General features: G+C 62.3%; 56 protein-coding genes and 2 tRNA genes (2 of these 58 running past the window's edge). 26 read left to right on the top strand and 32 right to left on the bottom strand.

Translation table 11 applies throughout. The features are described 5' to 3' along the window. A protein-coding gene (locus FVP60_RS11400) for a GAF domain-containing protein (RefSeq protein ID WP_147826409.1) crosses the window boundary here: on the bottom strand, positions 1-592 show its 5' end (the start). 746 nt of this gene lie to the left of the window's left edge; 592 of the gene's 1338 nt are visible here — the first part of the coding sequence; the start codon lies at positions 590-592; its stop codon lies beyond the left edge, outside the window. Between the two features lie 343 nt (positions 593-935). Continuing rightward, positions 936-1442 (bottom strand): GspE/PulE/PilB domain-containing protein, encoded by a 507-nt coding sequence (locus FVP60_RS11395; protein ID WP_222705931.1) that lies wholly within the window; start codon positions 1440-1442, stop codon positions 936-938. Between the two features lie 284 nt (positions 1443-1726). On the opposite strand from FVP60_RS11395, the gene FVP60_RS11390 reads away from it, so the two are divergent. Then, a complete protein-coding gene (locus FVP60_RS11390; RefSeq protein ID WP_187240658.1) occupies positions 1727-2851 on the top strand; it encodes a low temperature requirement protein A in 1125 nt (374 codons plus the stop codon). An 11-nt stretch (positions 2852-2862) separates the two neighbouring features. Here FVP60_RS11390 and FVP60_RS11385 read toward each other — a convergent pair whose 3' ends face one another. The 3 genes from FVP60_RS11385 to FVP60_RS11375 all read right to left on the bottom strand — a co-directional run bounded on the left by FVP60_RS11385 (position 2863) and on the right by FVP60_RS11375 (position 7022). Next, positions 2863-4290 carry a CCA tRNA nucleotidyltransferase gene (locus tag FVP60_RS11385; RefSeq protein ID WP_147826407.1) on the bottom strand — a complete coding sequence of 476 codons (1428 nt, stop codon included), beginning with the start codon at positions 4288-4290 and terminating at the stop codon, positions 2863-2865. 130 nt (positions 4291-4420) lie between these two features. After that, complete coding sequence (locus FVP60_RS11380; protein ID WP_147826406.1) at positions 4421-4678, bottom strand: DUF6458 family protein; 258 nt, start codon at positions 4676-4678, stop codon at positions 4421-4423. Between the two features lie 820 nt (positions 4679-5498). Further along, complete coding sequence (locus tag FVP60_RS11375) at positions 5499-7022, bottom strand: DUF7059 domain-containing protein (RefSeq protein WP_147826405.1); 1524 nt, start codon at positions 7020-7022, stop codon at positions 5499-5501. A gap of 195 nt (positions 7023-7217) precedes the next feature. Between FVP60_RS11375 and FVP60_RS11370 the strand changes: the two genes are divergently transcribed. From FVP60_RS11370 to trxA, 6 genes are all read left to right on the top strand, one after another. Next, a complete protein-coding gene (locus tag FVP60_RS11370; protein WP_147826404.1) occupies positions 7218-7457 on the top strand; it encodes a hypothetical protein in 240 nt (79 codons plus the stop codon). A 96-nt stretch (positions 7458-7553) separates the two neighbouring features. Then, positions 7554-8027 (top strand): S-ribosylhomocysteine lyase, encoded by a 474-nt coding sequence (locus tag FVP60_RS11365; protein ID WP_147826403.1) that lies wholly within the window; start codon positions 7554-7556, stop codon positions 8025-8027. A gap of 150 nt (positions 8028-8177) precedes the next feature. Next, entirely contained in the window at positions 8178-10412 is a 2235-nt protein-coding gene (locus FVP60_RS11360; protein WP_147826402.1) for a DUF6049 family protein, read from the top strand. Further along, complete coding sequence (murJ, locus tag FVP60_RS11355; protein WP_147826401.1) at positions 10405-12015, top strand: murein biosynthesis integral membrane protein MurJ; 1611 nt, start codon at positions 10405-10407, stop codon at positions 12013-12015. The genes FVP60_RS11360 and murJ overlap by 8 nt, the downstream gene beginning before the upstream one ends. Positions 12016-12060: 45 nt before the next feature. Next, complete coding sequence (gene trxB, locus FVP60_RS11350) at positions 12061-13020, top strand: thioredoxin-disulfide reductase (protein ID WP_147826400.1); 960 nt, start codon at positions 12061-12063, stop codon at positions 13018-13020. Positions 13021-13092: 72 nt separating this feature from the next. Further along, the gene (trxA, locus tag FVP60_RS11345) at positions 13093-13416 is read left to right on the top strand and encodes a thioredoxin (RefSeq protein ID WP_187240657.1); all 324 of its coding nucleotides are present in this window, start codon (positions 13093-13095) and stop codon (positions 13414-13416) included. Between the two features lie 122 nt (positions 13417-13538). On the opposite strand, the gene FVP60_RS11340 is transcribed toward trxA, so the two are convergent. From FVP60_RS11340 to rpmH, 12 genes are all read right to left on the bottom strand, one after another. Further along, positions 13539-13844, bottom strand: coding sequence for a GIY-YIG nuclease family protein (locus tag FVP60_RS11340; RefSeq protein WP_147826398.1), 306 nt, complete (start codon positions 13842-13844; stop codon positions 13539-13541). Positions 13845-14565: 721 nt separating this feature from the next. Then, complete coding sequence (locus tag FVP60_RS11335; RefSeq protein WP_425463455.1) at positions 14566-15804, bottom strand: IS256 family transposase; 1239 nt, start codon at positions 15802-15804, stop codon at positions 14566-14568. A gap of 179 nt (positions 15805-15983) precedes the next feature. Further along, on the bottom strand, positions 15984-16328 hold the full coding sequence (locus FVP60_RS11330) for a tryptophan synthase subunit alpha (protein ID WP_147826396.1): 345 nt from the start codon (positions 16326-16328) through the stop codon (positions 15984-15986). A gap of 18 nt (positions 16329-16346) precedes the next feature. Next, positions 16347-17321 carry a ParB/RepB/Spo0J family partition protein gene (locus tag FVP60_RS11325; RefSeq protein WP_147826395.1) on the bottom strand — a complete coding sequence of 325 codons (975 nt, stop codon included), beginning with the start codon at positions 17319-17321 and terminating at the stop codon, positions 16347-16349. Then, positions 17321-18253 carry a ParA family protein gene (locus tag FVP60_RS11320; RefSeq protein ID WP_187240656.1) on the bottom strand — a complete coding sequence of 311 codons (933 nt, stop codon included), beginning with the start codon at positions 18251-18253 and terminating at the stop codon, positions 17321-17323. Before FVP60_RS11320 ends, FVP60_RS11325 begins: the two co-directional genes overlap by 1 nt. Before the next feature lie 353 nt (positions 18254-18606). Continuing rightward, positions 18607-18903: a hypothetical protein gene (locus FVP60_RS11315; RefSeq protein WP_147826393.1), complete on the bottom strand. Its 297-nt coding sequence runs from the start codon at positions 18901-18903 to the stop codon at positions 18607-18609. A 624-nt stretch (positions 18904-19527) separates the two neighbouring features. After that, the gene (gene rsmG / locus FVP60_RS11310; protein ID WP_147826392.1) at positions 19528-20151 is read right to left on the bottom strand and encodes a 16S rRNA (guanine(527)-N(7))-methyltransferase RsmG; all 624 of its coding nucleotides are present in this window, start codon (positions 20149-20151) and stop codon (positions 19528-19530) included. 17 nt (positions 20152-20168) lie between these two features. Continuing rightward, positions 20169-20657, bottom strand: coding sequence for a Jag family protein (locus tag FVP60_RS11305; RefSeq protein WP_147826391.1), 489 nt, complete (start codon positions 20655-20657; stop codon positions 20169-20171). A 9-nt stretch (positions 20658-20666) separates the two neighbouring features. After that, the gene (gene yidC, locus FVP60_RS11300) at positions 20667-21764 is read right to left on the bottom strand and encodes a membrane protein insertase YidC (RefSeq protein ID WP_147826390.1); all 1098 of its coding nucleotides are present in this window, start codon (positions 21762-21764) and stop codon (positions 20667-20669) included. A 3-nt stretch (positions 21765-21767) separates the two neighbouring features. Continuing rightward, positions 21768-22121: a membrane protein insertion efficiency factor YidD gene (gene yidD / locus FVP60_RS11295; protein ID WP_147826389.1), complete on the bottom strand. Its 354-nt coding sequence runs from the start codon at positions 22119-22121 to the stop codon at positions 21768-21770. Next, a complete protein-coding gene (rnpA, locus tag FVP60_RS11290; protein WP_147826388.1) occupies positions 22118-22453 on the bottom strand; it encodes a ribonuclease P protein component in 336 nt (111 codons plus the stop codon). The genes yidD and rnpA overlap by 4 nt, the downstream gene beginning before the upstream one ends. Before the next feature lie 8 nt (positions 22454-22461). After that, positions 22462-22599 carry a 50S ribosomal protein L34 gene (gene rpmH / locus FVP60_RS11285; protein WP_147826387.1) on the bottom strand — a complete coding sequence of 46 codons (138 nt, stop codon included), beginning with the start codon at positions 22597-22599 and terminating at the stop codon, positions 22462-22464. Between the two features lie 305 nt (positions 22600-22904). On the opposite strand from rpmH, the gene dnaA reads away from it, so the two are divergent. From dnaA to FVP60_RS11245, 8 genes are all read left to right on the top strand, one after another. Then, positions 22905-24302: a chromosomal replication initiator protein DnaA gene (gene dnaA / locus FVP60_RS11280; protein ID WP_147826386.1), complete on the top strand. Its 1398-nt coding sequence runs from the start codon at positions 22905-22907 to the stop codon at positions 24300-24302. Between the two features lie 803 nt (positions 24303-25105). Then, positions 25106-26248 (top strand): DNA polymerase III subunit beta, encoded by a 1143-nt coding sequence (gene dnaN / locus FVP60_RS11275; protein WP_147826385.1) that lies wholly within the window; start codon positions 25106-25108, stop codon positions 26246-26248. Between the two features lie 5 nt (positions 26249-26253). Further along, positions 26254-27489: a DNA replication/repair protein RecF gene (gene recF / locus FVP60_RS11270; protein WP_147826384.1), complete on the top strand. Its 1236-nt coding sequence runs from the start codon at positions 26254-26256 to the stop codon at positions 27487-27489. Next, positions 27486-27971: a DciA family protein gene (locus FVP60_RS11265; RefSeq protein ID WP_147826383.1), complete on the top strand. Its 486-nt coding sequence runs from the start codon at positions 27486-27488 to the stop codon at positions 27969-27971. The genes recF and FVP60_RS11265 overlap by 4 nt, the downstream gene beginning before the upstream one ends. A 119-nt stretch (positions 27972-28090) precedes the next feature. Beyond that, on the top strand, positions 28091-30145 hold the full coding sequence (gene gyrB, locus FVP60_RS11260) for a DNA topoisomerase (ATP-hydrolyzing) subunit B (protein WP_147826382.1): 2055 nt from the start codon (positions 28091-28093) through the stop codon (positions 30143-30145). A gap of 33 nt (positions 30146-30178) precedes the next feature. Continuing rightward, the gene (gene gyrA, locus FVP60_RS11255) at positions 30179-32722 is read left to right on the top strand and encodes a DNA gyrase subunit A (RefSeq protein WP_147826381.1); all 2544 of its coding nucleotides are present in this window, start codon (positions 30179-30181) and stop codon (positions 32720-32722) included. Next, positions 32719-33123 (top strand): DUF3566 domain-containing protein, encoded by a 405-nt coding sequence (locus FVP60_RS11250; protein WP_147826380.1) that lies wholly within the window; start codon positions 32719-32721, stop codon positions 33121-33123. Before gyrA ends, FVP60_RS11250 begins: the two co-directional genes overlap by 4 nt. Positions 33124-33251: 128 nt before the next feature. Continuing rightward, positions 33252-34685 carry a hypothetical protein gene (locus tag FVP60_RS11245; RefSeq protein ID WP_147826379.1) on the top strand — a complete coding sequence of 478 codons (1434 nt, stop codon included), beginning with the start codon at positions 33252-33254 and terminating at the stop codon, positions 34683-34685. 111 nt (positions 34686-34796) lie between these two features. Here the strand turns inward: FVP60_RS11245 and FVP60_RS11240 are convergent, their stop codons facing one another. Beyond that, positions 34797-35507, bottom strand: coding sequence for a VIT1/CCC1 transporter family protein (locus FVP60_RS11240; RefSeq protein ID WP_147826378.1), 711 nt, complete (start codon positions 35505-35507; stop codon positions 34797-34799). A 151-nt stretch (positions 35508-35658) separates the two neighbouring features. Here FVP60_RS11240 and FVP60_RS11235 point away from each other — a divergent pair. The 3 genes from FVP60_RS11235 to FVP60_RS11225 all read left to right on the top strand — a co-directional run bounded on the left by FVP60_RS11235 (position 35659) and on the right by FVP60_RS11225 (position 37049). Continuing rightward, positions 35659-35735, top strand: a tRNA-Ile gene (locus FVP60_RS11235). A gap of 584 nt (positions 35736-36319) precedes the next feature. Further along, positions 36320-36392, top strand: a tRNA-Ala gene (locus FVP60_RS11230). 249 nt (positions 36393-36641) lie between these two features. Then, entirely contained in the window at positions 36642-37049 is a 408-nt protein-coding gene (locus tag FVP60_RS11225; RefSeq protein ID WP_147826377.1) for an LssY C-terminal domain-containing protein, read from the top strand. Positions 37050-37103: 54 nt separating this feature from the next. On the opposite strand, the gene FVP60_RS11220 is transcribed toward FVP60_RS11225, so the two are convergent. Continuing rightward, positions 37104-38251, bottom strand: a protein-coding gene (locus FVP60_RS11220; RefSeq protein WP_147826373.1) for an IS3 family transposase whose coding sequence is annotated in 2 segments (ribosomal slippage) — positions 37104-37981 and positions 37981-38251 — 1149 coding nt in all. Because the reading frame shifts where the segments join, the coding sequence is not laid out codon by codon here. Between the two features lie 136 nt (positions 38252-38387). On the opposite strand from FVP60_RS11220, the gene FVP60_RS11215 reads away from it, so the two are divergent. Then, complete coding sequence (locus FVP60_RS11215) at positions 38388-38627, top strand: hypothetical protein (protein ID WP_147826376.1); 240 nt, start codon at positions 38388-38390, stop codon at positions 38625-38627. 262 nt (positions 38628-38889) lie between these two features. Here the strand turns inward: FVP60_RS11215 and FVP60_RS11210 are convergent, their stop codons facing one another. From FVP60_RS11210 to FVP60_RS11200, 3 genes are all read right to left on the bottom strand, one after another. Beyond that, positions 38890-39270 carry a hypothetical protein gene (locus tag FVP60_RS11210; RefSeq protein ID WP_222705930.1) on the bottom strand — a complete coding sequence of 127 codons (381 nt, stop codon included), beginning with the start codon at positions 39268-39270 and terminating at the stop codon, positions 38890-38892. A 58-nt stretch (positions 39271-39328) separates the two neighbouring features. Continuing rightward, positions 39329-39985 carry a hypothetical protein gene (locus FVP60_RS11205; RefSeq protein ID WP_187240655.1) on the bottom strand — a complete coding sequence of 219 codons (657 nt, stop codon included), beginning with the start codon at positions 39983-39985 and terminating at the stop codon, positions 39329-39331. Between the two features lie 1152 nt (positions 39986-41137). Continuing rightward, positions 41138-42285 (bottom strand): IS3 family transposase gene (locus FVP60_RS11200; RefSeq protein ID WP_147826373.1). Its coding sequence is split into 2 segments (ribosomal slippage): positions 41138-42015 and positions 42015-42285, totalling 1149 coding nucleotides; the frame shifts between segments, so codons are not numbered across the junction. Between the two features lie 10 nt (positions 42286-42295). Between FVP60_RS11200 and FVP60_RS11195 the strand changes: the two genes are divergently transcribed. After that, positions 42296-43264 (top strand): LssY C-terminal domain-containing protein, encoded by a 969-nt coding sequence (locus FVP60_RS11195; RefSeq protein WP_342779481.1) that lies wholly within the window; start codon positions 42296-42298, stop codon positions 43262-43264. Positions 43265-43381: 117 nt separating this feature from the next. Further along, complete coding sequence (locus FVP60_RS11190; RefSeq protein WP_147826372.1) at positions 43382-43801, top strand: NUDIX hydrolase; 420 nt, start codon at positions 43382-43384, stop codon at positions 43799-43801. A gap of 255 nt (positions 43802-44056) precedes the next feature. Here the strand turns inward: FVP60_RS11190 and FVP60_RS11185 are convergent, their stop codons facing one another. Together FVP60_RS11185 and FVP60_RS11180 are read right to left on the bottom strand one after the other, a co-directional pair. Further along, positions 44057-44530 (bottom strand): aminoacyl-tRNA deacylase, encoded by a 474-nt coding sequence (locus FVP60_RS11185; protein ID WP_147826371.1) that lies wholly within the window; start codon positions 44528-44530, stop codon positions 44057-44059. Next, entirely contained in the window at positions 44527-45045 is a 519-nt protein-coding gene (locus tag FVP60_RS11180; RefSeq protein WP_147826370.1) for a DNA helicase, read from the bottom strand. The genes FVP60_RS11185 and FVP60_RS11180 overlap by 4 nt, the downstream gene beginning before the upstream one ends. Before the next feature lie 114 nt (positions 45046-45159). Here FVP60_RS11180 and FVP60_RS11175 point away from each other — a divergent pair, with 114 nt between their 5' ends. Together FVP60_RS11175 and FVP60_RS11170 are read left to right on the top strand one after the other, a co-directional pair. Continuing rightward, positions 45160-45717: a peptidylprolyl isomerase gene (locus FVP60_RS11175; protein WP_147826369.1), complete on the top strand. Its 558-nt coding sequence runs from the start codon at positions 45160-45162 to the stop codon at positions 45715-45717. A gap of 155 nt (positions 45718-45872) precedes the next feature. Then, positions 45873-46583, top strand: a complete 711-nt coding sequence (locus tag FVP60_RS11170) for a rhomboid family intramembrane serine protease (RefSeq protein ID WP_246132586.1) — start codon at positions 45873-45875, stop codon at positions 46581-46583. A gap of 165 nt (positions 46584-46748) precedes the next feature. Here FVP60_RS11170 and FVP60_RS11165 read toward each other — a convergent pair whose 3' ends face one another. Continuing rightward, complete coding sequence (locus FVP60_RS11165; RefSeq protein WP_147826368.1) at positions 46749-46982, bottom strand: cell division protein CrgA; 234 nt, start codon at positions 46980-46982, stop codon at positions 46749-46751. A 55-nt stretch (positions 46983-47037) separates the two neighbouring features. Between FVP60_RS11165 and FVP60_RS11160 the strand changes: the two genes are divergently transcribed. The 3 genes from FVP60_RS11160 to FVP60_RS11155 are packed head-to-tail and all read left to right on the top strand — an operon-like array spanning position 47038 to position 48628. Then, positions 47038-47826 carry a class E sortase gene (locus FVP60_RS11160; protein WP_246132585.1) on the top strand — a complete coding sequence of 263 codons (789 nt, stop codon included), beginning with the start codon at positions 47038-47040 and terminating at the stop codon, positions 47824-47826. 1 nt (position 47827) lies between these two features. Continuing rightward, positions 47828-47986 carry a hypothetical protein gene (locus tag FVP60_RS13095; protein ID WP_187240653.1) on the top strand — a complete coding sequence of 53 codons (159 nt, stop codon included), beginning with the start codon at positions 47828-47830 and terminating at the stop codon, positions 47984-47986. Positions 47987-47995: 9 nt separating this feature from the next. After that, positions 47996-48628: an anthranilate synthase component II gene (locus tag FVP60_RS11155; RefSeq protein ID WP_147826367.1), complete on the top strand. Its 633-nt coding sequence runs from the start codon at positions 47996-47998 to the stop codon at positions 48626-48628. Positions 48629-48634: 6 nt separating this feature from the next. On the opposite strand, the gene pknB is transcribed toward FVP60_RS11155, so the two are convergent. The 7 genes in view from pknB to FVP60_RS11120 are tightly spaced (at most 41 nt apart) and all read right to left on the bottom strand, a layout consistent with a single transcriptional unit that may run on beyond the window. Continuing rightward, positions 48635-50344, bottom strand: coding sequence for a Stk1 family PASTA domain-containing Ser/Thr kinase (pknB, locus tag FVP60_RS11150; RefSeq protein ID WP_147826366.1), 1710 nt, complete (start codon positions 50342-50344; stop codon positions 48635-48637). Positions 50345-50385: 41 nt separating this feature from the next. Next, positions 50386-52179, bottom strand: coding sequence for a protein kinase domain-containing protein (locus tag FVP60_RS11145; protein WP_147826365.1), 1794 nt, complete (start codon positions 52177-52179; stop codon positions 50386-50388). Then, positions 52176-53633: a peptidoglycan D,D-transpeptidase FtsI family protein gene (locus FVP60_RS11140; protein WP_147826364.1), complete on the bottom strand. Its 1458-nt coding sequence runs from the start codon at positions 53631-53633 to the stop codon at positions 52176-52178. Before FVP60_RS11140 ends, FVP60_RS11145 begins: the two co-directional genes overlap by 4 nt. After that, positions 53630-55015: an FtsW/RodA/SpoVE family cell cycle protein gene (locus FVP60_RS11135; protein ID WP_147826363.1), complete on the bottom strand. Its 1386-nt coding sequence runs from the start codon at positions 55013-55015 to the stop codon at positions 53630-53632. Before FVP60_RS11135 ends, FVP60_RS11140 begins: the two co-directional genes overlap by 4 nt. Next, positions 55012-56247 (bottom strand): PP2C family protein-serine/threonine phosphatase, encoded by a 1236-nt coding sequence (locus FVP60_RS11130; RefSeq protein ID WP_147826362.1) that lies wholly within the window; start codon positions 56245-56247, stop codon positions 55012-55014. The genes FVP60_RS11135 and FVP60_RS11130 overlap by 4 nt, the downstream gene beginning before the upstream one ends. Positions 56248-56250: 3 nt before the next feature. Beyond that, entirely contained in the window at positions 56251-56745 is a 495-nt protein-coding gene (locus tag FVP60_RS11125) for an FHA domain-containing protein FhaB/FipA (protein WP_147826361.1), read from the bottom strand. Next, on the bottom strand, positions 56742-57392 hold the 3' portion of the coding sequence (locus tag FVP60_RS11120; protein ID WP_147826360.1) for an FHA domain-containing protein. It continues 84 nt past the right edge of the window; 651 of the gene's 735 nt are visible here — the last part of the coding sequence; its start codon lies off the right edge, out of view; it ends in the stop codon at positions 56742-56744. Before FVP60_RS11120 ends, FVP60_RS11125 begins: the two co-directional genes overlap by 4 nt.

The raw sequence follows: 57392 nt of genomic DNA, 5'->3' as shown, positions 1-57392 counted from the left end.
CCTCGACACCTCCGGTCACATCAATAACGCCCAGGATCTCGCGGGTTTCTGGGTCTCGCACCGGAGCTGCCGTGCACGACCACGGCTGCACGAAGCGGTTGAAGTGTTCGGCGCCCTGAATCTGCACCGACCGGCCCAGCGCCAGCGCGGTGCCCGGCGCCGAGGTTCCGACCGCCGCCTCTGACCAGTTGGCGCCGGCAACAAAGCCCATGTCGCTGGTGAGGTTTTGGATGGCGTGATCGCCCTCGACCCACAGCAGGCGTCCGGCGGAGTCGCCCACCGCGACAACGACACCGGAGGTGGCGGCCTCCCCCGGAATGAGCAGGGCGCGAATCATGTCGCGAGCGCCGGCGAGCGGATGCTCGCGACGGTACTCCTCGATCGCGTCTGGCGTGAACTCCAGCGGAGGGAGGTCTTCTGCCCCGACGGCGGAGGCGAGTGAGCGACGCCACGACTCACGCACCAGCTCACGCACGTCGAGCAGGCGCGAGTCGGTGAGGTTGCCCGCGATGATCTCTTCGTGGGCACGCTCGATCAGCAGGCGTGATGTTTCGGGCGCAACACCGCGCGAGCCTGCCCACTGTGACGTCATGGTGTTCCTCTGTGAACGATGGCCTCCAGTGTAGACACGGGCGCGCCCGCACGCGATGGGGAAGGTGTGGTGTGACCGGCGCGATGGTGGGGTCTTTTGGTCGAATGAGAGGAAGTTGGTCACTTACCGACTATGGGTAGTAACCATGTTCACAAGCAGTTGAGGGTTGGGCTTTATAACGCTTTGGCTCTCGGAAAAAACTTATTTGAGTTTTAGAGTGGGCTGTGAACGCATATTTAAATGCCTTTGACCAGGTATTTAGTGGCGTATTAGAACTAGATGAGAATCCTCTCAAGTGAAAATTGTGATTGTAAAGGCGCTTGACACTGCCAATTCCGGTGTCCTAGTAATGGAGTGCGGAGGATGTCTCGCCCCAAACGGACTGCTCTCGGCGCGAGAAGAGCGACCCAGAAGGGGCGTTATTTGGCGTGCCCGCACACCGTGCGACAACCGAACGTGACATCCCCACCCCCATCCCTGACACAAGGAGCAGGTTTACGTCGATCACGCGTTGAATGTCGTCCATTGCGATGATGTCTGACGGATCGACCATGCCGAGCACAATCGATCGGCGACGACGCTCAAGCGGAATCACCTTGTAGCGACGACACAGGGCACTCGGAACCAGGGCAACGACTGCCGGGTCAAGCTCACGGCTGGTGAGGTCGGTGTAGGGGAGGTCGTGCATCGCCGCCACGGCGTGGGCGAGCTGGGTGGAGGTGATGGTCTTGCTTTCCAGCAGGTGTGCGTGCAGGGCCGCGCCGTCGCCAAACGTCGCGACGGCCGAGCGCATCGTCTCGGGCTGCACTGCACCGGTCAGCACCAGTGTTTCTGAAATGCTGTTGAGCACTCACGTACCCCCATCTCCCCTAGATCTCATCTTAGGGTTTGACAAGGTTTGACGGCGTAACGATTTTGACCCTCTTTACCTAGCTGACCAGCACGTCGCCGGTTCCTCGACACGAGTGAAGAGCGTTGCTTCTGTGGCGGGGTGGGGGTGCAGTAGCGTGTCTGCATGTCTGACGACGCCGGCGCCCGGAGCGCAGCCCCGAACAGCATTCCTCTGAGCGAAGCGCTTCGCGCGTGGTTCCGGCGCGCCCGCGCGCCCACGGCGAGCTGCTCTATCACCGTCGAGTGACGTGGCTCGAACTGTTTTACGACCTCGTCTTTGTGGTGCTGATCTCACAAATCACACATCGACTGGCGGAGCACATCAGCCTCACGGGCACGTGGGAGTACCTGGTGATGTACTTCTTGATTTGGCTGGTGTGGCTCAACGGCTCGTACTACCAAGAGCTGCACGGTCAAAACGATGGCCGCAGCCGAATGTACATCTTTGGCCAGATGGCGTTTCTCGTCGTGCTGACCGTGTACGCCGGGCATGCCGTTGAAGACCGGGCGCAGGCAATCGGATTCGGCATCGCATACTTCTTGCTGATCGTGCTGCTGTCATATCAGTGGTGGTTTCTGCGCCGCATCGACCAAGCACAGTACCGCGGCGGAGTCGCAACCTATGTGACGTTTCTGCTTATCACCGGCGTGCTGGTGCTGGGCGGGTCATTTATCGCCGACAACACGCTACGCACCGCGGTTTGGGGAATCGCCGCGCTGCTCAACATTGTTGCGACGCCACTCTCAGCCGCCCGAAGCGCCGCCGGCGAAGGCGTGACCGATGTCACGGAGTCGTGGGCGGAACGCATGGGGCTGTTCATCATCGTCGTGCTGGGTGAGGTGGTTGTGGGCGTGGGCGACGGTTTGGCCGACGGCGAGCACACTGTCACGAAGCTCATCACCGGCATGCTGATGCTCTTTCTCGGCTTCGCGATCTGGTGGACCTACTTCGACTTCATCGGCAGGCGCGAACCACGAACCGGGCAGCGCGTGCGGGCCGTCTGGATCACAACCCACATGGTGCTGGCCGGCGCGATCGCCGCGGTCGGCGGGGGCATGGTGTCGATGATCGAACACGCAGACGACGCGGTGGTTCCCGTCGAATCGCGCGCGCTCATCGCATGGTCACTCGCCGTCACGATGCTCGCAATCGCCGCGCTGGTCTGGACGATGAAGCCGCGCCCCGCCCTGCGGCGCGCGATACCGACCCTCGTCATCGGCGCAGCCTATGCGGCGGTGCTCGCCGTGGTTCCGGTCGCACCCGTCGCCTTCGCGATCTTGCTGTCACTGACCCTGTGGGTCAGCTGGTGCTTCGCCTTTGCCGACGCCGCTCGCGGCGGCGGGCTGATCATCGAGATAGACGAATAGCGCGGCGCGGGTCAGGCGCGGGTGCTCCACCAGGTGCGGAGGCGCTGCTCGGCGGCTTCGGAACCAATGATGCCCTCGTCGAGGCGAATCTCCATCAAGAATTTGTAGGCTTCGCCCACCTCGCGACCGGGGCCGATGCCGAGGGTTGCTTGAATCTGGTTGCCGTCAAGCTCGGGCCGAAGCGAATCGAGCTCTTCTTGCGCGGCCAGCTCGTCGATGCGGTTCTCAATATCGTCGTACGCGCGCGCCAGCCGGGCAGCCTTCTTCTTGTTGCGCGTTGTGACATCGGCGCGCGTCAGAATGTGCAGCTCGGCGAGCAGGCTACCGGCATCGCGCACGTAGCGGCGCACCGCAGAGTCTGTCCACGCGCCCTCGGCATAGCCAAAAAAGCGCAGGTGAAGTTCGACGAGCTTCGCGACGGCGGCCGTGGTGTCGTTGTCAAACCGCAGCGCCTGCAGGCGCTTTTTCACCATGCGAGAGCCGACCACATCGTGGTGATGAAAGGTCACGCCACCGTTCGGCTCCAGCTTGCGGGTGCGGGGCTTGCCCACATCGTGAAGTAGCGCCGCCAAGCGCAACGCAATGTTTGGTTCCGCGTCGGGAAAGCGCTCTTTTTCGTGCTGAATCGCCTGACGGAGCACCGTGAGGGAGTGTTCGTACACGTCTTTATGGTGGTGGTGCTCGTCGACCTCAAGCTGGAGGGCAGAAACTTCGGGCATGAACTCGTCAATCAGGCCACTCTCGACCAAAATGCGGATGCCGCGCGACGGGTCGTCCGTTTGGAGCAGGCGCACCATCTCAGACTGAATGCGCTCGGGCGAGACAATGCGAATCGTCTCGCGCAATGCCGCAATTGCCTGCAGCGTGGGCTCCGCGACGGTGAACTCGAGCTGCGATGCGAAGCGGGCAGCACGAAGCATGCGTAGCGGGTCGTCACCGAAGCTGATTTGCGGGTCGATCGGCGTGCGCAACACGCCCGCGACGAGGTCTTCGACGCCACCGGTCGGGTCGACGAGGGTGACAGACGGAACCTTGAGCGCCATCGCGTTGACCGTGAAGTCGCGACGGGTTAGGTCGGTTTCGAGGCTGTCGCCAAACGCCACCACGGGCTTGCGGGTAATGCCGTCGTACTCGTCGGCGCGATAGGTGGTGATCTCAACGTTCTCACCCTTGACGCGCGCGCCAATGGTTCCGAACGATCGCCCAATATCCCACTGCGTCGTCGAAATCGGGGTGACGATCGCCAAAATCTCGTCGGGTCGCGCGTCAGTCGTGAAGTCGAGGTCGTGAGTCGGCCGGCCGAGAAGCGCGTCGCGAACCGGGCCACCCACGAGTGCCAAATCTTTGCCGGCCGCGGCAAACGCGTGCGCGACGGCTTCGACGACGGGAGAGGTTGCGACCGCTTGAAGGCGCGCAAGACCCTCCACCATGTTCAGCATGTTTCGAGCCTACCGAAACCGCGCTGAAGGGATGGTGGATGGGGGTGTCGCGGGGTGTGGTATCGCGGGGGTGGCGGGGCGGTGTGTCGCGGGGGCGGGGCGGAACCATCGCGCACCGCTGATCGGTTGCTTACAGCTGGTCGTTGGGGAGCTGAGTTTCAGTGCGGGTGACGCGGGCGCCCGACGCCGGATCAATCTGAGTCGAGGAGACGGTGGATGATGAGCGGCGGCTAAACATCACGGCGAGTCCGATAGCAAACATGAGGAACCCCGCGCCCATGAGGATGTACCCGACGAGCTGAAGGTCGATCCAGTCGACCTCAAAATTGAGCGCAAACGCCATGATCGCGCCGACGACAAAGATGAAGATTCCGAATCCGATAGTCATGTTGCCTCCTTGTGGGACCGTCGCCGCGAGTTTAGGGGAGTAGCGCCCGAACCGAAAGGGGTTAGCCCGACGCGGCTGCTGCTGCGTGACGTCTACGGTGGATTCGCACGCGGTGCGGGCGGGTGCGGCTGCGGTCACCCCAGGGTCACCCCCAGCGGTCACTCCCCGTGGTCACTCCCAGCCGCTGCGTATTGTTCGGCAATGGCACGTCCGGCTGATCTCCCCTGTTCTGCACGAGTGATTGTGCGATTTGGGTCAAAAACACGGCGTGTCGCGGCGATTGCCGGTTTTGCTCGTGCACAACAGGGGTGGCGGCGGGGCGGAACCACCCTGCTCGTGCAGAACAGGGTTGGGACGGGGCGGAACCATGCTCGCTCGTGCAGAACAGGATTGGCGGCGGGCGGAACCATGTGAGGGGTGGGCTCTCCTCCCTCACGAATGAAATGCGGGATGGCAGCGATATTGGCTGGTCTGGCTGGCCGCCCGCAGGGCGGTTTGTTCGGCAATGGCAACTCTCCGGCTGATCTCCCCTGTTCTGCACGAGTGATTGCGCGATTCGGGTCAAAAGCACGGCGTGTCGCGGCGATTGCCGGTTTTGCTCGTGCAGAACAGGATTTTGTTCGTGCAGAACAGGATTGGCGGCGTTGCAGAACAGGATCTTGCTCGTGCAGAACAGGATTGGCGGCGGGGCGGAACCACCCTGCTCGTGCAGAACAGGGATGGTTCCGCTCTTCTGCACGGCCGTTCCGGTTTTCAGCAACCCATGGTTCCGCTCTTGTCCCATGCGGCACTGGGTTTCAGCAACGCGTGGTTCCGTTGGTCAAACGGCGAGGCGCAGGAACCCGGTCATGATGAGTTCGCGAACGCGGGGGAGGAGGTCAGCGCGGAGGCTCGTGGCGTCAAGCTCCATCAGCTCGGCGATGGCGTCGTTGATTTGTTGCACGGAGAGTTCGCCGTCGCAGGCGCCGACGAGGGCCGCGAGGTCGGGGTCGACGGAGAGGGCGCGGCCGAAGCCGGAGCCCTGGTTGAGTTCGATGACGGTGGGGTCTTCCGCGCCGGGAAGGTAGTGGCGCTTCTCGGTGACATCGGGCGCGGTGATGAGGTGCAGCGCCGCGAGCTCATCGTCGCTCAACGCGACGGTGGCGTCGTGGGCGGCGAGCATGTCGGCGAGATGTGCACCGATGGTTCCCTCCGCCGGAATCGGCGTGGTGACGCGCTCAAAGCGGCGAAGTGTCGGCTCGCCGTCGAGGGGTCGGCGCAGCAGCACATAACCAAACCCGATGGCGGTGACGTTGCGGTGCGAGAAGTCGTCGAGCCACGCGTCGAGAAGCTGCTCGTGCGCGGCGGTGCCCTGCACGGTTCCGCCGTCGCGAATCCACAGTGCGGCGTATTCGGCGGGGTCGAGTTGTTCGCGCTCGATCACCCAGGCGTCGAGCGGAACGGGGGAGTTTTCGACCCAGGCCCGCACGCGGTCGAGGCCGTCGGTACCCCAGCGGTACTCCCAGTTGCCCAGAAACTGCGCGATGCCGCCGGGTGCGAGGTGCTCGCCGACGCCCGCGAACACCGCCGCGACGAGGTCATCGCCCTGCATGCCGCCATCGCGGTATTCGTACGCGGGTACGTCGTCGCGGCGCGGCGTAATGACAAACGGAGGGTTAGACACGATGCGATCAAACGTTTCGCCAGCCACCGGCTCAAACAGGCTGCCGGCGCGCACATCAATGTCGGTGACGCCGTTGAGGAGTGCGTTGAATCGGGCGAAGGCGAGGGCGTTCTCGGAGATATCGGTGGCGACAACGCGCTCGGCATGCCGACGCGCGCGCAGGGCCTGAATGCCGCATCCGGTGCCGAGGTCGAAGACGCTGCGCGCGGGGGTCGGAACCTGCAGTGCGGCGAGCGTGAGCGATGCGCCGCCGACACCCACGACGTGGTCATCGGGGAGCGCGCCGCCGAGCGCCGTCTCGTCAAGGTCGCTCGCGACCCACCATTCGCCGGCGCCGGCTTCATCGACGAAGGATTGCGGCCGGATCAGCACGGTCGGCGTGCTGAGGTCAGCGCCTGCGACGAGACCGAGGGTGTGCAAACCGTCGAGGCCGAGTGTCGGGAGCGCGGCGGCCAGGTCGCTGCTCGGCTGTGCGACGCCAAGCACGAAGAACCGTGCGAGCACGGCGGTGGCATCGGTGCGGTTCTTCAACGCACGCAACGCGGGCACCCTGGTTCCGCGGGCGAAAGCGTTGTCGGCGGCGACGCCCCACGCCGCGCGAATGCTCTCCGAGGTGAATCGCGCATCGCGCAGGTCGGTGGCGAGGGCGGCGATTAGAGTGGCGTCAGCGTGAATATGCACCTCTCTATTGCAACACGCGTTGCTTCAGGTCGCTGGTACGCAGACGGAACCACAAATCTGCGGAATTTGAGGGCGCGAAGTATGAAGTATTCGCAGATCACTCGCCCCCATCGCAGATCACTCGCCCCCAACACGGCACCGACGTAATCTGCGGGGGTGACGTAGCGCACGCCACTTGTCCCCACAGGAGGTTGTATGTCAATCAAGCGCATTGCCGGCACCATCATGGTTGCCGGAATTCTCACGTTCGGAGCGATGCCGCTGGTGGCTACCTCCGCCACTGCCGCCCCTCATTCCGAACAGATGGACGGTAGCGACCACGGCAACAGCAACAAGCCGGCTCGCGTTGACCCGCAGCCCGACAAGGGCAAAGACTGCATGGACCACGGAAACTGGGGTGGCGTCAACGAAGACCACTGCGGTGGAGAAAAGTAGTCCGCAATAAAAGTCGAACGGTGTCGCGCATTTCGGATCTGCGCGGCACCGTTCGCTATGTTCGAAGCGTCTTATTCTTTGAGCGACGGAGGAACCATGGCCGAAGTTGAAAGCTTCACGCTGGATCACACCGCAGTGCTGGCACCCTACATTCGCCTCATCGGTGTTTCTGCCGGGCCTCGGGGCGACGAAATCTCCAACTTTGACGTGCGCTTTGTGCAGCCGAACGAGGGCGAGATTCCGACGGCCGGCCTGCACACGATCGAGCACCTGCTCGCTGGATTGCTTCGTGATCGTCTCGAAGGTGTCATCGACATTTCGCCATTTGGCTGCCGCACCGGCTTTCACCTCATCACGTGGGGTCAACCGTCCGTTGAAGACGTTGCCGTCGCGGTGACCGAGAGCCTCGAATTTATTGCGAACGAGGCCGAATGGGGCGACGTGCAGGGCGTATCGCCCGAAGGCTGCGGAAACTACCGCGATCACAGCCTGCACAGCGCACGCGAGTGGGCAAAGCTCATCGTGGCGCAGGGCCTCAGCCGCGACGCGTTCCGCCGCGTCGGCGTTTAGCACGGCGGGGCCGCACGCGAGCTCCGCGAGACGGAACGCGCTACCCGGGGAGGCGTGGTCGGATTCTCGCCGCGCTGCCAGGGTGGCGACAGGGTTGCGCCATAGAATCAAGGCAGTCGTGTGGCGTGTGTTCACCCGACCACTGTGACTATGACCACGACGCGACCTCTATCTACAGCCCTGCGCTGGCGCCACGCGGCGACACTGTGCACCGCGGCGCTTGTGGTTGGTTCTGGTCTGATCATGGCTCCCGCCGCTTTCGGGGCGACAACTCCGACGCCCACCCCGAGCGCTTCGGTCACACCGACCGACACGACCCCAGAGCCTTCGCCTTCGCCCACCGCGGGTCTTGGTTCCATCGTCGCCGCCCCCCGAGCCGGTGGCATCTTTCAGCCCGGCAGTGAGCTCATCGTCGACATGCGGCTCGACAACGGTGCCGCGGCGCTCGTTGCCGGCACGGCGACCCTGCGCATTGGTTCCGCCCCTCTCACCGACGAGGGCGCGATTAGCGATTGGCTCAGCAACGACCCGGCCGGGGTCACGCTGACAGACGTCGGAACCCTCGCGGTCGACCCGCAAGCTGCAGACGCCACGACCGATATCGAGGTGCACGGCTCTCGAATTCTCGCGCCACTCACCAGCCTCACGCCCGGTGTGCACCCGATTCAGGTTTCGTACGTTTCAGGCACGGTCACCTACACGGACAATGCCGTCATCACGGTGCCCGAGCCCGGCGACAACGTTTCTGTCGTGGTTCCGTTTACCGCCCCCGCCATCTCAAGGGGCCTGCTTTCGGCCGACGCACTCGCCGAACTCACCGCCGAAGACGGCGACCTCACGCTCGCACTGCATGCGGCGCAACAGGCCAATGTGATCGTGGTGGTTGATCCGGCGATCCTCGCATCGATGCGGGCTCTGGGGGCATCGGCACCGACGTCGGTGCAGAACTGGCTCGATGATTTTGACGAGCTCGATAACGACATCTTTGTGTTGCCCTTTGCCGACGCTGACGTTGCGACGCTGGTTGCCGCGGGCGTTGCCGACCTTGCCCCCACCTCGCTCACGCGTTACCTCGACGCCAGTTTCTCGCCGGTCGTCGACGGCACCACCCCGGCGCCAACGGCAACGCCGAACGCCGCGCCGACGCTCGAAGAGCTGTTGACGATCGACGGTGCCGTTGATGACTTGGTATGGCCGGCGGGCGGAACCATGACGCAGGCGACGGCAGAGTGGGCGGTTAGCGAAGGCAAGACGGTGCTCGTTTCTTCGGCACAGGTTGATACCTCGCAGGTGCATGTGACGTTGGAGGGGAGCGGAACCGACGCCCTGGTCTACGACGCCGAGCTGTCGGCCGCAGTCTCGCTCGCGGTATCAGAAGCCGACGCCGTTGTGCGAAACGATGACCTCAGCGAAGTGCTTGCCCAGGCGAACGTCACCGGCGACGGGCGGGCGCTCATTGCGCTCGATCGCGACGTGGAGTGGAACGAAGCCGCTGCGACCGAGACTCTGGGCGCACTGCGCGATGCCTCAAGCGGCCGTTTGGCCGGTGAAGTGATCTTGCGTGCGCAAACCGCCGTTCCGGCCGCACTGACCGGCGCACCGGAACCAACGGATCGCGCCGCCGTACTCACCTCACTGCTGCAGAATGAGAAGCCGCTCGCCGAGATGGCCGTGGTGTTGACGGACCCCACGCTGATCACGGGCGCCGAGCGTGCGGAGATTCTGCAACTGTTCTCAGTCGCGTGGCTGGGGGAGAAGAAGTGGGATGAACAGATTGCCGCGCACCGCGAAGCAGTTCATCAAACGCTGACGGCAATCGATATTGCACCTGTCTCGACCATCCAATTTTTGACGAGCGGCTCGTCTATTCCGTTGCAGGTACGTAATGATTTGCCGTTTGCCGCGACCCTCAAGTTGTGGGCGCAGCCCGATGACTTCCGGCTTACGGTGGAGTCTCCCACGACAGTTCAAGCCCAGGCTGGCGCGGTGACAAAGGTGTTGATTCCGGTGACCGCGGGCCTCGGCAACGGCGACGTCACCATTCGGTTCTGGCTCACCGCCGAGAACGGTCACGAGATCGGTGGCCCCATGTACACCGACGTTCTGGTGCGCGCCGAGTGGGAGAAGTTTGGCATCACCGCACTGATCGCTCTCGTGGTGTTGCTTTTCGCCGGCGGTATATACCGCACGGTGCATAAGCGCAGGCGGGAACGGGCGATAGCGGCTGATTCGGTTGAGGGTTCGGCTGAGGTTGAGGCTGGGGCTGGGGATTCGGCTGCTGATTCGGCTGGATCCGACGCTGGCGCCGACGCAACGAGTGACGCGGGTGACGCGGAACCATCAACGCAGGCGAGCGACGAAAACCACAAGGATTCGCATGGCTAACATCGGGCGCGCAAGCGCGTTTATTGCGGCGGGCACCCTCGTCTCGCGGCTCACCGGCCTCGTGCGCACCATGGTGCTCGTCACTGCCATCGGCGTGTTCGCCGTTGGCGACGCATTTAACACCGCGAACGGTCTGCCCAACCAGATCTATGCTCTCGTCTCCGCTGGCCTACTGACGGCCATCGTGGTTCCGCAGGTCGTCAAGGCCGCGCGCAACGCCGACGGCGGCTCAGCCTTTATCTCCAAGCTGTTCACCATCGGTATCGTCGGGCTCTTCGCCGTCACGGTGGTGGCGATGATCGCCGTGCCCTGGCTGGTTGAACTGTACTCGCCAGAATTCTCACCCGCGCAGAAGGGGCTTGCCACCGCGCTTGCCTACTGGTGCGTGCCGCAGCTGTTCTTCTACGGCGCGTTCGCCCTTATTGGTGAGACACTCAACGCGCGAAACGTGTTCGGCCCGTACGCGTGGGCGCCCGTGGTCAACAACATCGTCTCGACCGCCGGCTTCGCGCTCATCATTTGGTTGTACGGCGGCAATCTCACCGACATCGCAGACTGGACGCCAGAGCGCATTGCACTGCTTGGTGGTTCTGCCACCCTCGGCATTGCGGTGCAGTTCTTTGCGCTGCTGCTGTTCTGGAAGCGCGCCAAACTGCGCGTGCGCCCCGACTTTCACTGGCGCGGCGTCGGCCTCGGCGAAGTGGTCAAGATGGCCGGATGGACCTTCTTGATGGTGTTGGTAGGAACCATCGGTGGCATCGTGCAGAGCCAGGTTGTCTCTGAGGCATCGGGTGCACTGGAAGGCAACCCCGCTGGCCTCGTAATGAGCAACGCGTGGCTCGTGTATATGGTTCCGTACTCGGTGATCGTGCTCTCCATCGGCACGCCGTACTTCACGCGCATGAGCGAACTGGGCAGTGCGGGGGAGACGGAACGGCTACGCGAAACGATCGACTCGTCGATTCGCACCCTCGGCTTCTTTATTGTGCTCGCGACCGCCGTGCTTGCCGCCGGCGCGCTGCCCGCCACCAGAATCTTCACCAACTCGGCCGCGGAGGCCGCTGTTTCGGCGCCCGTGCTGCTGGCTTACCTCGTCAACCTCATTCCGGTGGCGATTCTGTTTGTCATTCAGCGCATGTTCTACATTCTGGGCGACACCCGCACGCCGTTCTTCTTCACGTTGCTGCAGGGTATGCTCGTCGTCATCTCGGCCTACTTGGCGGCCGCCTTCTTGCCACTCGAACTGCTGGCAGCGGGCGTTGCGCTTGGCCAGTCGGTGGCGACGATCGTGCAACTCATCGTCGCAACGATTCTATTGCGGCGTCGATTTGGCTCACTGATGGCCGGCTCGTGGCTGCGCGGATACGCGCGATTCGGTGTTGCCGGCCTCATTGCCGGTCTGGCCGGGTGGGGCATTTGGCAGCTGCTCGGCGGTGCCGACAGCTGGATGCTTGACTCCAAGATCTTCGGCATCGTCGGCCTGGGCATCATCGGTGTCGTCGCCGGTGCCGTGTACATCGGGGTGCTCGCCATCGTGCGTGCCCCGGAACTTTCCGTCGCAACAGACACAATCAAACGGTTCCGCCGCCGCTCGGCGGAATAACCCGCGGTTACGATGGGTTTACATACCTGAAAGCCAGGAGGAAAAGTGCGTCAGGTCACCATTATCGGATCCGGTCCCGCCGGATTGACGGCAGCCATCTACACCGCTCGCGCGGGGCTCGAGCCGCTTGTCATTGCGAGCTCGGTCGAAGCCGGCGGTGAGCTGATGAAGACCACTGAGGTCGAGAACTTCCCCGGTTTTCCCGATGGCATCCAAGGCCCCGAGCTCATGGAAAAGATGCAGGCCCAGGCCGAGAAGTTTGGCGCCGAGGTCGCTTACGCTGACGCGGTTGAGCTTGACCTCAACGGGCCCGTGAAGAAGATCACGCTCGGCAACGGCACCGTCGTTGAGTCGCAGACCGTGATCTACGCGACCGGCTCTGCCTACCGCAAGCTGGGTCTACCGGGCGAGGAGCGCCTCTCCGGTTACGGCGTCTCGTGGTGCGCGACGTGCGACGGCTTCTTCTTCCGCGACCGTGTGATTGCTGTCGTTGGCGGCGGCGACTCGGCCATGGAGGAGGCAACCTTCCTCACGCGCTTCGCGTCGAAGGTCTACGTCATCCACCGCAAAGACACGCTGCGTGCCTCCAAGATCATGCAGGAGCGCGCCATGGCGAACGAAAAGATCGAGTTCATTTGGAACACCGAGGTCGTTGACGTCGTCGGCGACGGCGCTGTCAACTCGCTGCAGCTACGCAACACTGTCGATGGTTCCGAGGGCACGCTCGACGTTCAGGGCCTGTTCATCGCCATCGGTAACGACCCGCGCACGCACCTCGTGCATGGCAAGGTTGATCTGACGGCCGACGGAACCATCTGGGTTGACGGTCGCTCGTCGAAGACCACGGTTCCTGGCGTTTTCGCGGCCGGTGACGTGCTCGACCCGACGTACCGACAGGCTGTCACGGCGGCCGGCTCTGGCACCGTTGCCGCCCTCGACGCGGAGCACTACCTCGCAGCGCTGGCCGATGGTTCCGCCGCTGACGTGGCGACCGCCCCGGTCTAGCGGAACATTCGCCGGCACGCCGGCGTTACAGACTCTGAGGGCGCTCGCGCCCCAACAACAGAAAGAAGAATCATGACGGCACAGGCAACGAGTTCGGCAACGTGGGACGCCGACGTTCTGCAGGCTGAGGGCCCGGTTCTGGTCGACTTCTGGGCGGAATGGTGTGGCCCGTGCCGCGCAGTTTCGCCGATTCTCGACGAGATCGCAGCCGAGCACACCGGCAAGATCACCATCGTCAAGCTGAACGTTGACGAGAACCCTGACCTCGCGATGAAGTACCAGATCACGTCGATTCCGGCGATGAAGGTCTTCAACAAGGGTGAGGTTGAGACCACGATCATCGGCGCTAAGCCGAAGGTCGCGCTCGAGGCTGACCTCGCGAAGTACCTCGGGTAATTCCGCGCGTCACTTTTGTGACGTAAGGGGTCTCCGGAACCATTGACGTGGTTCCGGAGACCCCTTTGTTCGTTGAGCGAGCGCCCTTGTTCGTTGAGCGAGCGCAGCGAGTCGAAACGTCTTTAATCAGATGTCTCAGCCCGTCGTTCACGGCGCTCAGCTGCACTCCAGCCCACGACAGCATCGACCCCGCCTGCGGCGAATGCGAGCCGTTTACGGCGGCTCCATCCCTGTATGCGCTTTTCCCAAGCGAAGGCCTCGTCGATGCGTTCGAACTCAGCAAACCAGAACAGCTCAACGGGCAATCTTCGTCGGGTATAGGCAGCGCCGTCACCGACCTGATGTTCTGCGAGGCGTCGTTCGAGATCTACCGTGCTGCCGACGTAGAGTGTGTCATCAGCGCAACGAAGCATGTAAACAAAGGCCATGCGGTGGAGCATAGGCTCCCGCATACGCATCTCATCCATACTGTCCACAGCTCAACCCACGCACCCAACCCGGTCGTTGAGCGAGCGCAGCGAGCCGAAACGCACCCACGACCCTCACAACGACACAACGTTTCGACTCGGACGCTACGCATCCTCGCTCAACGACCACCCCACCCCGGACGTTGAGCGAGCGCAGCGAGCCGAAACGCACCGAAACCCTCACAACGACACAACGTTTCGACTCGGACGCTACGCATCCTCGCTCAACGCCCGACCCACCCCGGACGTTGAGCGAGCGCAGCGAGCCGAAACGCACCCACGACCCTCACAACGACACCACGTTTCGACTCGGGCGCTACGCATCCTCGCTCAACGACCACCCACCCCCGGTCGTTGAGCGAGCGCAGCGAGCCGAAACTCACCGAAACCCTCACAACGACACAACGTTTCGACTCGGGCGCTACGCATCCTCGCTCAACGACCACCCCACCCGGTCGTTGAGCGAGCGAAGCGAGCCGAAACGCACCGAAACCCTCACAACGACACGACGTTTCGACCCGGACGCTACGCGTCCTCGCTCAACGACCAACCCACCCCGGTCGTTGAGCGAGCGCAGCGAGCCGAAACGCACCGAAACCCTCACAACGACACAACGTTTCGACTCGGGCGCTATGCGTCCTCGGGGTGTGTCAGATTAACGGTGGATCTGGCCTGGCGCATTTCAGTTGATTCGGCCTTCGAAGGTGATCGCGAAGGCGTTGAGTGCGGGCTTCCACCTCGTCACCCAGCGTGCCCGACCCCTGCCAGTGGGGTCAAGCGACCGAGTCACGAGGTAGAGGCACTTCAACGCGGCGGCGTCGTTCGGGAAGTGCCCACGCGCCCTGACCGCGCGGCGGTAGCGGGCGTTGAGGGACTCGATCGCGTTGGTGCTGCAGATGATGCGGCGGATCTCGACGTCGTAGTCCAGGAACGGGATGAACTCCGTCCAGGCGTTCTCCCAGAGCTTGCGGATCGCGGGATACATCGTGCACCACTTCTCGGCGAACTCCTCGAACCTCGCCTTCGCGGCGGCTTCGGTCGGCGCGGTGTAGACAGGGCGCAGGTCACGGGCGATCTGGTCCCAGTACTTGCGCGACGCGAAGCGGAACGTGTTGCGGATCAGGTGGATAATGCACGTCTGCACGACCGCGAGCTCCCACGTCGTGGTGATCGACTCCGGCAAGCCCTTCAGCCCGTCGCAGACCACGATGCACACGTCCTCGACACCGCGGTTCTTGATCTCGGTGAGCACGCCCAGCCAGAACTTCGCGCCCTCGCCGCCATCGCCGGCCCAGATCCCGAGGATGTCGCGCTCCCCGGCCGTGGTGACGCCGACGGCGACGTAGAACGGCTTGTTGCGCACCTGCCCGTCCCGGACCTTCACCACGATCGCGTCGATGAACACCACCGGGTAGACCCGGTCCAGTGGACGGTTCTGCCACTCGGTCATCTCCTCGATCACCTTGTCGGTGATCTTCGAGATCGTGTCCTTGCTGACACTCGCCCCGTAGACGTCGTCGAAGTGCGCCGCGACCTCACCAGTCGTCAGCCCGCGCGCGGTCAGCGACAGGACAATCTCGTCGATCCCGTCCAACCGCCGCTGCCGCTTGCGCACGATCTTCGGCTGGAACGACCCGTCACGATCTCTCGGCACGTCTATCTCGACGGCACCGACCTCGGTGAGCACGGTCTTGGACCGGGTCCCGTTGCGCGCGTTCTCGCCGTTCGATGACGCGTGCTTCTCATAGCCGAGATGCTCGGTCATCTCCGCGTCGAGCGCGGTCTCGAGCACGGTCTTCGTCAGCCCGCCCAGCAGGCCTCCCGGCCCCACGAGGCTGACGCCCTGCTCCTTCGCCTGCGCAAGCAGCTGCTCGGCGATCTGTTGCTGATCGATGATCTCTCCCGTCACAGGATCGATCATCTCGATGGTCTGGCTCATAGCCCTTCCTTTCGGTCAGGCCAGTCCCAGATCCACCGTTTTGCTGACAGTCCCCGTCCTCGCTCAACGGGCGGGGAGTGGTGATGTTTCACGTGAAACGGGGCACTACGTGGCCTCACTCAACGGGCGAGGAGGGGTGATGTTTCACGTGAAACGGCGCGCTACGCGGCGCCGGGGGAGTCGGTGACAACTGCATCCCAGGCGCGATGCGTGTTTGTCTGCCCGAGGAGCTTCCAGACCGTTGGAGTGAGGTCTGGGTACTCGAGTGCGATCTGGCGTAGCACGCGATAGTGTCGAACCTCGTTGGGGCGCCGGCCACCGTTTGACTCGATATTCTCGGCGCGCAGCGAGTACACGACGAGTTCGTCCACCGTGGGCAGCTCTTCCATAAACTCCCACGGGTCTTCGCCATGGCGCAGTCGCTCGTGAATGAGCACGGCACGCTCGTCTGCCGCTTCAGCTCGAAGCAGTTCAAGACTGGCGCGCCGTGGAATACCCTCGGTCACTGCACTGCCGTTCTGGTGTTAGCGAGAACCAAATTCGGCCTCGCCCAGCTCGGTCAGAATTCGATTGAGGTCTTGAATGCTCGCGAATTCAATGTTGACCTGGCCTTTTCGTGCGCCAAGCTGAACCTTGACTCGCGTGTTGAGGCGGTCACCCAAGCGGCTCGCCACATCGTCGAGGTAAGCGCGTCGTGCGCCAGCGCTGGGCTTTGGCTTGCTGCCCGGTGCCGTGCTGATCGTCTTCGCGGCAGCCTCTGCGGCGCGCACCGACAGGTCTTCGTTCACGATCTTTTCTGCGAGCTTCGTCATGCCTTCCAAGCCCTCAACGGAGAGAATGGCGCGGGCATGACCAGCCGAGAGCACGCCGGCCGCAACGCGCTGCTGAACCGCAACGGGCAGCTTGAGCAGACGCAGGGTGTTGCTGATCTGGGGGCGAGAACGACCGATCTGCGTCGCAAGCTCTTCGTGCGTGATGCCGAAGTCTTCGAGAAGCTGCTGGTACGCCGACGCTTCTTCCAGAGGGTTCAACTGCGAACGGTGCAGGTTCTCCAGCAGAGCGTCGCGGAGAAGGTTCTCATCGCTGGTCTCGCGAACGATCGCGGGAATCTTGGAAAGGCCGGCCTCGCGCGAAGCGCGGGTGCGGCGCTCACCCATGATGAGCTCATAGGTTCCGTCTTCCAGCGTGCGCACCACGACGGGCTGCATGACGCCAAACTCCTTGACGGAGTGCACGAGCTCTGCGAGATCTTCGGGGTCAAAGACCGTACGCGGCTGACGCGGGTTGGGAACGATGTCATTCGGGTCAATCTCAATGAGCCGCAGCCCCGGAATGCTCATCAGCTCTGGTTCCCCCACCTCCGTCACCGGCTTTGTGGCGGGGGAGTCCTTCGCAACCGAGGCTCCGGGGAAGAATACGTCGACCGGACGCGCCTCTGCCGCGTCTGACGTCGGAATAAGTGCTCCTATTCCCCGACCCAGTCCCGTTCGCTTAGCCATTAGGCCCGACCTTCCGCTTCGCGTGCGCTCTTGCGCACAATTTCTACTGCTGCCTCACGATAGGCGATTGCGCCCGCCGACTGAGGATCATATGCAACGACCGTCTGACCGAAGCTTGGCGCCTCAGACACACGAACCGAACGCGGAATCACGGTGTCAAGCACCTGTTCCGCAAAGTGTGAGCGTACCTCTTCTGCCACCTGCTGCGCGAGTCGCGTGCGGCCGTCATACATCGTCAACAGAATCGTCGACACATGCAGACGCGGATTGAGGTGCTTCTGAATCATCTGAACGCTGCCGAGAAGCTGGCTAAGGCCCTCGAGAGCGTAGTACTCGCACTGAATCGGAATGAAGACCTCATCAGCTGCGGTGAAAGCGTTGATGGTGAGCAACCCGAGCGAGGGCGGGCAGTCAATGATGATGAAGTGCGGCTTCTCGTCAACCGAGGCGAGGTATTCTTCCAACGCCGTGCGGAGACGATGCTCACGCGCCACCTGGGACACAAGCTCAATCTCGGCGCCGGCGAGGTGAATCGTGCTGGGCGCGCAGAATAGGTTGTCAGACTCGGGGCTCGGCTGAATCACTTCGGCGAGCGGAAACTCGTCAATCAGAACGTCATAGACACTGGGAACATCAGCCGTATGCGGAACCCCGAGAGCTGTCGACGCATTGCCCTGCGGATCAAGGTCGATGACAAGAACGCGGGCACCGAGGTTTGCGAGTGCAGCGGCAACATTTACCGCCGACGTGGTCTTACCGACGCCACCTTTTTGGTTCGAAACCGTCAGAATACGGGTGCTCACCGGGAGATCCACCTTCGTGCTCTCCAACACGCGACGACGAGCGCTGAGATCAGCAAGCTCGCGCGCCAACGGAGTGTCGTCACCAAACGTTGTGGTGTCGTCAGCGGGGGACTGTTTCACGTGAAACACACTCCTTTACGCGCGAAGACCAGCTTTTCTACTCTAGGCGATGCGGGGGACACTTGGCGGGCGTGTTGGGGATTGGGGGAATGGTTCGGGTATGCATCTGACTGTGGAGGGGTGGAACCATGCGGCGCTGGGTTGGTGGGGTTGCGCGCGGGGGGCTGGGTTGCAGGGGTGGGGTTGCAGGGGTGGTTGCGGTGCGGGGCGGAACAGGGGATGAGGGTAGGGCGCTGTCTGCCAGTGGGGGTGGGAATGAGGGGGGCGCTGGGCATGAGTGTGCCGGGGGAGTCGGGGGGAAGTTGGCTTCACGCTCAATCGGACTGGGGTGGTTTCACGTGAAACATGGATTCCGACGGGGGTTAGAGGGGTTGGCCGGTTGGGTACTCGAGGGAATCGGGAGTTGTGGGAGAGGGGGAGGGTGACGATGAGCCGGCCTCGAGTTCATTCATTTCACGCTCTTCGCGGAGAACTTGTCGGTTGCGTCGGCGTTCTGCATTACCCCCGAGACGGAGGTAGATGGTATATCCGCCCAGAATCAGAACCACAACAAGACCGAAAATGCTGAGGAATGGTGCAGCAGCCGGCGTCTGGATGAGCAGGTAGAGCACGCCAACGATCGCCACCAACGCGATGAACGAGAAGATCAGCTTCTTCATACGTGGCGACACCCTTCAACACTTTCGCGGCGACGTTTCACGTGAAACACGCCGAACGGAATGTTCGCATCTTCCACCGAAAAGCCACGTGAGACCTCGGCCAGTACCTGCGTGGATGAGCCATTAACCATTCACCCATCTTGTCATGCCCAGGTTCCCGCCATGTTTCACGTGAAACACTCATCCACGTACGCGAGCCGCATGGTTTTGCAGCCTGAGCCCCATGCCCTCCCATCTCGGCGCTGATCCCCGCCCTCCGCCCGACATCACCACGTTTCGTCTCGGCCACTACGTGTCCTCGCTCAACGGGCGAACCCCGCAATAGCCCGCCGCTCCAGCCAACCCCACCGCGTTTCGACTCGGGCACTACGTGTCCTCGCTCAACGGGCGAACCCCGCGATAACCCGTCGCTCCGCCCGACAACACCACGTTTCGTCTCGGTCACTACGTGTCCTCGCTCAACGGGCGCACCTCCGGATAGCCCACTGATCCGCACAACATCACCACGTTTCGACTCGGGCACTACGTGCCCTCGCTCAACGGGCGAAACCCCCTGTTTCACGTGAAACAAGGGGTTTCTTCAGTGGGCTGAGACCCACCCACCGGACGCGCAGGAGTGGGAGATTAGCCGCGTACTACGCCGCGGAAAACGCGGGTGGATTCGTCGAGGATGCCTTCGCCGAGCACCGAGACCGAGATGTCGGTGACTTTGTGTTTGCGCAGCACCTTTTCGGCCGCGTCGATTTCGTTCTGAACGGAGGCACCCTTGAGGAAAATGACCTCGCCCCCATCGCGCACCAGAGGAGCGGTAAACGGAATCAGGGTACGGAGAGCTGAGACCGCGCGAGCGGTCACGGCGTCAAGCACGGCGCCTTCGGGCCATTCTTCGCCACGGCCGCGGAAAACAGTCACGTTCTCGAGCCCGAGCGCCTCAACCTGCTCGTTCAACCAGGTGACGCGGCGTTCCATGGGCTCGATGAGCACCCACTCCACATCGGGTCGAGCGATCGCCAGCACCAGGCCAGGTAGGCCGGCGCCGGAACCAACATCACCGACGCGTCCCGAGAACAGGGGAGCAGTAATCGCGCTGTTGAGAATGTGTCGGGTCCAGAGGCGTGGAAGTTCCAGCGGCCCGATCAGGCCGCGCTCTTCACCCTGGTCTGCGAGTGCCTGGGTGAAGGCGCGTGCCTTATCGATGTTGTCGCCAAACAGCGTGACTGCCGCTGCGGGTTCTTGTTCGAGCGTCATAAATGTTTCACGTGAAACTAGGCGCGGCGCAGCACGGTGTGGCGCTCGGCGCCGTCACCATATGACTCAGAAATCAAACCGCGGTCCGACACGATGTCGTGCACCAGCTTGCGCTCGTACGATGACATCGCCGGCAGTGACGCCTGTGATGCACCTTCGTCGAGACGGGCAATAGCGCGGTCGACGAGCTTCTCGAGCTCCACCTGGCGAGCATCGCGCGATCCGCCGATGTCCAGAATTACGCGGGAAAAGTGACCCGTCTTGTTCTGCACGGCGAGGCGCGTGAGCTCTTGCAGAGCCTGCACCGTCTCCGGGTCCGAGAGCGTGCGCAACGAGGTTCCGTCGCTCTCAACCGAGACATAGGCCCGACCCTGGCGAACATCAAGCTCAAGGTCGCCGTCGATGTCGGCAATGTCGAGCAGACCTTCGATGTAGTCGGCCGCGATGTCGCCCTCTTGCTCGAGGTCGGCAGCTTCGGTCGGTTCGTTCGTGGGTGCGTCAGTCATCATCGCGTCCTACTTCTTCTTTGCGCCGGCAAGGCCGTCATCAGTGCCGTCGTCGGAGCCATCGGTGGGCTCTTTCGGTGCCGGATTGTTCTGCTTCTGCGCCTGCTTCTTCGCGCGGTTCTTACCCATGGGCTGCTCGCGCTTGGGCTGCTGTGCCTTGCGCTTTTCAGCCTCTTCGAGGAGGCGCTGCTGCTCAGCCTCGTACTCGACGAGGGAGATGACGTTGCCCTTGGCATCGAGTGCCTTGCCACGCTTGAGCAGACGAGCCTCACGGGCCTTTGCGGCGTCGGAACCAGGAGTCGGCATGTTGCGGATCACGATGAACTGCTGGCCCATGGTCCACAGGTTCGAGATGAACCAGTAGATGACAACACCGAGCGGGAAGAAGACACCGGAGAATACGAAGGCGAACGGAAGGACATAGAGCATGACCTTCTGAATCTGGTAGGCCTGACCGGTCTTAGCCTCGGGGGAGAGGTTCTTCGAAACGATCTGCAGCTGCGTGAAGAACTGCGAAGCGATCATCAGCACAACGAGAATCACGAGGATCGTGACGGTGGCTTCCCAGCCGGCGTTCTTCGCTTCAAGCGACCCCATCAGCGAGTCGTGCAGCGATGCCACACCAAACAGCTTGGCGTCGTAGAACTGCTGCGTCAGGGTCTCGTTCAGCAGGCCAACACCACCGTCGCCCGCCTTGGCGTGCTTGGTGACGTCGTTGAGCACCGAGAACAGCGCGAAGAAGATCGGCATCTGCACCAGCAACGGCAGGCAGCCAGAAACCGGCGTGGTGCCGTGCTTCTTGTACAGCGCCATCGTCTCGCGGCTCATCGCCTCACGGCTGAGCTGATCCTTCTTGCCCTTGTACTTAGCCTGTACTTTTCGCAGTTCAGGAGCAATTTCCATCATGCGGCGCTGGCTCTTGATCTGCTTCACCGTCAGCGGAACAAGCGCCGAACGAACGACGATCACCAGACCAACAATGGCGAGCACCCACGTGGTTCCGCTCGCAGCGTCCATGCCAAGGGCGGTGAGCACCCAGTGCCACGCAACCAGGATCGCTTCGACGGCCCATTTCAGGGGCCAAAGAATGATGGAAAACAGATCCACGGATCAGTCCTTTCCAGACGGCACGACAAACCCACGCGGCGTGAGTCCGTGTCGAAAATGCGGATGAGGGGGAACATCGTCTTCGCCGCCCTGAGCCCAGGGATGGCAGCGGGCGATACGCGCCGCGGCCTTCGCCGACCCCTTGACGAGGCCGTGTTGCTGCAGAGCACCAACGGCATAGGCGGAACAAGACGGGTAGTACTTGCAAACATCGCCGTAGATCGGGGAGATCACCGCACGATACGCGGTCATCACACCGATTGCCGCGTTGCGCGGCCACAGCGGAACGGAACGGAAGAAATCCGGAACCGCGAATTGAGCGGTGCCGCGAGCGTACGTTGGCAGCGCGCTCGTCATGATGCCTTCTTCTCCAAAGACCGTCGAACCTCGTCGCGTAATGACTGATAGTCGTTGTCGGCAGACGACGGAAGGGCGCGGATGACTACATCCGCGCCCATTCTCACCGAAGGCAATGCTTCGGAACAGATCGCTTTGAGGCGACGGCGGATCGTGTTTCTGACGACCGCCGTGCCAACCTGCTTGCTCACGATGAAACCAAACCGTGCCGGACGCTCTTCACCCGTCAGGGTGACGTACGTGATGGTTTGGGCGCCCGCACTTCGTACCCCGCGTCGCACAACTGCTTTGTAGTCGGCTCCGCGGGTAATTCGGTGTGGTCTCGCGAGCACCGCGGGTGTTACGCCGAGATCTCGGTGCGACCCTTTGCACGACGTGCAGAAAGGATCGCGCGGCCCGCGCGGGTGCGCATGCGGGCACGGAAGCCGTGCTTCTTGGCGCGGCGGCGGTTGTTCGGCTGGAAAGTACGCTTGCTCATGGGTCACTCCGGAGATGCAGTCACCGGGATGAGTGCTTCCGGGGACTTACGGACAAGGGTTGATGCACCTGTAAAGGGGCATAAGTCAACCGATTTAGGCTACGACTTTCCCGGCCAACAAGCAAACTGAGACCCAAACTTGTGATTATCCCCATCTTGGGCCCAAACCCCCGAAGACACGCACAAATCCGCCGTAGAGTGGAGGTTGCTCTTGCAATCCCGGCTCGCTAGCGTTGCACAAACGCCGGGTTATCCACAGCATGAACTCAGGTTCTTTGCGCAATTCCGTTGGGGGAACAACAGCCATGACGCAGCACGACATTCCGGATGTTCCCGTCTGGAAAGCCGTATTGCAGCACCTCGCGACGGATGACCGTGTCACACCTCAGATGCACGGATTCCTCAACCTTGCCGTCGCGCAAGGTGTCATGGGCGGAATGCTGTACATCCTGGTTCCAAACGATCTCACCGCCGGCCAGCTCAAGCGCATTAAGCAGCCGATGAGCGAGGCGCTCGCCGCCGTCGGCGGCAACGAAGCCACCGGTTTTCGGGTGGCGGTTGACCCCGAACTCAACGAAACGCAGATCACCGCACCGGTAACCGTGCACGAAACGTCGATTCCGCGGCCCATTGAAGAGCCGGCTCCGGAACCAGTACAGATGCACAATTCGCGTCACGATACGAGGCTGAACCCGAAGTACACCTTCGACAGCTTCGTCATCGGCCAGTCAAACCGCTTTGCGCATGCGGCGGCCGTTGCTGTGGCTGAGGCGCCGGCCAAGGCATACAACCCGCTGTTTATTTATGGCGATTCCGGCCTCGGCAAGACTCACCTGCTGCACGCGATCGGCGATTACGCCATCAACCTCTACGCCGGGGTGCGCGTTCGCTACGTTTCCAGCGAAGAATTCACCAACGACTTCATCAACTCGATCGCCAACAACCGTGGTTCCGCTTTTCAGGCGCGCTACCGTGACGTCGATATTCTGCTGATTGACGATATTCAGTTCTTGCAGGGTCGGGCCGAGACGCAAGAGGCGTTCTTCCACACGTTCAACACGTTGCACGACCACGACAAGCAGGTTGTGATCACGAGTGACGTCGCCCCGAAGCTGCTCACCGGGTTTGAAGACCGCATGCGCTCACGCTTCGAGTGGGGTTTGATCACCGATGTGCAGGCACCCGACCTTGAAACGCGCATCGCCATTCTGCGCAAGAAGGCGCAGAGCGAACGTCTGCAGATTCCCGATGAGGTGCTGACGTACATCGCCACGATGGTGTCGTCGAACATTCGTGAGCTCGAGGGTGCGCTGATTCGTGTGTCGGCCTTCGCGAGCCTCAACCGCTCGACGCTTGATATGGGTCTGGCGCAAACCGTGCTGCGCGACATTGTTGATCAGACCGAGGCGAACGTGATTTCGCCGACCGACATCATCACCGTCACTGCCCAGTACTTCAAGTTCACGGTCGACGACCTTTATGGTTCCAGCCGCTCACAGGCGGTGGCGACTGCCCGCCAGATCGCCATGTACCTGTGCCGTGAGCGCACGAGCCTGTCGCTGCCGAAGATCGGCCAGCTTTTCGGCGGCCGCGACCACACCACCGTGATGTACGCGTACAAGAAGATCGCTGAGCTCATGAAAGAGCGTCGTTCGATCTACAACCAGGTCACCGAGATCACCGCACAGCTGAGCCGCCGCTAACGCGCACAATCAATCTCAGCGCGTTAATTTTCGACTTCGCGCCAAAAACCCGGCTTCCATTCGTGAAGCCGGGTTTTTTAGCTGTCAGAAACGATTCTGCGCCCGCTGAGCACTACGGGCCGCGGGCGGTGCGCTACGTCTCCCTATGCCGGTTCAGCGGCCCGGCAGTGCCCGCCAAGCACCGAACATGCAGCGCTCGAAACGATTGCACCGTCAAGCACCGAAACGTCGCATCGAGAGAACCACGCTCAGCGCCCTATTTCGTCGAATTTGGTTCCGGAACCACGTGCTGCGGTCAAAACTCTCGAATTAGGTCGTCAGAACGGATTCTCCGCAGCACGTCGATAACGCTCTGCAGCCCTCTAACGCACCCAACTTCTCGATATCAAAAGTGACCTGGTCGCCTCAAAAACGCGTCAGAAGCCCCGCGACGCGCCCGAGAAGGCTCGAAAACGTAGTTTCACACAGTGTGGATAACTTGTGGATAAATCCCATTTCCTGTCGACGGATTGTGAACGAACTCCGGCAGCCTGTGGAGAACTTGTGATTTCACACGGTTTTCCACAGGCCAGTTCTCCCGCGGAATTACACTGGTTTCCACAACTGACAGCTTTGTAATTCCTTACTCTCGCTTGGGATCCACAGAGTTGTCCACAGTATCCACAGCTGTTAACACTGTTAACCAAATCTCTCTCAATGGGTGTGACTTCCGATGACCTTGACGGATTTGGCTGTGGGCTGTGGCTTGTCCACACAGTGGCGCTAGTGTTGTAACCCCAAGCAGGGAGTTCTAGGGAGCGAACGTGAAGTTCCACGTGAATCGCGACGTTTTCAGCGAAGCCGTCTCGTTCGTCGTCAAGTTGTTGCCGCAGCGCAATCCGCAGCCGATTCTGGCCGGTGTGCTCATCGAGGCCACTGACGAGGGTTTGTCGTTGTCGGCGTTCGACTACGAAGCGTCGGCACGCACCGTCATTGAGGCAACGATCGAAGAGCCGGGCACGATCCTGGTGCATGGTCGTCTGCTCTCCGACATCGCCAGCCGCCTGCCCAACGCCCCCATCGAGCTGGCCACCCAAGACGACGGTGGTATTTTGCTGACCTGCGGTTCGGCGCGATTCACCCTCGCGTCTATGCCGGTCGCGGAATACCCCGCCATCCCCGAGGTGACCGGCGAGTCTGGCCTGGTCCCGGCAGACGAATTTGCAACCGCGATTTCGCAGGTCGGCTTTGCCGCATCGCGCGATGACGTCACCCCGGTGCTGACCGGTGTGCTGCTCGAGGTTTCTGGCACCGAGCTCAGCCTCGTTGCCACCGACCGCTACCGCGTTGCGCTTCGCGATGTGCAGTGGGATGGCCAGGCCGTCGACAGCACCGCCCTGGTTCCGGCTCGCACGCTGCTCGAAGTCGGCAAGACGTTCTCGCACGCCGAAAACATTTCGGTCGCCTTCTCCGGTTCCGGCGATCGCGAGATCATTTCGTTCACCGCCGGCAACAAGACGGTGACGTCGCTGCTGATCAAGGGCAACTTTCCGCCGGTTCGCCGCCTGTTCCCTGAGCAGACTGAGCACTACGCCGTCGTCAACACGGCCGATCTCGTCGAGGCCGTTCGTCGCGTTTCGCTCGTGCTTGACCGCTCGGCGCCGCTGCGTTTCACCTTCACCAACGACTCGGTGACGATGGATGCCTCGGGCAACGAGCAGGCTCGGGCCTCCGAGTCGATCGATGCCACGCTTTCGGGCGGCGATGATGTCGTCATCGGCCTCAACCCGCAGTTCTTGACCGAGGCGCTCGGTGCCGTGAAGAGCGAATTCACGCGCATCACGTTCACCTCGACCGACAACGCGAACAAGCTCAGCCCGGTGCTGATTACCGCGCAGACGTCGGTCGACGGCGCAGGCAACGATAACTTCAAGTACCTGCTGCAGCCCAACCTGCTCCTTCGCTGAGCTCGATGTTTGTCGAGCACCTCGGGCTTCAAGACTTTCGCAACTACGAAACCGCGGAAGTCTCGCTTGCCCGAGGCGCGAACGTCTTTGTCGGCCGAAATGGTCAGGGAAAGACCAACCTCGCAGAGTCGCTGGCGTATCTCGCAACCCTCGGCTCGCACCGAGTTTCGCAAGACGCGCCGCTGGTTCGAGAGGGCAAGGATGCCGCATTTGTGCGTGCCCGCCTCGCCCACGGTGAGCGACGGGTCACCCTCGATCTGCAAATCAACAAGCAGGGTGCCAACAAGGCGCGCGTCAACGGCGCACCGGTAAAGCCCGCCGAGCTGCCGCGATACGCGCACGTGGTGCTCTTTGCACCGGAAGACTTGCAAATCGTGCGCGGCGATCCGTCTGCGCGTAGAAAATTTGCCGATCAGATGCTGATTCAGCGTCGCCCCCGCATGGCCGGAATCATCGCTGACTATGAGCGCGTGCTGAAACAGCGCAACGCGCTGTTGAAATCGGCGCGGTCTCGCGGCGTCAAGGGCGAGGGGCTCTCCACTCTGGACGTGTGGGATGACAAACTCATCACCCTCGGCTCGCAGCTGATCGATGCGCGCCTCGCCTTCGCGGCCGAAATGGCGGCGCCGGTGGCAGCCGCCTACACCGCCATCGCCGGCGCCGATCATTCCCCGACGCTCAGCTGGGTGCTTTCCATTACCGGCGCTGATCCCGAAGAAAACGAGACGTCAACCGCCGGCGCGGAGAGCGGAACCACGGCTGAGCAATTTCGCGCGGCGCTCGCGGCGAAACGGGGGAGCGAGCTGGAGCGCGGCCTCACGCTCGTCGGCCCCCATCGTGATGACCTGCTGCTCACCGTTCGCGGACTCCCCGTCAAAGGCTACGCGTCGCATGGCGAATCGTGGTCGGTCGCCCTCGCGCTGCGCCTTGCCTCGGCCGAACTTCTGCGTGAAGAGCTGAGCGCGGGAGACCCGATTCTGATTCTCGATGACGTTTTCGCCGAGCTCGATGCTCAGCGTCGCACCCGATTGGCCGATCTCGCGGCCGGCTATGAGCAGGTCATCGTGACCTCCGCGGTGGAAGAAGATGTTCCCACCCAGTTGCGGGCACACGTCGTGCGCGTGCAGTCTGGCCAGATCATCGCGATCGAACCACGCGAGACCCCCGAAACATCGGAACCACGCGAGACCCCAAAAACCCCAGAGCCTCGCAGGACGCCCGAGGAGGATGAGCCGTTTTGACCGACAACGCTGACCTCCCCGAGACGCTCTCGACCTATTTACGACTGCGCGGGCTCAAGGCCCCCAATCGCCGGCGCAAGCGCGTGCGCATCGACGAAGATGATCCGGCGGCGCCCTTCATGCCCGGGCGCGACCCACACTCAATCGACAGCGTGCTGGCAGACCTCACGAAAAAGTCCGGGTGGGACCCCCTTCTCGCTCAAGAAGACCTGCTGCAAAACTGGCAAGAAATCGCGGGAGAAGAGACCGCTCAGCACACCACTCCGGTGTCATTGGCCGAGGGCGTGCTCACCATTCGATGCGACTCAACGGCGTGGGCAAAGCAGCTGCAGCTGATGCGTTCCGTCATCATGACGCAGATCGCCGTTCACCATCCCGCGGCCAAAGTTTCATCGATCCGCTTCTTGGGGCCGGACGTACCCTCCTGGAAATGGGGTCCACGCACAGCGCCAGGCCGGGGCCCTCGCGATACCTACGGTTAAACCACCTACGGCGGTATCCGCAACCATTTTCGCGCGGCACAGGGCCATATGTGGCCGTGAGCGGTCGCTTTCTTGATAGACTGAACGCTGACTAACTCAGATTCGGAGCACTAGTAGCGATGACGTCGAAAACCCCTGAAGAACAGCCGGAAACGACTAACCCGCAGGGGAAGAATGCCGTCCCAGGCGACTACGGTGCTGACGCGATTCAGATTCTGGAGGGCCTGGAGGCCGTCCGCAAGCGCCCCGGTATGTATATCGGCTCCACCGGACCGCGCGGTCTGCACCACCTGGTGTACGAAATTGTCGATAACTCCGTCGATGAGGCCCTCGCCGGCCACGCCGACAACATTGACGTGACAATCCTGCCCGATGGCGCCGTGCGCGTTATCGACAACGGCCGCGGAATCCCCGTTGATGGCCACGCCTCTGACCCGTCGAAGTCGACGGTTGAGGTGGTACTGACGATCCTGCACGCCGGCGGTAAGTTCGGCGGCGGCGGCTACGCGGTCTCCGGTGGTCTGCACGGCGTGGGCTCGTCTGTCGTCAACGCGCTGTCGACCCGCTTTGACGTTGAGGTCAAGCGCCAGGGCAACGCATGGCGCATGAGCTTTGAAAACGGTGGCAACCCGATCGGCAGCCTCCGCAAAGAAGAAGAGACCGAAGAGACCGGAACGATGATTACGTTCTGGCCAGACCCGGAGATCTTCACCGAGACGGTCGACTTCGAATACGAAGTGCTGCGCACCCGATTCCAGCAGATGGCGTTCCTTAACAAGGGTCTGCGCATTGCGCTGCGCGATGAGCGCGAGGCTTCGCGCTACGAGACGCAGGCAGAAGACGGAACCATCGTGCAGGTGCAGCCGTCAGATGTCTTCCTCTATGAGCGCGGCTTGGTCGACTACGTCGAATACCTCAACCGCGTGCGTAAGGCCGAGGTCGTTAACGACGTCATCATCGACTTCGAGGCCGAAGACACCGGCCGCGATGGCAAAGACATCTCGCTCGAGGTGGCCATGCAGTGGACCACCTCATACTCCGAAAACGTGTTCACCTACGCGAATACCATCAACACGCATGAGGGCGGAACCCACGAAGAGGGCTTCCGTGCAGCGCTGACCACCCTGGTCAACAAGTACGCGCGCGCGAAGAACCTCCTCAAGGAGAAAGACGACAACCTCACTGGCGACGACGTGCGCGAGGGCCTTACCGCCGTCATTTCGGTCAAGCTCTCCGAGCCGCAGTTTGAGGGTCAGACCAAGACCAAGCTGGGCAACACCGAGGCGAAGGCCTTCGTTCAGAAGGTCGTTGGCGACCAGCTCGGTGACTGGTTTGACCGCAACCCCGACCAGGCGAAGAACGTTGTCAAGAAGGCGATCGACGCCGCAACCGCCCGCATGGCCGCCCGCAAGGCGCGCGAGACGGCGCGTCGCAAGAGCGTTTTCGAGTCGGCCGCGATGCCAGACAAGCTCAAAGACTGCACGAGCAAAGACCCGTCCATCTCTGAAATCTTCCTCGTTGAGGGTGACTCTGCTGGTGGTTCCGCCGTTCAGGGCCGCGACCCGCACACGCAGGCGATTCTGTCGCTGCGCGGCAAGATTCTTAACGTCGAGCGCGCACGTCTCGACAAGGCACTGGCCAACCGCGAAGTTCAGGCCATGATTCAGGCCTTCGGCACCGGCATCGGTGAAGACTTCGACATCGACAAGGCGCGCTATCACAAGATTGTGCTGATGGCCGATGCCGATGTTGACGGCCAGCACATCACGACGCTGCTGCTGACCATGCTGTTCCGCTTCATGCGTGGGCTCATCGAGGCCGGCTACGTCTACCTTGCGATGCCGCCGCTGTACCGCTTGAAGTGGTCAAACGCCGATCACGAGTACGTGTACTCCGACGCCGAGCGCGATGCCCTCATGAAGTACGGCATGGAAAACGGCAAGCGTCTCCCGAAGGATGCCGGTATTCAGCGCTACAAGGGTCTCGGCGAGATGAACCCGAAGGAGCTGTGGGAGACCACGATGGATCACTCCACGCGTACCCTGCGCCAGATCAGCATTGATGATGCCGCCGCTGCCGACGAAATTTTCTCGGTGTTGATGGGTGAAGACGTCGAGTCACGACGTAACTTCATTCAGCGCAACGCCAAGGACGTCCGCTTCCTGGACATCTGATTCCGAGACTGAAGAACAAGAAACGACATCGATATGACTGACGAAGACCGTCCGGATCAGACCCCCACTCACGACCACGGCAAGATTGACCAGGTCGATCTCCAGCTGGAGATGCAGCGTTCGTACCTCGACTACGCCATGGCCGTCATCATCGGCCGTGCGCTGCCCGACGTGCGCGATGGCCTCAAGCCCGTGCACCGCCGCGTGATTTACGCGATGTACGACGGTGGCTTCCGCCCCGACAAGAAGTTCTCCAAGTGCGCCCGTGTTGTCGGCGAGGTGATGGGTCAGTACCACCCGCACGGCGACACCGCGATCTACGACGCCCTGGTGCGCCTCGTGCAGCCGTGGTCGCTACGCTACCCGTTGGCGCTCGGCCAAGGAAACTTCGGTTCGCCCGGAAACATGGGGGCTGCTGCTCCCCGATACACCGAAACGAAGATGGCTCCGCTCGCGCTGGAAATGGTGCGCGACATCGAAGAAGACACCGTCGACTTCCAGGAGAACTACGACGGTGAGACGCAAGAGCCCACCGTTCTGCCCGCGCGCTTTCCCAACCTGCTGGTCAATGGTTCCGTCGGCATTGCCGTCGGCATGGCGACCAACATTCCGCCACACAACCTGCGCGAAGTCGCAGAAGGTGCGCTGTGGGCACTGGAAAACCCCGACGCCTCGCGCGAAGAGCTGCTGGAAGCACTGCTGCAGCGTGTGCACGGGCCAGATTTTCCGACGGGCGCGCAGATCCTCGGAACCAAGGGCATCCGCGATGCGTATCGCACCGGTCGCGGGTCGATCACGATGCGCGCCGTCGTCAACATCGAAGAGATCCAGGGGCGCACGTGCCTGGTTATCACCGAGCTGCCGTACCAGGTCAACCCCGATAACCTCGCGGTAAAGATTGGTGACCTCGCTCGCGAGGGCAAGGTCACCGGCATCGCCGACATTCGCGACGAGACCAGTGACCGTACCGGTCAGCGCCTCGTCGTCGTGCTCAAGCGTGACGCCGTGGCCAAGGTTGTGCTCAACAATCTCTACAAGCACACCTCGCTGCAAGAGAACTTCGGCGCGAACATGCTGGCCATCGTCGACGGTGTGCCGCGCACGCTGACGCTTGACCAGTTCATTTCGCTGTGGGTCGCTCACCAGGTTGAGGTGATTGTTCGTCGCACGCAGTTCCGCCTCGCGAAGGCAGAAGCGCGCATGCACATTCTGGCTGCCTTCCTTAAGGCGCTCGATGCGCTCGACGAGGTCATCGCGTTGATTCGTCGCTCGGCGACAACGCAGGCTGCCAACGAGGGTCTGCAGGCGTTGCTTGACATTGACTTCGAGCAGGCAGATGCCATCCTGTCGATGCAGTTGCGTCGCCTCGCGGCGATGGAACGCCAGAAGATCATTGATGAGGCTGCCGAGCTTGAGCTTCGCATCGCCGACTACAAAGACATCATCGGCTCGCCAGAGCGCCAGCGCACCATCATTGCCGAAGAGCTCACCGGCATTGTCGACAAGTTTGGTGATGACCGTCGCACGCACATTCTGCACGGCTTCGACGGTGACATGTCGATGGAAGATCTCATCCCCGAAGAAGAGATGGTTGTCACGGTTACGCGTGAGGGTTACGTCAAGCGCACGCGCAGCGACAACTACCGTCAGCAGCACCGCGGCGGCAAGGGCGTGAAGGGTGCGCAGCTGCGCGCCGACGACCTGGTCGAGCACTTCTTCGTGACGACAACGCACCACTGGCTGTTGTTCTTCACCACCAAGGGTCGCGTTTACCGCATCAAGACGTACGAAATTCCCGAGGCCGGTCGCGACGCCAAGGGTCAGCACGTTGCCAACCTGTTGGCCCTGCAGCCCGACGAGCAGGTCGCGCAGATTCTCGACCTTAAGGACTACGCGGCCGCCGAGTACCTGGTGCTGGCAACCCGCGAAGGAACGGTCAAGAAGACGCGCCTCGTTGACTACGACACCAACCGCCAGGGCGGCATCATCGCGATTCGTCTGCGCGAGCACGACGAACTTATTGGCGCACTCCTGGTCAACAGCGATGACGACCTCATCCTGATCTCCAGCCACGGCATGTCGGTGCGCTTCACCGCGTCTGACGAGACACTTCGCCCCATGGGCCGCGCCACCGAAGGTGTGCGCGGAATGAAGTTCCGTGATGGCGACTCGCTGCTGTCAGCATCGGTGGTGCAAGACGACAGCTTCGTCTTCGTTGTCACCGAGGGCGGCTACGCCAAGCGCACCGCGGTGTCGGAATACCGTGTTCAGGGCCGTGGCGGTCTTGGCATCAAGGTGGCCAAGATCACCGAAGATCGTGGTGTTCTTGCGGGCGGTTTGATCGTCGCTGAAGACGACGAGGTCTTGGTGGTTCTTGCCAGCGGCAAGGTGGTACGCTCTGCCGTGGCTGAGGTGCCCGCTAAGGGCCGCGACACCATGGGTGTTGTGTTTACCCGCGCCGCTGACGACGACCGCATCCTTGCGATCGCTCGAAACAGCGAACGGGGCCTCGGTGACGAGACCGATGAGTCGACCACCGACTCGACCGAAAACCCGGAGGAGAGCACTCAAGCATGAGCACCGTAGCTGACAAGCTCGCCAAGAAGTCGAGCCGTAAGACAACGTCAAAGCAGGTTCGCCTGCGCGTGGTCTACCTTGACTTCTGGTCGGCGGTAAAGCTGTCATTCCTGGCGGGCATCGCGATCGCAATCGTCACGCTGGTTGCGTTCTTCATGATCTACACGGTCTTGAACGCAACGAACATGATCGCTGACGTTGACGAGCTTGTCGTCACCATCTCCGATGGCGAGCTGAAAATCGCCGAGTTCTTGACGCTGCCTCGCGTCATGGCGGCTGCCGCCGTTATCGCCATCTTGAACCTGATTGTCACGACCGTGATGGGTGCCGTTATCGCCGGCCTCTACAACATGGCCGTCAAGGTCACCGGCGGACTGCTGATCGGATTCAGCTCCAACTAGTCATTTACTGCGACTCAAAAACAGCTGAGTGAGGCCCTGGGATATCCCAGGGCCTCACTCATTTTCGGTGCGTTCACAGGCGAAGAAGTAAGCTGGTGCTACTTCTCGCAATTGTCCTAGGGGGACACATGTCAGACTCCAACCTCCCGCCGCAGCCGCCACAGGGATGGCAAGACAACCAGCCAACCGTGCCGGTGCCGCCCGCTCCCGCTGCGCCACAGGTTCCGACCACCGCACCGACGCAGGTCATTCCGCCGGCGCCGCCCGCAGGTTCCGGCCAGCCACCCTTTGGCGGCGCGCCGCAGCAACCCGCATTTGGTAGCGCGCCGCAGCAGCCGTTTGGCGGCCCACCGCCCCAGCCGCCCTATGGTGGCGCACCCGGTCAGGCGCCCTATGGTGCCGCACCCGGAGCCCCGGGCTACGGCGGTCAGAACCCCGGCGGTTTCGGCGGCAACGGCTTGCCCCCGTATGGCACGGGCCCCGCTGGTGGTGCGCCGTCTGGTGGCAGCTCAGACAAGAAGAAGCTGATCTGGATCATCGTTGCGGTTGTCGTTGCGCTCGCGCTCGCGGCCGGCGCGGTATGGGCGTTCACGGCCGGCCCGTTTGCCGCCAAGAGCGATAAAGACACCACGACCACCGACGGTGATAAAGACACAGACACCGATACGGATACCGATACCGACACCGACACAAAGCCGAAGGCGGACTCCGCGCCGGGCGCTGTGCAGGCCTTCCTTGAGGCACTCGCCGAGGGTGATGTCGCCACGGCAAACAAGTACCTCAGCAAGAAGATTGAGGGCGCGTTCGGCAACGAGAAGGTCGTCAAGGCCTCGATCAAGGCCGCACCCATCACCGACATCGAGGTTGAGGGCACGAGCGACTACGACATCACCGGAACCTTCATGGTGGGCGATGAAGAGGTCTCGATGGACTTCTCGGTCAGCAAGTCGGGCAAGAACTACAAGATCGACGAGTACAACCTCGGTTCGCTCTACGTCACCGACGAGCTGATCAAGCTGCAGCCACTGGTGAACGGCCAAAAGGTTGAGCTGAAGACGACCGACGAGACGGCGTTCCCGATTCTGTACGAATTCACCAGCAGCAACGACCGCATCATCCTTGACGGCACGACGAGCTTCATTCCTTATGACTACTCGACGAGCCTGTACGACACCGAGTTTGTGCTGACCGATGAGGCCGACGCTGAGGTTCGCGCCGCGATTCGCAGCGCACTCGAATCGTGCATCGCCGAAAAGACGCTGGTGACCACGTGTGGCATGGATGTGCCGGCAACCCTGAGCGGCGGCGAGACCGTCGCCGAGGGTAGCGTCACGCGCGTGCTCGACGACAGCGAGTGGGCGCAGGTCGACTCAATGGACCTCGAGTTTGACTGGGACAACCCGATGCTGGTCACGACCTGGACCTCGTTCTACCCGGAGTACACCGGCACCTGCACCGACACGTCGGGTCAGACCGGCGCGTGCGAGATTTGGGCCTTCGGCGGAACCAAGAACGCCGTTGCCGACATCTCTGGCGACGAGATCGTCGTGAGCTGGCAGTAACGTCAAGCAAACAGAACGGCCGCGACATGATGTCGCGGCCGTTCTGCGTTTCCGGGCTCTTTCGCCCGCGGCGCCTACTAAATCGGGGCTTCTTCTAAACGATGCCCGTGTCTACACGATGCCCGTGGTTCCGAGCAGCGTGCCGATACCCCAGGTTGCGGCGAGAGCCAAGAGTCCGCCGACCACGAGGCGCACCATGGCGACGCCCGGTGCACTCTTGCCGATCTTGGCTGAAATCCAACCGGTCAGCGCCAGGGCGAGCAGCACCGTAGCGAAGGTGATGGGAACGCGCATCTCCGCCGGCGGCAGCAGAATCGCGAGAAGTGGCAACAGCGCACCAATCGTGAACGCCAGGGCGGAGGAGAGCGCCGCTTGCCACGGGCTCACGAGGTCTTCTTGGTCGATGTGCAGTTCGACCTCAAGGTGTGCGGCCAACGCGTCGTGCGCGGTGAGTTCGGCCGCAACCGTACGTGCGGTTTCGGGGGAGAGACCACGGCTTCGATACATCTCGGTGAGCTCTTCAAGCTCGGCCTCCGGCATCGTCTCTAGTTCGTGCTTCTCCTTCGCGATCAGCGCGCGCTCGCTGTCGCGCTGGCTGCTGACCGAGACGTATTCGCCAAGCGCCATCGAGATGGCGCCACCAACCAGCCCCGCAACACCCGCGGTGAGCAACGCCGCAGAATCGGTCGTCGCGCCGGCGACACCGACCACCAACGAGGCGACCGAAATGATGCCGTCATTGGCGCCGAGAACCCCGGCGCGCAGACTGTTGAGCCGGGCGCTGATCTTGTCGTCGTGCGCCTCACCGGAATGTGTCGTCATGCCACCATTGTGGCCTCACAGTTCAGGCGTCGGTAGCCGTGGCGCGAGAATCGCCGACGTGATCGGACGAATTTCATCTGACCCCGCGCTCGATTCGCGAAACTCGCCAGGATCGGGTAATCTCGATGAGGTTGCGAACGTAGTTCGAGACGGGGCTATAGCTCAGGTGGTTAGAGCGCTTCACTGATAATGAAGAGGTCCCAGGTTCAAGTCCTGGTAGCCCCACCAACGAGGCCAAGTAAGAAATTACTTGGCCTTTTGCGTTCCCCCGGCGCCTGTGGCGGCGCGGGGCTGGCTTATAGGCCCGACGGTGGCGTTCGGTGCGGCGGGATCGGCTTTGGGGACGCGCCCGGGGGGTCCTTGCGTCGCTGCCGCCCGGGGTTCCACCCCGTGGGTCCGCCCCGTGGTTCCGCACACCATGGTTCCGCACCCCATGGTTCCGCTCCATGTCGCCTGGCCTGCACCGTGGTTCCGCCCCCATTGCCGCAACCGTTCTGCACGGTCGTTCCGGCGTGATTCTCGGTTGTGCAGGAAATTTCTCCAACACCACCCCGTTTTGCCGCGACTTTTCGGTTTGCATCGCGCGATTTTCCTGCACAACCACGGCGCGACCGGCGAGCGTCGTGCATAACGGCTGTGATGAACGCCGTACCATCGACATGCCCGCACCCCGCCTACGCACCATCGACGAGCTCCCGCATCCGTCCACACCCCATCGACACTCCCGCACCGGCGCCGATTTGCGCATTCTCAACCCCGCGGATAAAGTAATTGAGTCCGGTTGAGAAATCACCGGAATGACAACAAAACACGGGGCCTTAACTCAGTTGGTAGAGTGCCTGCTTTGCAAGCAGGATGTCAGGAGTTCGAATCTCCTAGGCTCCACGAAAAACCCGGACTCCACTCCGGGTTTTTTGCTTTTCCGGCCTATTTGCCAGCGATGCGGCGGCGGAACCACGCGCTGCGGCGGCGGAACCATGCGCTGCGCCGCAAGGTCGGCACGCCAGTAACAAGGTGCGCACCAAGATCTCCGACACGCCCCGCAACAGACCGTCGGCAACGCTAGACGCTGAGCGCGCGAGCCGCCAGACTAGTCGCTACGTCACCGCCGCGGGCGGGGAGGGGAGACGAGCGATGACCAGCACGCGCGACGACGCAGCCAACCACCGGCGCTTTGCCCTGCAAATGCAGCAGCCACTACCGACTTCGACGATCGTTGACCGCGTCTTCTTCCTCGTCGCCACCGCGGCGGCCATCTGGCTGTCGGTCATCGTTGCGATGCAGGGCTTTCGCACGCCGTGGTCGCTGCTGCTCTTCGTTCCGGTCTGGGGCATCCTCGCGTACCTCGCCCTGCCGCGCCTGCACAAGATGTTGTCTGACCTCTACGTTCCCGACTACTTCTTCGGCCGCACGCGCACACCCGACGGCCTGCTCGGCGACCCCGTAAACATGGCGGTCGACGGAACCTTCGAGCAGCTTGATGAGGTCATGACGAAGGCGGGGTGGCACCGAGCGGAGGAAATTACGGCACGCTCCACCTGACTCATCATCGCCTCCACCCTCACCGGGCGAAGCTATCCTGGGCCGCCCCCGTTGTTAGGTCCGCTCAGTATGTGAGTCGATTTCTTCTAACGTGTGGGCGCAGGATCGAGCGTACTCCAACGGGGTCAGGTAGCCGAGCGATGAATGCCGTCGCTCGTGGTTGTACTCGTGCTTCCAGTCGCTGATCACGACCCGAGCATGAAGCAGCGAGTAGAAGCTGTTGATATTCAAGCACTCGTCGCGGAGCCTCGAGTTGAACGACTCGACGTATCCGTTTCGCCAGGGCTGACCTGGCGGAATGTATGACAACCCGGTTCTTGTGCCCGCCCAGTCTGCGACGGCGTCGGAGATGAATTCCGGCCCGTTGTCACTTCGCAGCACCATCGGTGCCCCCTGTTCAGTGACGAGTTCCTCGAGATGCTCGATGAATCGCTCGGCGGTGATCGACCGCTCGACCAAGCCACCCAGGCACACCCTGGTGTGCTCGTCCACGATGGTACAGATCTTGATCGCTTTCCCACGTTCGTCAACATCGGACTGGAAATCGACCGCCCACACCACTCCTGGCGCGACCGCAGCAGGCGCCGTGACGGTTGAGGCGCCCACGCGTTTGCGTCGGCGCTTCTGCGGTACTCGCAGTCCTTCTTCACGCCAGAGGCGTTGGACTTTCTTGTGGTTCACGTTCCACCCCTCAGCACGGGCGCCATGGTACGCGCGCCGGTATCCCCATCGTGGGTGATTCTTCGCGAACTTCCGGAGCCAGTCTCGCAGCGCCCGATCGGGATCTGCGGGGGTGTCGCCCTTGAGCGGTCTGCGCCATGCGGATCGGGAGAGCCGGGCCAGGCGGCACGCCATACGCTCACTGATCTGCAGCGTGCGAATCAGGTGAGCGATCGCGGCGCGCCGCCTGCCCGGGCCTAGAAGTTTCCCTCCGCAAGCTCCTTGAGCGCAGCCTTCTCAAGTTCAGCCTCGGCGAGGAGACGCTTCAAAGTGGCGTTCTGCTTCTCGAGTTCCTTCAGGCGCTTCGCGTCGTCGGCTTTCATTCCGCCGTACTGGTTCCGCCACCGGTAATAGGTTTGCTCAGTAACTCCGAGCTCACGGCAGGCATCGGCGACGGTATTGCCCTCCCCGAGCAGGCGGTCGGCTTGCCCGAGTTTCCGGACGATCTGCTCCGGGGTATGACGCTTTCGTTGGTTGCTCATCGTGTGATCCATTCTCCCCGCGTACGCGGATCTCTGGACTCACATAACGAGTGGACCTAGAAAATGGGGTCAGCCCACCTTTGCTATCGCCCCGATCGGAAGGGGCAAACAAATAGGAGGAGAGACCACCCGCACCATGCTTGGCATCGAAGGGCGCGGCCGCGCGGCCGTCGCACAGTATCTCGCTGGCCACCCGACGAAGGCTCAGCACGTCACCCTCGCAATGATCCTCGGAGCCGTCGAGGACAAGACCAGTCACGAAACCTGGCGATACCCCAGCCCCGCATTCGCGACATACCTGACAGCAATCAGCGAATGGGGATACACCCTCAGCGACGTCGAGAAGATCGCCGCCATGATCGAGCCCACCGAATAACAACCAGGGCACCCGCCCAACCGGGCGGGTGCTCACAACGAATCCGCTGCACGACGCGCGCAGCCGGTTCCGCTGTTCCCTCCTCTGGCAGCGGAACCGACTACACGAATTGACGCGACAAAATCGTGTGCAAGGGGAGCTGCTTGGGAAAGCAACGACAGCAAAGCGGAGGCTGGCATCGCCTTCGATACCAGCCTCCGCTTGTGTCCAGTGAATGGCGCCTGTAGCGGGTGCGGCGATCATATCGCCGCACCCCATCACCTCAGAGGTACACGTTGATGAAGGGCTTGACGAACATTTCCAATAGCATGAAGCAAACCCCGACAGAGGTCATCGCCAACGCGACATTGCTCTTTGAGAGTGATGACGGTTCCCTGCGCATCGCGATCACGCTGGCGATGAGAGCTATGACGAAGAGCGCGATTGCGATCCACGACGACATGCTGACCGCTAGCGCGGCCTCGTCATAGCGGTTCTTCTCGATTAGGTCGCGGATCCATTGTCGGACGAAGGTTTGTCTGAAGAACTCGACCGCAATCGCGATACTGGCAAGAACGAGGGCTATTTTGCCCCAGCTGCGGTCGCCAGAATCGTTGCGCCTAGCGGAAGAAATTACTTCGACCTCTTGTTCTTTTTCAACCATCATGTGTCTCCGTTTCGTGGCCTAGTCAACTCACTCAGCGGGAATGGTGCAGGTGTTCCTATCCAAGATCGAACGCTGCAAATCCAGCACCGTACATACAGTCATTATTGCGTGCTTCGTACTGGGGGAATGGGAATTCCATTGCTTTGTAGTCCGACCAGAATTGGTCGGGGGAGTATCCCTCGGGTACGGAACCGATCTCGCTCAAACACTGAATAGCCACAATGCGGGCATCCACTTCCATCGTTGGGTTCATCTGTTGAGTAGTGAACAGTGAATAAATTGCGTCACTGTCTTGCGAGCAACTGATGACCGCCTTGTCGAGGCCCTCAGGATCTACTACGTCGCGGTACGGAAGTTCCACGTAGAACCCCTTATCCGCCTTGCGGAACTCAGGTTTGAACCCGAGGTCGCTCACACAGCGAGCATATTCAGCATGGGTTGCTTCATAGGCTTCGATCGAGATCTCGCCGGTTTTTGCTGCTTCCGAGAGTACTGAGACCTCACGTTCAGACAAACCGGGCAGCTCGAGCAAGGTTTCGATTCGTTCCGCGAAGGCTTGTGAAGGATGCGATTGAATGGTAGCGGCCTGCGAGATTCCTGCCGCAGTTAGAACCGATGCAGAGGCAAGAAGAAGAGACACTGCCGCGATAGCAATTTTGTTTGTTTTCATGTTCGTTCCGTTCTTCGCTATGAGAGTTTTTGGCAGAACCACGATCCTTGTAAGGCCGCGACTCGACGCAACGTAACAAGACTGTCGCCATCGCCGTATGCATTCGTGGGGCCGAAAGCGATGGTTGATCCGATGCTTACTTTTCCTCGGTAGGTATACGCCTGCTTCGGTCCCCAGTCAGTGTTGCATTGCGTGACGTGGGCGTAGGAGATGTACGGGGAGGCAGTTGGGAAGTAGGTGCTCCCCTGTCCAACTGTGCCTACGTCCGCCCCCGAAGCGTATGTCACGGTCGGAAATGATAGAGCTGTTAGGGCAACGATCAGCGAGACCACTGAGAGCGCGCGAGTCTTCGATTTCTTTTTCATGAGACCTCAATCAGTGTGGATCAGCTCAGTTTTTTGCAATACCAAGAACCGTGGTAACTTCCTACCTTTCGAATCGTGACGAGGCTTTCGGGGTCGCCTGCAGTTGCCTTGGCACCGTATGCAGTATCGGTTCCAAGGGTCGCTTTACCTCGCACAACAAAGGCAGCTCCAGGAACCCCCAGCTGCGGTATGCACCGAGTTACATGCGCATACGAAATGTATGGAGAAGCATTGGGATACGTTGTATAGCCATCTCCGATAGTCCCGACATCTGCTCCACTTGCGTAGGCGGCAACCGAGCCCGTGAAAAGCAAGGCCAATGTGACCCCACACAAGGCAAGCCGTCGTCGCAATCGCGGACGTTTGGGAAGTGTCGATCTGATCGCGGGGGGACGAGCGTGCGCTGAAATAGGTGGCTCACACTCGGTCTTTGCCGCGCCATTGAGGGGGGAACTTCTAGAGCCGCCCCGTCGATTTCGGAGGTTTGTAATTATGTCCAGCATTTCGTCAGTACCTCTCTCATCATTGAGTTGGGTTCCGTAGAACAGCTACTTGGCCGATGAGCCTATGAGTTTCTTATGAGCCAGTCAAGGGTTAACGCGTCTGATTTGATAGCCCAACCCGCTTCGGATGCAGCGCGCTTCCCATCTCACTCGCACTTGACGAAACCGATTCCAGCCACCGCATACGGCCATGAAAACATCCCGAAAGCGGCCTGATCGCCACCTGCCCCGCTCGTTTACGGTGCGCTGCGCGCCCTGAGCTGAAAGGGTCGGCGTTGCCGGCCCGGGTGGGGGAGTGGCGCGCTACGCGTGGGCCGCCCCCGTTGTTAGGTCCGCTCAGTATGTGAGTCGATTTCTTCTAACGTGTGGGCGCAGGATCGAGCGTACTCCAACGGGGTCAGGTAGCCGAGCGATGAATGCCGTCGCTCGTGGTTGTACTCGTGCTTCCAGTCGCTGATCACGACCCGAGCATGAAGCAGCGAGTAGAAGCTGTTGATATTCAAGCACTCGTCGCGGAGCCTCGAGTTGAACGACTCGACGTATCCGTTTCGCCAGGGCTGACCTGGCGGAATGTATGACAACCCGGTTCTTGTGCCCGCCCAGTCTGCGACGGCGTCGGAGATGAATTCCGGCCCGTTGTCACTTCGCAGCACCATCGGTGCCCCCTGTTCAGTGACGAGTTCCTCGAGATGCTCGATGAATCGCTCGGCGGTGATCGACCGCTCGACCAAGCCACCCAGGCACACCCTGGTGTGCTCGTCCACGATGGTACAGATCTTGATCGCTTTCCCACGTTCGTCAACATCGGACTGGAAATCGACCGCCCACACCACTCCTGGCGCGACCGCAGCAGGCGCCGTGACGGTTGAGGCGCCCACGCGTTTGCGTCGGCGCTTCTGCGGTACTCGCAGTCCTTCTTCACGCCAGAGGCGTTGGACTTTCTTGTGGTTCACGTTCCACCCCTCAGCACGGGCGCCATGGTACGCGCGCCGGTATCCCCATCGTGGGTGATTCTTCGCGAACTTCCGGAGCCAGTCTCGCAGCGCCCGATCGGGATCTGCGGGGGTGTCGCCCTTGAGCGGTCTGCGCCATGCGGATCGGGAGAGCCGGGCCAGGCGGCACGCCATACGCTCACTGATCTGCAGCGTGCGAATCAGGTGAGCGATCGCGGCGCGCCGCCTGCCCGGGCCTAGAAGTTTCCCTCCGCAAGCTCCTTGAGCGCAGCCTTCTCAAGTTCAGCCTCGGCGAGGAGACGCTTCAAAGTGGCGTTCTGCTTCTCGAGTTCCTTCAGGCGCTTCGCGTCGTCGGCTTTCATTCCGCCGTACTGGTTCCGCCACCGGTAATAGGTTTGCTCAGTAACTCCGAGCTCACGGCAGGCATCGGCGACGGTATTGCCCTCCCCGAGCAGGCGGTCGGCTTGCCCGAGTTTCCGGACGATCTGCTCCGGGGTATGACGCTTTCGTTGGTTGCTCATCGTGTGATCCATTCTCCCCGCGTACGCGGATCTCTGGACTCACATAACGAGTGGACCTAGAAAATGGGGTCAGCCCAATCCCACCGCCCCCGTGTCAACACTCATGCTGTTTGGCCGACGCCACGATGTCGCCTACCAGCAGGAGGTCGCAGGCAACCCCAAGCAGCGCCACCACGTGCGGTTCTGGCACACCCCGGCCGGGTGGATGCTGCCCGGCGGCGCCGAGGTCGACTGGCTGGGAGCCGGAACCTACGACACCGCCGTCGGAATCTCCTGGTTCACACTGCAGGTCACGCACCGCATCGACGAGAACACCGATATCGAACGCGATTTCGTGGTCTCCTCCATGATCGATGCCGACACCAGCGTCGTGGTCAACAGCCTGCCCAATTTCACCACCGGTTACCACTCCCGCAATGGCGGCGGCGACCGCTTCATCACCGACGGCGCGTTGCCCATCGTTAATGTCTCCGACGTGGTCGCCGCACCGCCCGAGCCGCAACACGATGAGCCGGCGTCCACCCGCAACGCGTATCGCCGCGCCCCACTGTCGGCCATCGCGGCGGCACTCCTCACGATTGCGGTATCGATCCTTGACATCATCGTGATCGCCGTCGGGCTTTTCACCGAGCAGGTCGATGGCGTCACCGCCGAAGACGAGGCTCTGCTGCAAACAGCGCGCCTGGTGATCCTCGGATTCTTCGTCGTGCTGCTCATCATCGAACTGCTGTTCGTGCGCGCATTCTTGCGCCGCGGCCGCCGCGCCCGCGTCGTGCTGATGACCCTGCTATCGCTGTCGATTCTCACCTCGGCACTTAACTATCTCTACGGCGTCTCCGCGCTCAAACTCGACTGGACCCTCCTCTCCGCCACCCTGCAGTGCATCGCCCTCATCGCCTTCGCCACCGAATCCACCGCACGCTGGGTGCGCAGCCGCGCCGAAGACGAAGAGAGTGGCGCCGCCGCGGTTCCCGCCTGAATCGGCGCAACCACGCTGCCGCAGAGACCGCAACCACGCTGCCGCAGAGAGCGGAACCACGCTGCCAGGGAGAAGATTGCCGCGCAGAAGAAACACCCAAGGTTCTAGGCTGTACGAATGGATCTACGCGTTGCGGCGTATGCCGTCATTCAAGATGACCTTGGCCGAGTGCTGTTGAGCCATTGGACGGGCGGCCCGGCGTGGTCAATGCCTGGCGGCGGCATGGATCCGGGCGAGCACCCGCTCGAGACGGCCGTGCGCGAGGTGCGCGAAGAGACCGGCTACGACGTCGTGATCGACGAACTCCTTGGCGTTGACTCCGCCGTCATTCCGGCATCGCGCCGCATCAGCGAGGGCGCAGACGTGCCCATGCAGGCACTGCGCATCGTGTACCGCGCCACGATCACCGGCGGCACCCTCACCAACGAAGTCGATGGTTCCAGCGACCGCGCCGAGTGGTTCGATCTCGACAACATTCCGTCCCAGCGCGTCAGTCTCGTCGAATACGCGCTGCGAGTCGCCGGCCTCTGGCGCTAGCTGCCCTGGAACTTCGGCCCGGCAACTTAGGCCGGGGTATTCGCCGAGCCGCAACGTTATGCATCACGAAAGGCAGGTTTTGGTGCTCATGCGCCCCACCCGCCACTCTGGCACCAAGGCTTGATGCATAACGTTGCGCGCGCCGGCACGACGGAACCAAGAACGACGGAACCAGCGAAGGGTAAAACCCCGAACCCGCCCCAAAAGCCCAGAACAAGGCGAACAACAAGTCAGGCCAAAGCCCGCCCCCAGAACCTACTCGATGGGCTTGGAGATGTCCGCAACGATCGCGTCGTAGGCGGCGATGAGGTCGTCTGCCTCGACGAAGAGGCTGTAGCCGTGCGCGCCGGCGCCGAGGCCAATACGGCGGCCGACGATCGACTCGTCGGCATAGATTGGCCACGCGGTGCTGGAGCCGATCGGAACAATGGTTCCGCGCTCATAGCCCGTGGCGGCAAGCGCCGCGGCAGCGTCGGGCAACTGCAACTTGTTCACACCAACGAGGGCGCGAAGCTTCGGCCAGGAAATCGCCTTGTCGCCGGGAATGAGGGCGAACAGGTATGTGTCGTCTGACCGCTTGACGACGAGCGTCTTGATGATGTCGGCCGGGGTCAGGCCGAGAATCTCGGCCGCCTCCGCCAGGCTGTTTGCGACCAGCCGTTCTTGCACATGAACATTGAGACCGCGCTCGCGCGCGGCCTCAATGACACGGTCAGTAGGGTTGGTCACGCCTCAGGAGCTGCCAGCGGGTCATCTGCGACCCAGAGCTCGTCGTCAGCGCGCAGCGTCTGCCATGCGGCGTACAGCACGCCGATGGCGGCACCAACGCCGAGGATGATCGCGATAACGCTGCCAGCGCTCGTGCCCTTCTTCGGTGCCGGGGCGGGTGCCGAGGCGAGCGTGAAGACGGGGCCGCCGTGGGCGACGCGTTCACGCGTGGTCTTCGCCGCGTCCCATGCGGAAATCGCCGTGCCAACAACGCCGCCAACAACGGGAACAACGCGCTTGTCGAGGAACGACTTTGAGGCGTTGACGCCGCGGTTCACGTATGGCGCCACGCGCTCTTCATACTCGTGTTGCACGGTCGGTACAACCTGCTCGCGGCCGTACTTGCCGAGCTGGCGACCAGCCTCACGAGCAACATTTGCTGCGTCCCCGAGCAGTACCTGCTGCGAAGCCCACAACTGGTTGGCTGACTGCTGAAGCTTCTTCAGTTCTTTCTTGCGCTTTCGAGTGATGTTCACGCGAAGCCCTCCCTACCTGTGAGTTCGAGTCCATCTTGTCACGTTGCCCCCTTGACAGCGCAAGAGATTGCCGGTCACTGCCGACTTCTCAGCGAACTCTGCGAGAATTACACCATGGCTCTTCACAGCGCAGTAGCGACAATTCACACCAACCACGGCGACATCGTGGTCAATCTTTTCGGCGACCACGCCCCCAAGACCGTAGCCAACTTTGTTGGACTGGCTGACGGCTCCAAAGACTGGACCGACCCCCGCACCGGCCAGCCCGGTGAGGGCGCCCTCTACAAGGACGTCATCTTCCACCGCATCATCCCGAACTTCATGATTCAGGGTGGCGACCCCCTCGGTCAGGGCATCGGTGGCCCCGGCTACAACTTCAACGATGAGATTCACCCTGAGCTCACGTTCGCAAACCCCTACCTGCTTGCCATGGCAAACGCAGGTCTTCGCCGCAACGCCATCACCGGCGCCATGGAGGGCACCAACGGCTCGCAGTTCTTCATCACCACCGACCCGACGCCGTGGCTCACCGGCAAGCACACCATCTTTGGTGAGGTTGCTGACGAGGCTTCGCGCGCCGTCGTCGACGCGATTGCCGTGGTTCCGACCGGTGCCAACGACCGTCCTAAGCAAGACGTCGTTATTTCGTCGATCGACGTTCAGGCCGTCTAAGCGCCGTGACAGCGGCCGACTTCTCGCGCAATAGCGACAACTTTTGTTACCGCCACCCCGATCGGGTGAGCTTCGTGATGTGCCAGCGTTGCCTGCGCACCATCTGCCACGAGTGCCAAACGCCCGCTGCGGTCGGCGTGGTGTGCCCGGAGTGCATGAAGCAACAAAAGGCTGACCGCACTCCCGCGCAGAAGAAGGCCGACCGCCGCTGGCGCGGTGGTTCTGCCGGTATGTCACTGGTGCGCTCCGGCACACCAGTGACATACGGCATCATCGCGATCACCGTCGTCGCGTACTTCTTCGACTGGATCACCAATCGCGCGGTCAGTGGCGCCCTGGCATACAACCCGTTCGCGCTGAGTGAGCCCTGGCGCTTGCTCACCGTGGCCCTCACCCACGCAGGGATCTTCCATGTCGGCTTGAACATGCTCGCGCTGTACCTCATTGGCCGGAGCTTGGAACCATTGATTGGTTCGTCGCGCTTCTTGGTGCTGTATCTCATCGCCACGATCGGAGGTGACGCGGCCGTGTCGCTGCTCAGCCCCGGTTGGGTGGTAGGCGCGTCGGGTGCCATCTTCGGCCTCATGGGCGCACTCATTGTGATTGCGCGCCGCCTCGGCACAGACATCACCGGCATGCTGGTGGTGTTGGGCATCAACTTCGCCTACGGGTTCTTGGTCGGCGGAATTTCCTGGCAGGCGCACCTCGGTGGCGCCATTGCCGGCGCCCTCGTTGGCTTGATTTACTACAACACTCGGCAGCGATCACAGCGCACGGCGCAAGTCTTGTGGCTCTCGGGCCTCACCGTGGTGCTCGTCGCGCTGGCGTACGTCCCGCTGATTCGGGTATTGGCCGCGCTCGGGTAGCGGAACCATCGCGCGGCTCTTGGAGGCCGGAGAACAACAAAGAGGGTCAGCTCGTGAGCTGGCCCTCTTTGCGTTGTGATCGAGATTCATCCACACGTTATCCACAGGTGGGGATGAATTACACCGATGTTATTCACCGGTGTTAACAAGAACTGTGGAGAACTTCTACCGCCACCGCATGGTCATCAAGAAACCGATGAACGCAATGCCGAAGCCAATCACGATGTTCCATCCGCCAATTCCGGGAATGGGGAAGGCTGAGTTGGAGAGGTAGAAGACGATGACCCAGATGAGTCCGAGCAGCAAGAAGCCCACCATCACCGGCTTGAACCACACCGGGTTCGGCGCCGCATCGTAGTTAGCGGGATCGACGTCATCGTTTTTGGTAGCACGTGCCATAAGCCACATCCTATCTAGTCGAGCACTCCACAACCACGTCTTGTACACTCAGCGTGTGAGTGAGCCCCACCCGAACCGACGGGCACGCCGACGCAAACCGCGCCGCCGTGCCACGGTGACGAGTGTGCTTGGCGAGATCATGCTCACCGCTGGCGTGGTCGTATTGATGTTCGTGGCCTGGCAAATGTGGATCGGCGACATGATTCAGGGCGCGCAGAGCAATCAGGCGGGTGCCGCCACCGTTGAAGAATGGGCAGACCTCCCCGACGACGCGATTGCGCCCCCCAAGCTGGTGCAGCCAGAAGATGGAACCCCGGCGTACTATGAGCCGCCGGTGATGGCGCCCGCGGCCTCCGGTGAGACGTTCGCGGTGCTGCGCATTCCGCGCCTCGGCGACAACTACTTTTGGGACATCAACGGCGGCGTCCAGACCTGGGAGAGCCTGAACGTCGGCGCTGTCGGTCACTACCCGGCAACGCAAATGCCCGGCGAGGTCGGCAACTTTGCCGTTGCCGGTCACCGCGGCAGCCACGGCGGCGCATTCATGAACTTGCCCGGCATGCGCGCGGGCGATGCGGTGGTGGTGGAGACGCCAGACGGCTGGTACACCTACCGCTTCCGCAACCTTGAATATGTAGCGCCGACGGCAGGAGACGTGCTGGCACCCGTTCCGCACGAGGCGAGCCGCATCGGCATCGGTCAGTACCTCACGATGACCACCTGCTCGCCCCGCTACGGGTGGGATGAGCGAGCCATTGGCTACGCCGAGTTTGAGTACTTCACGCCGCGATCCGTTGGCGAGCCGGCATCCCTTGATCCTGTGACCGTGGCGGTGGGTTTCTGATATGTACGCAGCTCTGTGGCGCGCTCTTCCCGGGCCCGCGGTGATCCGCCTTCTGATCCTGCTGATCGCGGTCGCCGCGATCATTTACGGTCTGTTCTACTTTGTCTTTCCCTGGGTTTCGACAACGCTGTTGCCGACGCCAGACACCACCGTTGAATAGCGCAGCGGCGTGACGCGCATTCTCGTTGTCGACAATCACGACAGTTTCGTCTTCACCCTCATTGGGTATCTTCGTCAGCTCGGCGCCGACGTGACGCTGGTCGAGGCCGATGCGCTCGAGGCCGCCTCACTGACAGCAGAGGTGACGCGGTGGGATGGCGTGATGATTTCACCGGGGCCCGGAACGCCGGAACATGCGGGTGCGTCGGTCGCGGTGGTCGCCGCGTGCGCACAGACAGGCACACCCCTCATTGGCGTGTGCCTGGGGCATCAGGCGATCGCCGTCGCTTTTGGTGCGACCGTGACGCATGCGCCCGAGCTCAAGCACGGCATGGTGTCGGCGATCACTCACGAGGCGACGAGCGTATTCAGCGGGCTCGCGTCACCGCTTAACGTCGGCCGGTACCACTCGCTCGCCATTGACCCCTCGACCCTGCCGGCTGAGCTTGAGGTCACAGCCCAGACTGAGTCCGGTGTGATCATGGCGGTGCGCCACCGTACCCTGCCGATTCACGGCGTGCAGTTTCACCCCGAAAGTGTGCTCACCGAGCACGGCTACGACATGCTTGCGACGTGGCTTCACGAAACGGGCCTGCACAGCGCGCCAGCGCGCGCCACAACTCTCTCGCCACTCGGCGCGTAGAACGGGCTATCCGAGACCCTCGGGAATCGCCGTTCCCTCGCACACGTGCAGCTGCACGGTGGAGCCGATGGCCACGTCGCCGACCTGGTCTTGGCTCTTCACCTTGGGAACTTCTTCCACGTCACACGCGACGTCGGCAACAACCTTGACGACGAGCTTCAGCGTTGGCCCCTGCAACTCTTCTACCGCCGAGGTGAGGGTGAACGTGGGGGCGTAGTTCTTCACGGTGACCTTGCCGGTCGCGATCTCCAGGTTCACCACGGTGCCGGGCGCAACCTCCGCACCCGAGGCGGGGTTGGAAGAAATGACGGTGCCGGCCTGTAGATCGGGGTTGTTCACGCGCTTGATCGAGCCGTAGACCAGCCCGGCCTTTGACAGCGCCTCCTTGGCGGTCTGTTCAGACAGGTCAACAAGCGTGGGAATCAGTGCGGTGACGGCGCCAGAAGACACATACACCGTGATCGTCTCACCCTTGGTGACGTCCGTTCCGGCCTCCGGGTCGGTACGAATCACATGACCCTCTTCGACCGTAGAACTTGACTCATCGGTGCCGCGCTTGGCGATCAGGTCGAGCTCTTCGAGCGCGACGACGGCATCGTCGTAGGTCATATCGGCGATCGCCGGAACCTCGCGAGCGTTATCGGGAACGGCATCGACCGACTTGAACGACATCGCCCAGATCAGCACCGAGACCAGAAGCACCGAAATAACGGCTACGGTCGCCCAAATCCACGCCACCGGCGGACCCTGCTGCGTGCGCGTGGTTCCGGTGTCTGACGACATTTGTCGCAGGCTCCGCGCCGTCTCGGCGGCGGCGCGTGGGTTTGCGCCATACAGGTCGTTGGTCAACTGGTCGAGCTGGCGCTGCGATGGAACCTTGCCCTCTGCGGTGCCGACAAGGGCGGTGCGGAAGGTGGCCGCGTCGGGAAAGCGGCTGAACGGGTCTTTGGCCATGGCGCGCAGCACCACGGCGTCAAGCGAACGCGGAACGTGGTGATCAACCTGGCTCGGCGGCACGGGCGTCTCGGAGACGTGCTGGTAGGCAACAGCCACCGGGGTGTCACCGCGGAACGGTTGGCGCCCGGCGAGCATTTCGTACAGCACCACGCCGGTCGAATACAGGTCGGTGCGGGCATCAACCGGCTCGCCCTTGGCCTGCTCGGGCGAGAAGTATGCTGCGGTGCCGAGAATCGAGGTGGTCTCGGCAACGGTCGATGACGAGTCAGATACCGCGCGTGCGATGCCAAAGTCCATCACCTTGACGCGGCGATCGGCCGTGATCATGATGTTGCCCGGCTTGATGTCGCGGTGAATCACACCGGCACGGTGCGAGTACTCCAGCGCCTCCAAGATGCCGGCAACGTAGTGCACGGCGTCGTCGGGGGTGAGCTTGCTCTCAGAGATGATCTCTTTGAGGGTGCGCCCACGCACCAGCTCCATCACGATGAACGGCGTGACACCGCCCTCGGCGACGTCTTCACCGGCGTCGTACACGCGCACGATCGAGGGGTGTGACATGCGAGACGCTGCCTGCGCCTCCATACGAAACCGGGTGCGAAAGGAGGTGTCTCGGGAGAGATCCTTATCGAGAATCTTGATGGCGACAGAGCGACCCAGCTTCAAATCGAAGCCTTCGTACACCGTTGCCATGCCACCGTGCCCGATGGTTCCGTCGACGCGATAGCGCCCCGCAAGAACTCGCGACTGATCGGACACGGCAAACCCCCTTATGCTGTGTCACAACCTTACCGGGTTGGTTATTCGTTCGACTGGTCAGAACCTGAGTCTTCGCCCCCACCGCCGGAGCCCGCTGAGGGCGACGGCGACGGTGTTGGCTCTTCAGACGGTTCAACGGCCGGGTTCACGAACACCTGGGTAACGGCGGCGGGCGAGGTGCGGGTCTGTCCGTTTTCGGAGCAGGTGGCAGCCAACGATGCCGTCAGCGTCTCGATGCCATCCGGAACCACGTACTCGGTCGACGACGTGCCGGTGTCAAACGTGAAGCGCTCGTTGTTGATCAACAGGTCAAAACCGGTGTGGGTGCCAGTTCCGCAGGCGCCGTAGTTGGTCAACCAGCGCACCTGAACGTTGTCGCCCACGGTGACAGAGCCGTTGGCTGGAACCTGCGTGCCGTTGACGTAGAAGACCGGTGCGCTTTCGGGAGCAGTGAGCTCGCTTTCGGCGGTGTAGACGGTGAGAGTCACGGTGCTGTTGACCGGAACGTTTCCGCCCGGAGCCCATTCGTAGACGGTGCCGACGTCTTCACTGTTCGGGCTGGACTGACCATCGACGCACGTGACGTTCGTGCTGGTGAAGCCACTGTCGACGAGCTTTTGCGTCGCGTCTTGGCACGACAGGCCAGTAAGGCCGAGCGTGTCAACGTCAACGAGGGCCGCGGTCGTCGCCGACGGTGTCGGCTTGGGTGTCGCTGATGCCGAAGCGGTTGACGAGTTTGTCGGTGTCGGCTCGCTGCCGCCACCGTTCAACATCGAGAACACGGCGACACCCAGGGCAATCAGCAGCACGGCGATCAGCGCGATCAGCGGCCATAACCAGGGGCTGCGCTTGGACTTCTTCTCGTCTTCGCGAGCCTGGGTGTCGAGAGCCGCGGTCTGCGGGAGCATCTGCGTCGCGGTTCCGCCCAGCAGCTGCGTCATCTCGTCGGCGCCAGCGGCGGCACCGACAGCGGCAACGCCAGCAATGGCGGGGACGGCGGCAGCGGCGGCGGCAACATCGCCACGGCGAAGCGCTGCGCAAGCGCGGGCAACCGTCGCCGACGATGCGGGGCGGTCTTCGGGCTTTTTGGCGATCATCGCCATCACGAGGTTTTGCACCGGAATCGCCACGGTCGGCGGCAGCGGCGGCGGCGCATCGTTGATCTGCGCCATCGCGATCGCGACCTGCGATTCACCGGTGAACGGACGCTTGCCTGCCAGGCACTCGTACGCGACGATACCCAGCGAGTAGATGTCGGTTGCGGGCGATGCCGGGTGACCGGAGGCCTGCTCTGGCGACAGGTACTGCACGGTTCCCATCACCTGACCGGTTGCCGTCAGCGGCACCTGGTCGGCGATGCGAGCAATACCGAAGTCGGTGATCTTGACGCGGCCATCGGGGGTGATGAGCAGGTTGCCTGGCTTGATGTCGCGGTGCACGAGACCGGCGGCGTGCGCGGCCTGCAGGGCAGCGGCAGTCTGACCGATGATGTCGAGCGTCTTGTCGGTCGACAACGACCCCTCGCGCTCGAGCACGGTCGACAGCGCCTCGCCGGGCACCAGTTCCATCACGAGGAAGGCACTACCGGCCTCCTCGCCATAGTCAAAGACGCTGGCGATGCCCTCATGGTTAACGAGGGCGGCGTGGCGGGCCTCGGCGCGAAAGCGCTCCAAGAATCCCGGGTCGCCCATGTACTCGTCCTTGAGGATCTTGATAGCGACGGTACGTCCGATGACGTGATCCGTTGCCTCCCAGACCTCACCCATACCGCCGATAGCAATCCGCGATACGAGCTCGTAACGACCGCCGAAGGTCACACCCTGTGTTGGCCTCATTGGTTTAGCACCGCCTCCATGACCTGTTTCGCGATGGGAGCCGCGATTTCATCCCCTGAACCCGTTTGGCCTTGACCGCCGCCGTCTTCTACAACGACCGCGATCGCAATCTCGGGGTCTTCCGCCGGCGCGAAGCCGGTAAACCAAAGTGTGTACGGCCGGTCGTCGTTCTCTGCAGTACCGGTCTTTCCGGCCACAGTGACTCCCTCTATTCTTGCACCGCCTGCCGCGCCGTTTGCGACATTGGCGGTCATCATAGAGACCAACGTTTCATTGTTCTTTTTGTCGACGGCACGACCCACCTCAGAAGCGACCGTTTCAAACTCGATCGCGAGGTCGGGCGCGATGACCCGGTCGATCATCGTTGGCGCCATCACGACGCCGTCATTGGCGATCGCCGCAGACATCATCACGATCTGCAATGGCGTTGCCGTGACATCGCCCTGACCAAAGCCGCTGAGCGCCGTGCGGGCGTCATCAAGGGTCGGCGGATAGAACGAGGGCGTTGACGTCAACGGCGTCTCAAACGACTCGTTCCAACCAAACTTTTCGGCCTGTTCGCGAATTGTCGCGTCGCCCAGTTCAACGGCAAGCTCGGCAAACGGAATATTGCAACTCAGCCGCAGCGCGTCGGCGATGGTCACCGTCTCACCCGGGCCACAGGTTCCGCCGCTCGCATTCGTCACAATGTTCGTCGACTGCGGCAACTGGTACTGCGCAGGGTTGGGCAGTGCGGAGTTGGCGGTGTATTTGCCCGACTCGAGAGCCGCGGCGGCAACAACCACCTTGAAAGTGGAACCAGGAGGGTTGAGGTTGCCGGCGATGGCGCGGTTGAACAGCGGGTCACCTTCGGCATCGAGCAGTTGTTGATATGCCTCTTCGACCGCCGCAGAATCGTGTGAGGCGAGCAGGTTCGTGTCGTAGCTCGGGGTGCTCACCATCGCCAGAATGCGGCCGGTCTTCGGCTCCATCACGATGACCGATCCCTGATAACCCTGCAGGGCATCCCATGCCGCCTGCTGCGCGACCGGGTCTAGCGACAGCTGAACGGAGGAACCACGCGGCGGCTGGCCCGAGAGCAGGCGCTCAATGCGCGCAAAGAACTGGCTGTCGCTCTGCCCGGTGAGGTAGTCGTTTGCGGCCGCCTCGATACCCGTGGAGGACTGAATCACGGGGTTGAGGTAGCCCGTGACGGGCGCCCACATTTCGGGGTTTTGATACACCCGCTGGAAAGAGAACACGTCGTCGGAGGGAACGCTGGAGGCGATCACGGTGCCGTCGGCGAGAATGATGTCGCCGCGCTGCACCTCATAGCTGTCGTACAGCGTGCGCTTGTTTTGCGGGTGCTCGGCGAGGTTGTCTGCGGCGATCGCCTGAATCCAGGTGGTCGATGCCAGCAGCACCATAAACATGACGAGAATCACGATGCTGAGTCGACGAACTTCTTTCGTCATCCGATCACCACCCGGGGTTGGCGACGCACGGCGTCAGAAATACGCAGCAGCAGCGCCACGATGATCCAGTTGGCAACGAGAGAAGAACCACCGGCAGCCAGGAACGGTGTGGTGAGGCCGGTGAGCGGAATGACGCGGGTGACGCCGCCGACCATGATGAACACCTGCAGTGCCATCGTGAAGGCCAGGCCCGTTGCCAGCAGCTTGCCGAAGTCGTCTTGCCCCGCCATGCCGATGCGCAGGCCCCGGCTCACGAAGATCATGTACATCGCGAGAATCGCGAAGACGCCAACCAGACCCAGCTCTTCTGCCAGTGACGGCAGAATGAAGTCGCTCTGCGGCAGCGGCGTCTCGGTCGGCCTGCCCTGGCCCCAGCCCTGGCCGAACAGGCCGCCGTAGGCCATGCCGAACAGCCCGCGCACGAGCTGATAGCTACCGCCGTCGGCATTCATCACATCGGGGTTGAATGCGTCGAGCCAGCTCACAAATCGCCAGTGCACGTACGGCAGAATCTGCGAGGCGATAACGGCGCCGACACTCGCCAGCACCAAACCGATCAACACCCAGCTGGTCTTGCCGGTGGCAACGTAGAGCATCGCGACAAACATGCCGAAGATCAGCAAACCGGTACCGAGGTCGCGCTGCAGCACGATGGTTCCGAGCGACACCAGCCAAATCACCAGCAGCGGGCCGAGCTCGCGGGCACGCGGCCACGTCATGCCCAAGAAGCGGTGACCGGTGGAGACCAGGCTCTCGCGAGTGCGCACCAGGTAGCCGGCAAAGAAGATCGCGAGGCAGATTTTCGCGATTTCACCCGGCTGGAAGCTGAAGAATCCGCCGATCGAAATCCACACGTCGGCGTTGCCATCCGCGCTGAGAAACGGCACGAACGGCAGTAGCAGGAGCAGAATTCCGGCGAGTCCGAACAGGTACGTGTAGCGAAACAGCACGCGGTAGTTCTTCAAGAACACCACGACGGCGATCGCGGCAACGAGCGAAATGATGGTCCACATCACCTGGCGGGTGCCGGTCGCCTCCCAGCCGGAGGTTTCGACGGCGAGGTCGATGCGATAGATCATCGTGAGGCCAAGGCCGGTGAGAATCGTGGCGATCGGAACCACGAATGGGTCGGCATCGCTGGCAACGAACCGCAGCAGCACGTGCAAGCCGAGCACCAGCACCGCAATCGGAACCGTGAGCCACAAGAAGTCCGGCTGGATGGTTCCGATCGCCCCCAGCTGTACCAGCACGATGGCCGTCGCGATCACGACGAACGCAAAAAGGATGAGCCAGAGCTCGCGGTTGCGTTGCTTTTGCGGCTCGCGAATCTTTCGCAGCGCCTTAAGCACGGCGGTGTCGGTGTTTTGCGCCTGCGCGGTCACTGGTTTGCCTCCGCGGATGCGCGCAACCGGTCAACGATCGCCTCGGCGTCGCTCAGTGAGCGGGCACCCAGGGTCGCTTCGACGCGGCTGCGGTCAAAGTCGGTGAGGTCGGCCAGCATGATGTCGGTGTCGTTGTACGGCTGTGAGAGTCGGAACGGCCCGACCGATTGCTGCACGCCCTGGTAGATCACGACCGAATCCTCGTCGGCGCCGACGTAGTAGAACGTTTGCGTCCACTGGTAGCCAAGGTAAAGGCCTCCGGCGATCGCGCCGATGACCAGCACCAGGGCGGTGAGCCAGCCCAGGCGACGGCGTCGGGCGCGGCGGCGGTCTTCTTCGATGACCTCTTCGAGAAATTCGGCGGCGGGCTCGAAGTGGCTGGGCTCGTTTGCCGCGGTGCGCACCGGGTGCAGCCAGCTGGTGCGGGGCTTTGCCGCCGGAACCTCGATGCCGGTGGGGTTGGCGGCGGAACCAACGATGGTGGGGGTTCCGGAGAACATTTGGTGAGCGCCGCCCACGTCGACCATGACGATCGTGACGTTGTCGGGGGCGCCGCCATCGAGCGCCTGCTTGAGCAGAATGTCGGCTGTGCGACCGGGGGCGTAGCCGTGAGCCAGCGCCTTTTCGGTGTGAGCGTCGTCGACCACTCCGCTGAGACCATCGGAGCAGAGCAACCAGCGGTCACCCTCCTGCGTCTTCATGACGAAGGTGTCGATCTCGGGGTTGGGATCCATGTCACCCAGCACGCGCATCAGCACCGAGCGGCGCGGGTGGTAGCGGGCTTCTTCGACGGTGATGCGACCGGAGTCAACGAGCCGCTGCACGAAGGTGTGGTCCGTGGTGATCTGCGTGAGCACGTTGTCGCGGTACAGATAGATGCGACTGTCGCCGATGTGGGCGATGACCGCGTAGTCGTCGACCATCACGATCGCGTCGACCGTGGTTCCCATGCCCGCAAGCTCTGGGCGCTGCTTGACCATGTCGATCAGGTCAGTCGCGGCCTGCGTGATGCTTTCGCGCAACGCCGCTTCGGCCTCATGAGGCGCGGCGAACGCGTGATCGAGCCCTTCGAGGCGGGAGATTGCAAGCGAAGACGCGACGTCGCCACCGGCGTGACCACCCATGCCGTCGGCGACCACGAAAAGGTTCGCGCCAGCGTAGCCGGAGTCTTGGTTGTTGGAGCGAACCTTGCCGGTGTGGGAGATCGCGACGCTTGAGCCCTCGAAAGCCATGCGTTACTTCCGCAATTCGAAGACGGTGGCGCCCACCTTGACGGGTGCGCCAGCGCGAATCGGGGTGGGCGTGAGAACCTTCTCGCCGTCGTGCCACGTGCCGTTGGTGGAGTCGAGGTCTTGAATCATCCACTGCTCGCCCCACAGCACGAGGCGCGCGTGGTGGCTGGAGGTGAAGTCGTCGCGAATCACGAGGCCGGATTCACGCGAGCGCCCGATGGTGAGGGGCTCGTCACCGAGCGGAATCTCCAGGCCAGCCTTGGGGCCGGAGGTAATGACAATGCGGCTGACGGTGCTGGTCGTTGCCGCATCGCCACCCGTGTGCGGCTGAGGCTTGGCCTTGGCAAGGTTCGCGGGGCGGGCAGGCTCGGCCTCGGGCATCTTGCGCGCTCGAACGCCGAAGAGGTCGGCGCGCAGGGAGTAGACGACCGCAAAGATGAAGAACCACAGCAGCACGAGAAAGCCGATGCGCAACAGCAGGAGAGTCAGTTCTGTCATGCGCCGTACTCCCGAGCGTCGAAGATGCGAGTGGATGCGTCGGGCTCGCGACGCGCGGGCCGCGATGACTTCGGAATCACTTGAAACGTAATCGTCGTCTCACCGATAAGGATGCTCTGCCCTGCCGAGAGCGGCGCTTTCGTGAATCGTTGCCCGTTGATCTTTGACCCGTTGGTTGAACCGAGATCGATCGCCATGGCACGTTCGCCATCCCATACGATCTCAACGTGTTTGCGGCTGGTTCCGGCGTCTGCGACGGGAATATCGCTATCGCTCCCACGGCCGATCACCGTGCGAGCCTTCGTGAGCGGGTAGCGCCGCCCGTTGATGTCAACGGCGGCTTGCCAACTGACATCCGCTGTCTGCGCCGTCTCTGATTCGACGCGCAAGGTTCCGGTTGCCACGTTATCTCTCGCGTGCAACGTGATCGAGACCGGGCCGGCGAAAGAGTAGCCCTGCTTTCGCGCGTGAACCTGCACGAGCTCAAGCAGCTCAGTCTCAAGCGATGAGCCGAGCGACAGCATGCGCTTGTGGTCTGCGGGGTTCAGAAAAACGTCGAGCGTGTTGGGCGCGAGAATGCGCTCGCGGCTGACGACGGCGGCCTGGGTGTCGAGTTCGCGGCGCAGGGCAGAGGCGATTTCCACCGG

Source organism: Microbacterium mitrae (genome assembly GCF_008017445.1).
Taxonomy (GTDB): Bacteria; Actinomycetota; Actinomycetes; order Actinomycetales; family Microbacteriaceae; genus Microbacterium; species Microbacterium mitrae.
Note: the sequence above shows the minus strand (reverse complement) of the source record. Positions and strands in the feature narration are given on the sequence as shown.

What these genes read in the sequence shown, in the direction of transcription:
- FVP60_RS11385 (WP_147826407.1), bottom strand. Translation starts at nt 4,290, where the DNA reads ATGCTGAACATGGTGGAGGGTCTTGCGCGCCTTCAAGCGGTCGCAACC.
- yidD (WP_147826389.1), bottom strand. Translation starts at nt 22,121, where the DNA reads ATGACGAGCGCGCTGCCAACGTACGCTCGCGGCACCGCTCAATTCGCG.
- FVP60_RS11125 (WP_147826361.1), bottom strand. Translation starts at nt 56,745, where the DNA reads ATGACAGAACTGACTCTCCTGCTGTTGCGCATCGGCTTTCTCGTGCTG.
- FVP60_RS11225 (WP_147826377.1), top strand. Translation starts at nt 36,642, where the DNA reads ATGACCAGCACGCGCGACGACGCAGCCAACCACCGGCGCTTTGCCCTG.
- FVP60_RS11140 (WP_147826364.1), bottom strand. Translation starts at nt 53,633, where the DNA reads ATGACGAAAGAAGTTCGTCGACTCAGCATCGTGATTCTCGTCATGTTT.
- gyrA (WP_147826381.1), top strand. Translation starts at nt 30,179, where the DNA reads ATGACTGACGAAGACCGTCCGGATCAGACCCCCACTCACGACCACGGC.
- gyrB (WP_147826382.1), top strand. Translation starts at nt 28,091, where the DNA reads ATGACGTCGAAAACCCCTGAAGAACAGCCGGAAACGACTAACCCGCAG.
- FVP60_RS11305 (WP_147826391.1), bottom strand. Translation starts at nt 20,657, where the DNA reads ATGACTGACGCACCCACGAACGAACCGACCGAAGCTGCCGACCTCGAG.
- murJ (WP_147826401.1), top strand. Translation starts at nt 10,405, where the DNA reads ATGGCTAACATCGGGCGCGCAAGCGCGTTTATTGCGGCGGGCACCCTC.
- rpmH (WP_147826387.1), bottom strand. Translation starts at nt 22,599, where the DNA reads ATGAGCAAGCGTACTTTCCAGCCGAACAACCGCCGCCGCGCCAAGAAG.
- FVP60_RS11380 (WP_147826406.1), bottom strand. Translation starts at nt 4,678, where the DNA reads ATGACTATCGGATTCGGAATCTTCATCTTTGTCGTCGGCGCGATCATG.
- FVP60_RS11340 (WP_147826398.1), bottom strand. Translation starts at nt 13,844, where the DNA reads ATGGCCTTTGTTTACATGCTTCGTTGCGCTGATGACACACTCTACGTC.
- FVP60_RS11325 (WP_147826395.1), bottom strand. Translation starts at nt 17,321, where the DNA reads ATGGCTAAGCGAACGGGACTGGGTCGGGGAATAGGAGCACTTATTCCG.
- FVP60_RS11240 (WP_147826378.1), bottom strand. Translation starts at nt 35,507, where the DNA reads ATGACGACACATTCCGGTGAGGCGCACGACGACAAGATCAGCGCCCGG.
- FVP60_RS11315 (WP_147826393.1), bottom strand. Translation starts at nt 18,903, where the DNA reads ATGAAGAAGCTGATCTTCTCGTTCATCGCGTTGGTGGCGATCGTTGGC.
- FVP60_RS11175 (WP_147826369.1), top strand. Translation starts at nt 45,160, where the DNA reads ATGGCTCTTCACAGCGCAGTAGCGACAATTCACACCAACCACGGCGAC.
- FVP60_RS11245 (WP_147826379.1), top strand. Translation starts at nt 33,252, where the DNA reads ATGTCAGACTCCAACCTCCCGCCGCAGCCGCCACAGGGATGGCAAGAC.
- FVP60_RS11250 (WP_147826380.1), top strand. Translation starts at nt 32,719, where the DNA reads ATGAGCACCGTAGCTGACAAGCTCGCCAAGAAGTCGAGCCGTAAGACA.
- FVP60_RS11190 (WP_147826372.1), top strand. Translation starts at nt 43,382, where the DNA reads ATGGATCTACGCGTTGCGGCGTATGCCGTCATTCAAGATGACCTTGGC.
- FVP60_RS11130 (WP_147826362.1), bottom strand. Translation starts at nt 56,247, where the DNA reads ATGGCTTTCGAGGGCTCAAGCGTCGCGATCTCCCACACCGGCAAGGTT.
- FVP60_RS11170 (WP_246132586.1), top strand. Translation starts at nt 45,873, where the DNA reads ATGAAGCAACAAAAGGCTGACCGCACTCCCGCGCAGAAGAAGGCCGAC.
- FVP60_RS11215 (WP_147826376.1), top strand. Translation starts at nt 38,388, where the DNA reads ATGCTTGGCATCGAAGGGCGCGGCCGCGCGGCCGTCGCACAGTATCTC.
- FVP60_RS11145 (WP_147826365.1), bottom strand. Translation starts at nt 52,179, where the DNA reads ATGAGGCCAACACAGGGTGTGACCTTCGGCGGTCGTTACGAGCTCGTA.
- FVP60_RS11165 (WP_147826368.1), bottom strand. Translation starts at nt 46,982, where the DNA reads ATGGCACGTGCTACCAAAAACGATGACGTCGATCCCGCTAACTACGAT.
- FVP60_RS11360 (WP_147826402.1), top strand. Translation starts at nt 8,178, where the DNA reads ATGACCACGACGCGACCTCTATCTACAGCCCTGCGCTGGCGCCACGCG.
- trxA (WP_187240657.1), top strand. Translation starts at nt 13,093, where the DNA reads ATGACGGCACAGGCAACGAGTTCGGCAACGTGGGACGCCGACGTTCTG.
- FVP60_RS11365 (WP_147826403.1), top strand. Translation starts at nt 7,554, where the DNA reads ATGGCCGAAGTTGAAAGCTTCACGCTGGATCACACCGCAGTGCTGGCA.
- recF (WP_147826384.1), top strand. Translation starts at nt 26,254, where the DNA reads ATGTTTGTCGAGCACCTCGGGCTTCAAGACTTTCGCAACTACGAAACC.
- FVP60_RS11335 (WP_425463455.1), bottom strand. Translation starts at nt 15,804, where the DNA reads ATGATCGATCCTGTGACGGGAGAGATCATCGATCAGCAACAGATCGCC.
- dnaA (WP_147826386.1), top strand. Translation starts at nt 22,905, where the DNA reads ATGACGCAGCACGACATTCCGGATGTTCCCGTCTGGAAAGCCGTATTG.
- FVP60_RS11370 (WP_147826404.1), top strand. Translation starts at nt 7,218, where the DNA reads ATGTCAATCAAGCGCATTGCCGGCACCATCATGGTTGCCGGAATTCTC.
- rsmG (WP_147826392.1), bottom strand. Translation starts at nt 20,151, where the DNA reads ATGACGCTCGAACAAGAACCCGCAGCGGCAGTCACGCTGTTTGGCGAC.
- FVP60_RS11210 (WP_222705930.1), bottom strand. Translation starts at nt 39,270, where the DNA reads ATGGTTGAAAAAGAACAAGAGGTCGAAGTAATTTCTTCCGCTAGGCGC.
- FVP60_RS13095 (WP_187240653.1), top strand. Translation starts at nt 47,828, where the DNA reads ATGTACGCAGCTCTGTGGCGCGCTCTTCCCGGGCCCGCGGTGATCCGC.